We start from the raw sequence: 53,805 nt of genomic DNA, 5'->3' as shown, positions 1-53,805 counted from the left end.
GCCTCCTCCAGCGCATGGGCGTCGCGCAGCGGCGCAAGCGTATGGGCGAAGGCGCGCAGGAAGCCGTTCTCCCGCTCCACCGCCGCGCGCGCCAGCGGCCGGAGCGCCCGCAGCAGGCTGCGGGCCCTCTTGATGTGGCGGCGGGCGAGATGCACCGCCGCCACATGGTCCTTCTCGGAGACGAGCAGGCGACCGGCGGCGCGGGCATGGGCCCCCGCCGCCAGCGCCAGGTCATGCGCCTCCGCGACCGGCCTCACGCGGCGACCCCGGTGCCGATGGGGCAGGAGACGCCGGTGCCGCCGAGCCCGCAATAGCCGTGCGGGTTCTTCGCCAGGTACTGCTGGTGGTAGTCCTCGGCGAAGTAGAAGGCCGGCGCCGCCACGATCTCGGTGGTGATCGGGCCGTATCCCTTCGCCGCCAGCGCCTTGCCGTAGGCCGCCTTCGAGGCTTCCGCCGCGGCGCGCTGCGCCTCGGTCGAGGTGTAGATGCCGGACCGGTACTGGGTGCCGACATCGTTGCCCTGGCGCATGCCCTGGGTGGGGTCGTGGCTCTCCCAGAAGGTGGCGAGCACCTGCTCGGTCGAGACCTGACCGGGGTCATAGACCACCAGCACCACCTCATTGTGGCCGGTGAGGCCGGAGCAGGTCTCCTCGTAGGTGGGGTTGGGCGTCACGCCGCCGGCATAGCCGACCGCCGTCACGAAGACGCCGGGCAGCTGCCAGAACTTGCGCTCCGCGCCCCAGAAGCAGCCGAGGCCGACGACCAGCGTCTCCATCCCTTCGGGATAGGGACCCTTAAGCGGACGGCCGTTGACGAAGTGCCGCTCCGCCGTCGGCAGCGGGGTGGCGCGGCCGGGGAGCGCCTCGGCGGCGGTGGGCAGTGAGAGCTTCTTTCTGAATCCGAACATGGAAACCTCCTCGATGCCCCCTCATTCGCGATCCGGCCCACGGATGTTACCGGGCGGACCATGTGCGGCCAACATGGGACCTCTGCGGCCGATCCACAACACGCCTGCGTGAGGGACCTTGCCTCACCTCTTCGTGCTTTGTCCGCCGGCGCCTCCTGCGGTCAGGGTCTCGCGACCGTCCCGCAGGAGACCCTTGCCATGCCCATCCGCCATCGGCCTCCCGACCTCCTGCGCCGGAGCCTTATCGCCGCGCCGGCCCTCATCGTCCTCGCGCCCAAGGCCTTCGCGGCGGCCATCGTCACCCCCGCCCAGACGCGGGGTCCCTACTATCCCGTCGCGAAGCCCGCCGATTCTGATCTGGACCTGACGCGCGTCGCGGGCCGCAGCCAGCGCGCCGACGGCGAGGTGATCGAGGTCACAGGGCGGGTCCTGTCGGCCCGGTCCGGTCCCGTGGCCGGCGTCGGGGTGGAGATATGGCAGGCCGACAACCAGGGGCGCTACCACCATCCGCGGGAGAGCGCCGGCACCGCCGATCCGAACTTTCAGGGTTTCGGTGCGGTGCGCACGGGGGCGGCGGGCGACTTTCTCTTTCGCACCATCCGCCCGCGCTTCTACGGCAGCGGCGCCTTCGTGCGCACGCCTCACGTCCATTTCCGCGTCTTCGCCCCGGGCCGGCCGGAACTCGTCACGCAGATGTATTTTCCAGGCGAAGCGATGAACGCCCGCGATGCCCTGTTCCGGTCGCTGCCGGGCGAGGCGGCGCGCGACGCGCTCACTGCGATTCAGGAACCCGCTGACCTGCCGCGCTACCGGTTCGACATCGTCCTCGCCTGAGCGTCACCGCCGGCCGACGACGCCGATCTGCGGGGTGCGGCTGCGGCCGAGCCACATCATGAGCGCGCCGAGCACGAGGCCGACCGCCGCCGCGGGCAAGGCGATCAGCGTGAGAACCACGGGGTCCCAGACCCAGGCGGGCGCCGCGGCGCGGAGCCAGGCCTCGAGCTGGGACAGGCTGGCGGCATGCACCGCCCGCCAGACGTTGGAGACGTCGGTTGCGATCAGCCGCTGGCCGGCGATCGAGCGCGTCCCGTCGATGACCAGCGCCACGAAACCGGCGGCGATCACGAGGAAACCGGCGATGCGCAGCGGAAGGCGGATCATGGGCGTCCAGGTCTCCGAGAATGGCCGGGCCCTGCCGGCGACCGTCGCGACGTCGGCCCTACCAGCCGGCGAGCGGCGCCGAGCGGATGAAGAACAGCAGGGTGACGAGGACGAAGATGGGAATGAGGATCGCCACGGACCAGACCATGTAGCCGAAGAACGAGGGCATCTTCACGCCCATGTCCTTGGCGATGGCGTAGACCATGAAGTTCGGCGCGTTGCCGATGTAGCTGTTGGCGCCCATGTAGACCGCGCCGGTGGAGATGGCGGCGAGCGTCGTGGCGAGCGGACCCATCAGCACCTTCGGGTCGCCCCCCGCCAGCTCGAAGAAGACGAGATAGGTCGGCGCGTTGTCGAGGAACGACGACAGGAGGCCCGTCAGCCAGAAATACATGACGTTGTTCGGCGTGCCGTCCGGATTGGAGACAAGAGCCACCAGCGGCGCCAGCGCGCCGTTGCGCCCGGCCGCCAGGATGGCGATGACGGGGATGATGCAGATGAAGATGCCGGCGAAGAGCTTCGCCACCTCCTTGACCGGCCCCCAGGAAAAGCCGTTCTGCTCGCGGAAGATCGGATTGGCGAGCTTCAGCGAGGCGAGTCCGCCGGCCAGCATGACCACGTTGGACACGAGGTCCTGCAGCGGGAAGTCGACGCCGGCGAGCTTGAACGAGACCCCCGGCTTCCAGTAGCCGCGCAGGAGGATGGCGGCGACGACGACGCCGATCAGCCCGAGCATGGCGAGGCCCTTCACCCCCACCCGCGAGTCCGGCGTCGGGTCCGGCTTCACCCGGCCCTCCTTGGCGTAGAGCCAGGCGTCGAGGACGTAGAAGATGGCCAGCAGCGCGGCGAGCACCAGCAGCGTCTCGACGAAGAGCGCACGCGTCGTCCAGAAGAAGTCGACGCCCTTCAGGAAGCCGACGAAGAGCGGCGGGTCACCGAGCGGCGTGAGCGCGCCGCCGCAGTTCGACACGATGAAGATGAAGAAGACCACGACGTGCACGTTGTGCACCCGGTCGTCGTTGGCGCGGATGATCGGTCGGATCATGATCATCGAGGCGCCCGTCGTGCCGACGAAGCTCGCGAGCACCGCTCCGATGGCGAGGATCGCGGTGTTGGTCACCGGCGCGCCGTGGATGTTGCCGGTGACGAGGATGCCCCCCGCGATGGTGTAGAGCGAGAAGATCAGGATGATGAAGGGCAGGTACTCCGCCAGCATGGTGAAGGTGAGCGCGCCCAGCGCCTGATCGGCCGGCACGGCGGCGAGGAGCGGCACCACCACCAGCGCCGACCAGACGGCGGCGATCTTGCCGTAATGGTGTTCCCAGACATGGGGATAGAAGACCGGGCCGGTGGCGATGCACAGGAGGAGGCCCGCAAAGGGCAGGCACCAGGCGAGGCTCATCCCGCGTCCGTCCAGCGCCGCGGCTGCGAGCGCCGGCTCCGCGCTGGCGCCGATGGCAAGACCGATCACCGCGGCCGCGACGGCCGCCTTCGCCACCAGCTTCATTCCATGCCCCCCGGCCTGCCCGTCTCGGGTCCCCATTGCCCGACACCCCAAGCTTCTATCGGGGCGCCCGCCACCCGACAATGGGCGCCAGCCTCCAAGGACCTGTGCCCGAACTCCGCCGCGCGTTCTGTTCCCCTTCGCTGCGATCCAGCGATTGCGGCCTCGCGGACGATCCGCTAAACACGTCCTGCGCGCCGCGCGGCATGCACCCGTAGCTCAGCTGGATAGAGCGTTGCCCTCCGAAGGCAAAGGTCACACGTTCGAATCGTGTCGGGTGCGCCAGTCTTTTCAATGGCTTAGGAAGTTCGTTGGGCTTCGGCGCCAGTCTCGGGTAACACCGGGGTAACACGCCCCCGCTCTTCGGACCATCGAGCAGCTCCGTTGCGACCAGCCTCGTTACCCCGAAGAGGGGCGCCGGTCTGGCGGAGTCGTCGTCACGTTCACCAACGGGGTGCGGCGGCCACAAGCGCGCGGAAGCGCCCAAACCCCTTCGCACGCTAAAGCGCAGCAACGCGGATGGCACCGAGCCCGGATGTCGCCCCGCCGCCTGCATGAAACACTTCCGCTGAATGTAAGAGCAGAGCGCCGGTCTGGCTGACGCCATCCAGTGTGAGACGCCTGACTTGCCCCACCGACACGATGCCATCTGGATTGGTTGATGAACGCCGAAGGCCCGGGGATGCATTCATGTCCTGGTCGATGATCTCCCAGTGAAGGGCCTGAAGCTGAGCCTGCAGGTCCCAGTCGGGAACGATGTCGCACCATCGACCGATATTCGTGATCCGGCGGACGAGTGACGTTGCCCCCAATTCTGGGCACCACGATCCCCACACTTCAGCATGTGGAGCGTAGCGAAGGCCCCTACAAGTGAGACACGTACCGTCCGAGCCTATCGGTCCGCGCCATGCGCCGTCGCGCTCGCTTCCACTACCCGAACAAGCAAAGCTATTGGTCCATCGACCTGGTCATTGCAACCGAGCCTTAACGGTTTCAAGGGTTGTTCGCAGGTCCGACGAGTCGAGTCCCCCTCGCTCGTCGTCTTGGGAAGTGAAGAGCGAGTGACCTAAAGCATAGCCGTTGGCCTCATACCACGCCTTCTTCCATTCCCATCCCTTCCGATAGTCCTCCCGCCCCATCATGCCGAGGTGTTCCCAAAGGATCAGGTCCCCCTCAGCGGTGACGAACGAGAAGTCTGGACGAAGGCGGCCTGGCTGGATCTCCCCGTCGAGCACGCGCTCGTACTCGTAATCGACGCCCGACTGATGCAGCATATTGGCGATGACCAGTTCCGACTTGCTGCGAACCAGATGCCCCTTCTCGGTGCGGTGGATCAGGTTCTCGGTGTACGGTACATCTGCCCCGGACCGACGGAGCACGCACTCGAAGAGGTTGGTATTCCGCCGAGCGGTCTCGGACCGCTCGGGGCGGGTGTAGTCGAAGAGGATAGAGGGGTCGTCACCCTCGATCAGCAGCACGAGCTGCCGACGGGACCGGGTCAGGGCGGTGTACAGGAGCTCGCGTGAGAGCGGTCGGCAATTCTTGGGCAGCACCACGAACACCTTCTGGAACTCGCTGCCCTGCGACTTGTGCACGGTAATGGCGTAGGCGAGCTCAAGCGGTCCCGACCCGCCCGGGAAATCGCGGCTCTGGTACCCGACGCGAAGCTTAGGTCGACCGGCGAACACGACGTTCAACCAAGGGGATTTTCCGTTGGCTACCAGCCCGACCTCTCCGTTCGCCACATAGTGCTTGTCAGTTCGGTTCCCGTCGAAAGCATCGCGCCACTGGTTAGAAACCTGGATGACCTTGTCGCGCAGTACGATGCTCTCATCACCGAGACTGACGACCCAGGGGTCCGCTGCTGCCTTGAGTTCGCTCGCTCGGAAGCGGCGTTGCGTCCAACGGTTCAGGTCGCGGACGCCGTGCGGGTGCATGCGGACCGGCGACAGGATCTGCCACCGCTCCGACCCGTCCGGGTCGTCAAACGGGACCCAGCCTCGCTCGTCGAAACCGAGCGAGGCGTTGAAACCATCGATGTCGTGCGTCGTCGCCAGCCCGAGGTGCTTCTGAAACGCTTCGGCGAGGCGTTTCCGCAGCTCGTCCGGCGTCCTCCAGAAGAACAGGTCCAGATCGTTGAATGGCCGCCCCGTCTCCAAGTCGCTAAGGACGCGATCGGCGTCCACGGGTTGCGTCTCCCGCGTGAACCAGGATGCGAGCCGGAGCGTGTCCGAGGATTGATCCGAAGCCGCGACTGCACGGACCTCTACCGTCAGCCGCGCTAGCGCCTGGGCGAGGGCCAGGCCGGTGTCGCTTTTCGTGTCGGTGACCTGAAGATAGGATGCCAGGTCGGCGAAGGGGCGTCCGACCCCAATTGGGGGCAACTGGTTGGGGTCTCCGACCAGAATGAGCCGCTGTACGTGCGCCAGATCGAGCGCGTCGAGCACGGCTGCGAGGTCGTCCATGGTGAGCATCGAGCACTCGTCGATGACCACCGTCTTCTCCTTACGGTACTTCTCCTGACCGTGGAACCGCGGCCGTTGGCGGACCTGATCGTAGCGGCCGAGCTCGTAAAGGAACTGGGCAACCGTCTTTGCTTCGGCCTTCGCGGCTTTCCCGAGCCGAACGCGTGCCTTGCCTGTGGGTGCAAGTAGCAAGATACCGTCTTGAGCGATGGCTTCGTTGAGCAGCAGAGCGCCCATGACCGACGTCTTGCCGGTGCCGGCCCGCCCGACCAGCGCAGTGAGACGCCGGGAGGTAACGTGGCCGAGCGCCGTCGCCTGCTCCTCGATGGCGAGCACGTGTCGCGCGTTCTGGGGGTCGAAGGCGCCGCCCGCCGCCGTAATCGCCCCGACCAGGAGCTTCTTCCAGTCCGCCTTGACGAGGGGCGCAGCCTTCCCCGCCCGCTTCGCGAGCACTGACCGAAGCCGCTCCTCGCGCGCCTTTAGGTCGGAGAGCTGGATGGCCGAGATCCCGGTGTCTTGCCCCTCCGACGCCGGCAGATCGACGAGCTCGACGACGCCGGCCAACGCGGAGGCGTTGGCGGCGGGCCAGTCGACGCCGATCAGACAGGGGTGCGCCAGCTCGAGCGCCGCGGCCTTCTCGACAGCTTCCGTGATGCTTAGGAGCGTGTCGCCGTTATCGGACGCGCGCCGCAGCACCGCGACCAGCACAGCCCGCAACCGGCGCGGGTCACTCCCAGACTGGACTCGCGAGGGTTCGGGGACGGGGTGCCTGGCAGCGATGGTCGCGTCCGGGAGCAGGCCCCGGTCGATTGTCCCGATCGAGACCGGCGACTCCTTCGTGTCGCCGAGGTCGACCTCACTAATGCGGTAGGGGTTCGCGATCAGCGCGGCGTCGGTGGTGGCTGCCGTGCTGGCGGAAGCGCGTTTGCCAGGGTCGAACCAACGCAACGCCTGAGCCGGCGTGAGGGCGAATCGCGAAAGCAGCTTCAGCAGCACCCTCCGCTCGTTCGCCAGGTTGGCCCAGGTATCGCGGACGGCCTTGAGATCGGCGTCGTAGACGGGCTGCGGAGGCTTGACCTTGCCGCGAAGCAAAGCATCGATGTGAGGCCACGGGTCTTCGTCGGACGCGACCGCTCCGGACGCGAGCAGCTCAAGCGTCAGAGCGGTGCCGAGGCGCATGCCTAGCGCCTCGAGCGCGGACCCTAGACCTGGGAACGCGCCGCGGTCGTTCCATGCCAGCCCGATCTGAGTGTTGAGCCACTCTTCGCGCCGCTCCCATGGCCCCTTCGCGATCCCGTGCGCTCGGACTTTTCGGACCGCTTCGAGGCAGCGGATCAGCGTCGAGAGCGCGATGTCTGCGGGCGCCAGTTCGGCAGCGTAGGAAAACACCCGCATATGGGCCGGGTCGGCGGCGACGGCGATCTCGGTAAGGAGCGTCGCACGGCGCGCGTCCTCGGCAACGTCACCCGTCGGCTCAAGGTAATCGTGGTACGGCAGCAAGAAGCCGTCGACGCCGTTTGGACGGATGGAGTGCCGCAGTAGACGGTCCCACATCGGGTAGCCATCCTTTCCTACAGGCGCATCGTATTGCTCAACGGGTGCGATCGACTGGATGCGGCCGACGCCGACGACCAGGCGCGAGATAGTATCCCCGAGCGGCTGACCTTCCTTGCAGTAGAAGAATACAAGCGAACGCTCTGGCGTGAGCCGGTCGAACACATGCTCAACGAGCGCCGTCTGGCGGGCGCGACCGAAGACCCACGGACTCGCGAACGGCGAGTTCTCGTCCGGCGGCAAGGGTTTCGGCAGTTTCGCGTCGATGGCGTCCTGCTCGCTACGCAGCATCCAGCCGAAGGGCACAGCGAAGGCCGCGTACGGTGGAACCTTGACGACGGTGGGCTTCAGGTGGCCGTGCGTGGCCGCCGCCTTGCTGATCGATGCATAAGGGTGCTCGAACCGACGGATCCACTCCGTGTCGTTCATGAAGCCCCCGGACTCCGCTTTGCAGGGGGGGAGTTCCTCCTGCCTCAGCTCATGCCAAGCTCTTCCGGCCAGTGCGTCCTCGACGCCGTCGTTCTTCTCCTCGCGGATACGGTCCAGTGCCACGCAGAACGCGTTGGAGGAGGGAGCCTTGCAGACCCGTCCGTTCCATCGTGAATCGTGCCAAGCGACCCGCATTGTAAGATGAAACACGCTTGCCCTCTTGAATATTTGTCACATAAGAATTTCAGTTTGAGGCTGTTTTCAGCTCGCCGTGAAGTCGAATACGACCACTCAGGCTTTTAAGCTAACGATCTGGTTTCCTGCACTGTCCACCCTCATCTCCAAAGCCGTCGACTTGGAGAGAACATAGGGGATCGAGCCGCCTAGAAGAAAGGGGTAAAGGGTCGGGCTCGCCTCCAAGTTCGAAATAGCGAGGGCACGTCCGCTATACCTTACGCATGCCTCGGCGAGCCAGGCAGCCACCTCAGAGCCTCCAAGATCCATCACTTCCTTGCGCTTGATCCGACTGCCTTTGGCTGTGCGGTTGATGGCACCCCAACTAGCCTGCGACTGCAGAACCATATTAGTCATCCGACGAGTGCCTTCGCGTTCGCCGTAGATCTCGGACATGCGCCGGTGAACCTCTGCGGATGTGCAATCGCCCTGAAGTTTTGTGAGCCTGCCCACAATCTCCGCGACTTTTCCGAAGAATGGGTATGTGGCGAGCGCCATACCCCATGTCAGCGCTGGTACCGTGGTCTCGGGCGCATCGAAGAAGATTTCAACTCCGCGGTCGGCAAAGTCGACGAGGTCAGCACGGGGCTCCAGCCAAAGGCGGTTGAGTACCGTCCTAGTTTTTTTCTTCGCTGCTGGTCCGGAGTGTGATGACGCTAGAACCTCGTCGAGATCATCGAGAGTGCTCCTGCCAGCCCGGATGCGGAGTGCAAGCAAAGCCCAGTCCAGCTGGATAAAGCGGTCGAAACCTATTTGCGGCGACGAGGAGTTCATGATGCTGGTCTTTTTATGTTTATCTTGATGAAGGGAACGATGAGCTCCTCAACGGATATCCCCCCGTGCGCGACGATTTGATCTCCTTTTGGAACGAATGCTCCCCGCGTGTCGGCGTATACCGGCAAGAAGTCTGGCGGTAGTCCAGGACTATCAAACCTGAACGCATCGATTTCCGACGGCACAGATGCTGCCAGAGTTTCACTGCGATAGGTCCGAACCCTTTCGCCTCTTAGCTCTGACACTACACCTTGGCTGAGACGGCCAATGCCTTCTGCGTCGACATTGCCATGGTCCGCGGTGAGGTAGATTTGATACCCTTGCTCTGCGAGGAGCAAGAACAGCTTCTCGACGAAGCCGGTTTCACACCAGGCATTGATTTGCCCGGCGATACCTCGCTTTCCAAGCATCGCGCCGTGAACGATTTCATCGACCATATCGACGACTATGCCGGCAACCCTTGTTGCTGGCCTAGAGACGGCATCCTTCATCTCGGCTAATTGCTCCGTCCGCTTCAGGCCTTTCTGATAAACGATCTCTGACTTGCGAAGGCCGTTCTCCTGCCAGAAGCGTGCCCAGAGAGACGGCTCCTGCGATGTAGTTTCGATCGAGTTCGAGAACTCACGGGGCTTTAGACCTGAAAAAAGAGCTTGTCGTGAGACGGAAGTGAGGGTGGGCAGCCATGCGAAGCACCCGCCTTCTTCCGCTGAAAAGCCAGGTAGGCGAGCCGCCAGGTGCTCTCGGATTTGGAACCACTGATCCAGTGCCAAGCCGTCGAACACAAGGAGCGCCACCCGTTCCTCGCCTGCATTTCGGCGCAGCGCCAGGTACCGCGGCACGTGATGAACCATCACCGGTCCTTTCGCCGCCGGGAGGGAGGGCAGATCCGCATAATGCTGAACTAGCCAGCCCCTCAACCGCTCGTCAGCGTCGCGCTGCAGCTTGCGGAGATGTTGCTGGATCGGCTCGGCGATCTTTGTGCTGAGACTATTGAAGCGCGAGATGACTTCGCCGAGCCGGCGGGCCAGTTCGACCCAGTCGCGATGGGTCGCGTTGGCATCAGGAAGGTCAGCGGCGATCCTCCTAACACCTTCCGATACAAGATTGCCGAGCGCATGGGGGTCCTCAACCAGCCCCACCTTGACCCACTCCGGCAAGTCAGTCGGGGAGTCACGCGTCCCGACAGGCTGAAGAGCCCCTTCGAGGAACATCGTGTCGACGATGACCCTGACGTCGGGATGCGCAAAAGGGACTGAAACCTCCGGCGATACCTCGATCGAGTCGCTCGAAGTGCGTTCGCTGTGGACCCCATACTGCGACAAGTAGCGGCCCCAGGCATCCTGCACGGTGCGCACCATGTAGCTCTTTGACGCCAGCAGCTCCGCTATGGGCAGATCGTCGAGAGGAGTGTCCTTCAAGATTGCCGCAACATGCCTCGCCAGCAGATCCGGCAGCGCTGCGCCGCGGTAATGGAGCCGCAAGACCTCTCGCCAGAAATCCTCGGGCCTGCTCAGCAAGTAAGGGCTGATGCGGAAGATGTGGGTCAGGATGAAGTCTTTGGTCGCGCCTTCCCCGAGCGGCTGAGTGGCGTGCTTGTCGTGCGCCAAGAAGAGGGCTTCGTGGTGCTCCGAGTCCATTTGCCGTATTACGCCATAGCTCAACCTCGGAAACAGGTCGGCCAGGCTCAGGCTGACCTTGCGTTCGATGCGGACATAGTCCCATGGCAGCGTGTTCAGATCAGTCCCACGCAGTTGAAGGACGAGCGCCTTCGACGTTCCTTCCTCGCCGCGATCCCAAGCCGCCCGGTAGCGTTCTTCGTACTCTGTTCTAAAGGCGACAGGGTCCTCGAATGGCAGCACTTCGAAACCTCGTTCCCGAAGGCCGTGCAAGATGCGCTCATCCAACAGGAGATCATCCGGGTCGCAGGCGATCCAGAAGCGGGAAAGATCGGCAGGAAACTCCCGCAGGATGCGATCGGTCCAGGCGCTCATGATGCAGCCGTTCCCGGTTCGCCAACATGCAATAGGAGAACGGCGTTCAGATCGGGCGTGTATGCCTCGGCGGCATCCAGCTGCGCCATGCGGGCGTCATGGTCGGCACGCAGACGCTTGCGACGGTAGTCCCGGACTGTCTGGAGCCCGACCCGGCCAATGGCCTGATGCCGCGCATCGAAGGCGTACTTGGCGCGTTCGCGCTCTTCCTGGATACGGGCCCTGTGCTCCTCCACCATGTCAGCAAAGATGCGTTCGCCTTGGGTGAGAGCGGCATTCTTTGAGCGGTCAAAGCATCCGTTTGCATCTGCGGCGGCGACGGCTCCAACACTCTCGACCCGTTCCGTTAGAAGAAGATCCCAGATCCGCTTCGCTGTTGGCAGGAAGGTTCGCCCTTCGTCGTTCACGAAGACGGACAGGAAGCGCCGTCGGCTGAAATCATCGGCGGACAGGCTGATCTCCCACAGCGACCAAACGCCCCGGACGCTCTCCGGAAGACCGGAAATCCGAACGGTAGGAAGCGGTTGGCCCGAAACGCAGCGCGGCAGATCGCTGATGACTGCCCGAGCGCGGGGATCTTCAAGCGTCACCCATTCGACATCGGGCCGCTCCTCGGCCGTCCTCGCGTCGAAGCAGACCTTGGCCGACTCGCTGCCGTCCACCCAACGCACCCGCCAAACATCGGCTTCCTTGACGGCATCCCCGCCGCGCGCGGGCAGTCCGGTCGTGATAGCCCGCTCCAGCCAGAACTGCGCTGGGTGGTCCCTCCATTTGCGGGCATCGTCCGCATCAAGCTGGTGCCCATCGGACAAGAGCTCGCTGCTCTTGCGGCTTTCGGCGATAGTCGACCGAAGCTGCGACACAACCGCGTCGCATTCGCTTTCGATGGCGTCTGGGTTCTGAAGCCCCTGGACGAAGAGCTCATCAAACAGCGGCTCTGCTTCGACCGAGTCCATCACGTCGGCGGCTTTGTCCACGCCGAACTCTTCGGCGATGACCGCGAGCTTCGTCTCCAGAACCTCGCGCACGCGATGCTCGACCGTGTCCTCAAGGACGAAGTTGATCGCGCGCGCCACGTGCGGCTGACCGATACGGTCGACGCGGCCGATGCGCTGTTCGACCCGCATAGGGTTCCAGGGCATGTCGAAGTTCACGATGACGTGGCAGAATTGGAGGTTCAGACCCTCGCCACCAGCGTCCGTCGAGATCAGAATGCGGATATCTCGGGCGAATGATTGCTGCGCCCGAGTGCGAGCTTCGAGATCCATTCTCCCGTTCAAAGTGGTGACCGAGAAGCCTCGGCTTTCAAGGAAATCCGCAAGCATCGCCTGCGTGGGCACGAACTCGGTGAAGACCAACACCTTCAGCTCAGGGTCATTCTCCTCCTGCTGAAGCTTGTAGATCAGCTCCAGGAGCGCCTCAGCCTTGGCGTCCGTCCCCTGTGCCTCCGTGGCGCGGGCCAGGTCGAGCAGCGTTTCGACCTCGGCCTTTTCCATCTCCCACCCCTTGGTCTGGATGGCGAGATCCACCTGGGTCTGCCCGTCCAGCTCAGCCCACTCGTCGACGTCGGCTGTCTCGAACAAGGATGGCTGAAGCTGCGGCTGGTCCAGCAAGGCTTGGCGTTTTTCGAGGGTCGCCCGGATGGCCGCCGTGCTGGATGTCACGAGCCGTTGCATCAGGATCATCAGGAATCCCATATGCCGCTGCTTCGCGGCCATGGCCTGGTTGTAGCCATGGCGGACATAGTCGGTGACGGCATCGTATAGCTTTTGCTGGCTGGCGTGCCGGACCTGCCATTCCACCGGATGCAGCCGGGTCATGCGCGGCTTGAACAGCGGTTTGCCGTCGGCATCGATGGAGACGCGTTTTTCCGTGCGCACGACGAAGGGGCGCACCCGCTCGCTGGAAACGCTGCTCTCGTCTGGGAACGAGTCCCGGTCGAGCAGCTGCATCAGCCGATGGAACTGGTCCGTTTTGCCCTGGTGCGGGGTTGCGGACAGCAGAAGCAGGTACGGCGCCGCCTCCGCGAGAGCGGCACCCAGTTTGTAACGGGCGACCTGATCCGTGCTGCCACCCATGCGATGGGCTTCGTCGATGATGACCAGATCCCAGGATGCCGAAATCAGATCTTCGAAACGCTCCCGGTTATAGGTGCTGAGCTGCTCAAGGCTCCAGCCGCGGCGACCTTCGAGCGGTTTCACCGAGTCAAGCGAGCAGATCACCTGATCATGCAGCCGCCAGAGGTTCTCCTCGTCGCTTCGCCATTGGCGGAAGGCTGAAAGTTCAGCGGGTTCGATAAACTGGAAGTTCTCGCCGAAATGCAGCCGCATCTCGGCCTGCCATTGCCGGACCAGCCCCTTCGGCGCCACGACGAGAATCCGCTTCGCCATGCCGCGCAGCTTCAGCTCGCGCAGAATGAGACCGGCTTCGATGGTCTTCCCCAGACCTACCTCATCCGCCAACAGATAGCGGATTCGGTCCCGGCTCATGGCGCGGTTGAGCGCGTAGAGCTGGTGGGGCAGCGGTACGACGCTCGACTGGATCGGCGCCAGCAGGAGGTTGTCCTCCAGCGCGTCCAGAAGCTTCGCCGCCGCGGCGGTGTGCAGGATCTGATCGACCGTCGGCTGGACCGCGTCGAGCGGACTCAGGTCGCGCGAGCGGGCGCGGACGACAGCGTCCTTACCGGGCAGCCAGACCCGATAGGCGGTCTCGCCCCAGATCTCCTCCCGGTCAACGACACGGCAGGGTGCGGCATGCCTCTCATGCCAGCACCACGCGCCGATGCCATGTCCGCCGTCCGCATGCGTCACGCATCAGCCTCCATGCGGGTGAGCGCCTGGTCGTACCAGAGCAACAGCTTCTCATCCTCCTGCAGCGCCTCCTCGGGGATCTTCTGGGCGATGCCGATGATGGTCTTGTAGTCCTTCGCGCCCCACGCGGTCTTGAAGCCCGCCCGCAGTACCTCGAGCCGGAACTCCTTGAGCTTTCGGCCGGGCGCGGACTTGTAGTTCTCGAATTCCTTCAGCAGCGACCGCTCGCGTTTCTGCTCCAGATCCTTCGCCTTGCTCGGGTCGGCCGCGTACCAGCGGTCCTTCGCCTTGGCCTTTAGCCGCGGGTCATCCTTTTCCAAACCGCGCAGATCCTTGAAGTTGGTGGACAGATAGCTGTGGATCTGGCTCGGCACGTCGCCGTTGCCATCGTAGCGCAGGAAATTGTCGGCGAGCAGCGCCGACAGCTCCGGCCTCTCTTCGTGCTTCCGCCAGCCTGCGCCGACTTGGGTGGTGAATTCCGGATGCACTTCTTGATAGTTCGAGGGGCGTTTACGGAGGAAGTCCATCAACCAGTCGATGGCCGAGCGTTCGTCAGAGACGAACAGCTCCATCTGTGGCGCCTGCGCGGCTTGCGCCCGCTTTCGGTCGTACTCGGCGACCTGCTCCGGCAGGAACACCATGCCGTCACGTTCAGGGAAACGGCTCCGCAGCCCGTCGAGGAATTCCTCGGTCGAGAGCGGCACCGGGAAATCGTGGCGGACGAACCAGGCGACCATCCTGTCGTAGATACGTCGCGGGTCGCGTTCCACGACCATCTCCAGGATGCCACTCTTCACCTTGGACACCGGAAGTTGGCGCAAGTGGGTGTGCACGAAATCCCAAGCGGACTCAGGTGCGGCGCCGCGTTCCGCCAACCGTTTCTCCAAACCGCCATTCGGCTTGTAGGCAGAGATGACGAGATCCTGCTTTACCGCAGTCGTTGATGTGACCTGTCGATAGCTGCCCTGGACCTTGTCGAGCGCGTTGACCTCGGCCACCACGAAGCCAGCCTGCTGAAGCGCGACCTGGATCGCGTTCCAAACCGATGCCTTGCTATTGGAGAACACGACCGTCATCCAGCGCCCAGGCTTTAGGACGCGGTGATACTCGGCAAAACACCGCTGCATCAGATGCTGATAATCCGGCAATGCCTTGTTCTTGAAACCATCTATGATGGCTTCTGGTTTTGCATCGGTAATTACACCGTGCCACGATTCAACAAGGAAATTTAAGTCAGCATAATAGATATTTTCACCGAACGGTGGGTCGGTGAAGACATAATCAATGCACGAATCTTCTAAGGGCAGATGCGCAGCATTTCCTGTAGTTACAGCAGATCCGCCGAACTTGGGGTTGTAGTTCTGGAACGCTCTTGCCAGGCGATCAAGCTTACCACCCAAATTGTACCGCGGGCTGCATTCGGAATGCTGCGATGCTACGTAGTACACGCCGTTCAGTGCGCGGTTTACTTGTGAGAAGTGTGACGGGCTATATCGATTCAGGATCGAGAATCCCCAAATGGCTTGTTCCACCATAAAAACGAGGAAAGCGCGTGTGCGGGATTCTGGATATTCCTTAGCTTTTTCCCAAAGAAGTCCGATTGCATGGGCTGCGCGCGGCAAGAAGAAATGATGAACGTTAGTAAGTCCCTTGGGCGCTATCCGGGACCCGTGATACATCTCTTCGATTGGAAAACGGATTGTGGGGATGCTTGGCTGAAGCGGCAACGCCTCTATCTTCGAAAGTAGCTCTAGATCTCGCGCATCTGGCTGCTTCTCGAAGCGTGTCTTTCCAACAGAATATGCGAGTAGTGCTGGTCGAAATTTGACCCGCTCCCACGGCTCACCTGTTGCTGGATCATTTTTAGTTTCCAGTACTCTTTCCAGCCGGTCCTTGTTCATCTCAGCGCCGCAATGGGGACAAGGGAACATATCCCTCACACGCTTAGTGTCCTCAGCCAGCGCTTCCTCGGTAAAATTCACTTCCCCTGCGCACTCCGGGCAAGTGAAAACCTCGCTCCATACCGTGAAGTCTATCTTTCCCTTCGTTTTTCCGTCCGTGTGCAGAGTTTCATACATCCAGCCAATCTCGCGCTCGACTTCGGCGAGAAGCTGCTTTCCGGCATCAGCGAAAGCCTCGACATCGAACGGCAAGTTGTAGTTGGCTCCGATGAACGTAGCAGCGGGCGACAGGTCGTTCAGCACAGCCCTGCGCGCGCCCCACTTCGGCGCGGACATACCTGCCTTCTTCCACTCCATCTCCAGCTGGTGGCGATAAGATGCGGGTGCTGTCCCGCACCACTGCGCAGCCACCCCCGTCATGCCCGATCCGGCAAATCCGTCGAGCACGAGGTCTCCCGGCTCGGTGAAGTGGAGGATCGATGGCACAATGGCCAGGTGGGGCACCTTGGTGTGATAGGAATGTGCCTTGTAGATCGGATCGGTCTTGCCAACAGACACGTCGATCGCCATTGGCTCGCGCGCGTATTCTTGGCTAGGATCGTAAGCTTTGCCGTAGTACTTCGCGAAATCTGCCAGCCAAGGGTTCGGGCACGCCGTGTAGTAAGGCGGATCCGACATCGCCAGAATCGCTTCGTCCGTCCCTTGTGGGAACCCCTCCTGCTTCCGGAACGCCGGATCCTTCAGCTTTTCCGCCAACAGATCCCGGAAATGTTCCCGGCGTGCCTCCTCGTCGACGAAGGTGACGCCAAGGCAGTTAACCGCTTCGGACTTTCCCGCCTCGCTGTATAAGTCTTTGTGTTGGGACATGTCAGAAGTATCCATACTCTCGTCCATCAGCCCCACCCGTCGACCCAACATGTTTCGATTTGGACTTCCAGGCGATGTGTTCCGCCGATCCAATATCCGCGACAGAAGTAACATAGACATGGGACCGGCCGATCTTTCTTTTTTCAAAGCAGATAACGCGACCGGCGTATTCGACGCCCCCCTTTGCCTTAGTGATTAAGCTAAGTCGCCACTTGTTGACCCACTGGTCATAATCCTGTGCTCGATTAGAGAAAGCGCCATAGCCTTTTGTTTTTTCATTAAAGGCCAAAAATGCTTGTCCGGCGGATCGAGATTTCTCATCAAAAAACAAGACGATCTCGTCTGTAAACTCGATTTGATTTCTCGAGCCACCCTGCATATCGCCTGCTTCAATCCAAAAGTACGTCGCTTCTTCAATTGCCATCTCGTCCCTCTATACTTGTAGGAAGCCTGCTTGCAATCACTCAATCACGAAGCGCAGCTTAGTCGTATCCTTGCCCTTGCAGCGATCGTTCAGGAAGGACTCGAAGCGCTTCCGCAGATCCTCGGGCGTCGCTGGGGATCCGCCTTGCAGGAGCGCCTGTCTGATGTCCGCGCTGCTGAAGCTGATCTTTTCAAGCCCGGACAAGGCCTCCTGCACCGCGGCGATGAAGTCAGGCGTCACTATATCGGGCAGGGTTTTGGTCTCGGCAAAGCCGGTGACGATCTTGCGTGACGAGTCCTTCAGCAGCTCGAAGTTCGACTGGATGATCGGATCCTCGAGGTTGTCGACGAGCGTTTGCACCCAGCCTTCAAGCAGACGGTCCAGGTCACTGTCCAGCTGCTTCAGGACGTTTGCAGCAGGCAGCAGTTCGCCTTGTTCGTTCGCCGGCCGGAAACCGCAGTGCGGGCAGACGGGGCTGGCCGAAAGCTCAGACTCGACGAGCGCTGCGCAGCTCTTCAGCTTATCCAGTTTCTCCTCAAAGGTCGTCAGCTGACTGGTCGGCATCAGCGAAATGCCAGCCAACGCCCGCATGGCGATCAGCCGCGGATCCTTGCGCAGCGCGGATTTCGTCTTCTCGTCCGTGACCCCAAGGCGCGCCTTGCTGTGCAGCCCGACATAGGCCGTGATGTAATCCTTCTTCAGCTTGGCCAGCGTCTGCCGGTACTCGGCCGCATGCTGCGCGGTCCTATCTGCCGCGAGCTTGTCGAGGACCTGCTTGCGCGCATCTTGCGCCTGTCGCACCCAAGCATGGTCTGCCGACAGAACCATCTCGGCCTGCGACAGATAGCTGGCCGTGGTGCCGAGGTCGGCGACCAGCTCCAGCATCCCCTCGACAGCCTGCAGAACCTCGAGGTTCTTTTTCTGGGCCGCGATATCGTCAGAGCCGATGCGAAGGTTCTTGAGCTTCCCGACTGTGTTGTAGGGGGCCAGGCTCTCCGAGCAGGCTTTGAGCGCATCAAGCTTGGTGCGCCAGTCCCGGATCTCTTCTTCCCGCAGCAACGGCTGACCCCAGAAGCTCAGCCGACCAGACATGTCCGTGGCGGCGCTGAGCACGCGCCGAGTCAGCTTCCCGACCTCCTCCTGGAGCAGCTTCACCGGCTCGTCCGAGCCCTGTGTTGCCTGCTGAGCGAGCCCGGGCGGCAAGCCCAACATCTCGAACAGTGAGCGGAGGACGGCGACGTTGATCTCCTTCGGCGCCTCGACGTGCTTGAACTGCTTCAGCTCGTCGAGCGGCCTTTCAGCCAGGAGCGTGATCTTGCCGGAATCAATCTTGTCGCCGGTGATCGCCAGGACGATGTCGCCGGCATAGACCAACCCACCCAGAACGGTGACCAGCAGATCGGGCTCCAGGCGGAACTTGATCGGCGCGAAATAATCGGCGTCGGCGTCGCCGCTGACCAGCTCGCCACGGTTCAGTACCTGGCCATGGCCTTTCGCCTTCAGCCGAGCCAACACGTCCTGCGCATAGCGAGACCGTGTGGGGTCGATGCGATCGCCGTCCAGCATCTCCAGGCCGTCGAGGATGACCACGGCGTCCTTGTTCCGGTTTCCGCCTGCCAGCGCGCGCAGGGCGTTGCCAACAAGCTGCTTCCGGTTCGCCTCAGTGACGAGCGCGGAGAACGTCGGATATTCAGGCGCCACTTCGGCAAACTGGTTGTTCAGCGCGAGACCCGAGATGACGTTGACGACGTCGCGGAAGTTGATCCGCTCTTCCGGGCCAAGACGCGCCTTGTCGCGCAACGAGACGGCCTTGGTCCACTCCTGCAGGGTCTTGCTCTTGCCCTGATAGGTGACCTCGTAGGCTGTCATCTGCTTTTCCTGCAGCCACTTGCTCATGTCGCGCAGGGCGTCTTTGGCCTTATCGAGGTAGATGGACTTCGCGCCGCCACTGGCCGTGGACGCGAGATCCTGAGCTGCGGCATAGAAGGAGAGATGACGCTTGATCGCCTCATCGAGCCCTTTGAGCCGGAAGAAGACCTCGTCGGCCTTGTGGTCGTCACGAAACCGTGGCGGCTCGAACGGCTGAATGAAATAGATATAGAAATCCCGCTCGGGCTGCGCCGTCGGCCGGTCGTTCGGGGCACCGAAGAAGAGATACCCGTTGCGCTCGACGCGGTGATCCTGCCATTCGATCTGATACTGCCAGATCGAATGGCCGGTGACGTAGGTCGTCTCGTCAGTCCGCTCCATCAGCTGACGGATCGCGCTGTAGTACGCGCGGTCGAGCGCGTCATCGGACAGGGCTTCAGCCCGCTTCTCGATTTGGGCGTCGTAATCGACGTCCTTCTTCAGATCGAGGTAGTATTGTTCGGTGTCCGACGCTTTCGAGATGAACTGACCGTTGACGGTCTTCAGCGTCTCCCGAAGGACTGTTTGAACAAGTGAAAGAAGGTCGGCCTCCGGCTCCCCGCCCAGGTCTTCTATGCCTGGTTGAAACAAGCAGAGCGTATCGCGGAGTTCCTCAGCGGTCGGTCCCACGGGAACATAAATGTCGCCGCCCGTCGTCAGGCGATGAACCGAAAGTCCGTCGATGATGCGGAGCGCCATCGGCCTATATGCCGGGCGTGTGAAAGCCTTCCTTACGCGCTCTGACAGGACTTCGGACACCTTAAGCACAGGTCCGATGTTCGGATCCGCGCGCAGCACGGAGTTCGACGTGACCGTCTCCCAGAACTTGTCGTAGCCGATCAGTCCAGGCCGATCGTCGGGCACCTCTTCGCTGAGAATAGCCTGGATCTGATCCCGGAGGGTCACCAGTGCGCCGCGCTTCTCTGTGAACACCAGCCGCTCGAAGGTCCCGATGTAATCAGGGTGCACCGGGAACAACCGAACATACTCGTCCATGCGCTCGTTCATCGAGCCATAGAATTTGGCGAACGGCGTCAGGTAAGCACGGATCTTGTTCTGCTGATCCGCCGTCTTCTTCAGGAGGCGTTCGGCCACCACGAAACTGACGTCCTGGCGGGCGAGCAGGATCTGCGTGAAGCGGTCCTTCACGCGACGAAGGCTGTCGGCGACATGCTGGAAGCGGCTGCTGTCGAAGATCGCCTCCTGAACGCCGGCGACAAACCGGAAGCGGAGGTGCTTTGTGACCTCGCCGATCTCTCGCAAGAACGAAAGGTCAAGGACCAGATCGTGATCCTTGCGCGATCGCAGGTATTCGAGGAACTCGTCGACTACCAGCAAGACGCCGTGATTGGGGTGGACCTCGGCGAACGCCGCCATCATCTCTTCGAAAGCGGCCTTGTTGTTGATGACCTTGTCGGCTGGCGGGAAGGAATAGCTGACGTCGTGCTTGTCGAGGAATACCTCAAGCTGTTGCGTGATGATGTCCCGCAGGGACATCTGGCTAGAAATCTCGATCCGGTGAACCTTGAATTTTCCGGCAATGGCACTTGCGGCATCGGCCACCTTGGGATGGCGGATCATAGGGACATATGCGGCGTCTTCGGCGACCAGCGATAGCACCGACATCAAGTGCGACTTACCGGTCCCGTAGTTGCCGACAACCAGCACGCCCTTGTGGTCTACAGCCTCGTCGAACGAGAGCTGGGGGATCATTTGCTTGGCGATCCGCTCGGCCATGTCGTCCGAAATGACGTAGGTCGAAACAAGTTTTTTGGCCTCATTAGGACGATTGGCGTCCCGCAACTGAATGACCGACTCGATCGGTTCAAACTGAATGAGATCGCCATAATGCATCGGCATTCCGAGTTACCCCTTCATTGAACTTTGAACGGCACCAGGCCGTCGATGCCGTAATCCTGATACTCTGGGTGTCCTGTGGTAGCATGGGAAAGCCGGCTTTCCTGCAGCTCTCCTGGCCATACAGCAACGACCCCACCTCCGTGAGCATGTCTCTTTAGTAGGTCTAGGGGGCTGAGTTGAAGTGTTTGATCGAACAGGAGTTCGATATTATCCAGAAGCAGGAGTCCCCGGCTGACAAATCCATCCGCGAGCTCCTTAAGCATGTCAGCAGCCAACAAATGTCTGCGGGGGGCAGGCACTGAAAGTAACTCACGGCCAAGAGTGGCCCCAACGCTTAGGACGCGCGCTCGCCGACGCTCGGCCAAGTGCCGAAGGAGCTCGCTTTTCCCCGATCGCGGTGGGCCAATTAGGAGGATCAGCTTGCTGTTCAGGCTCGAGATGTCCTCGACCAGGCGATCTAGCTTTTCGATCATTTCCGCCCTCTGTTCGGGTGCTGATGGCCACGAAGAACACTAGCGAGCGAATCGCCCATCCGAATTAAAACGAATTGTTGCGAGCTTTGCGACTGCGTGCTGCGCATAATAGTGATGATGAGCATCAAAAGACGAGACAGTCTCACGATGCTGTCGAGAATATTTCACATTCTTATGCTAATTCCCGCAGCCGCGTTTAGTAACATCCGATCGCTGAGCGAGCGGGCTAATGCGCAGCGAATATTTGAAGTCGCGTCAACAGCATGTTCGAAATCATTTCTGGCGAACCTTGCTTGGCCATGTCTCCAGATTTTCGACAAGCCACAGGACAAGGCAGAATGACATCCCTGTCCAGGGTAAACTGTTGATGCCCAACCCCGGCCCAGTCCGCTGGCGCCTGAGGAGGGCGAGCAGCGATCGTTATCATATCTCTATGGGAGCGCAACGGGATGGCGCTCACACGCGGAGCGGGTAGCCAGACGGTGTCTTCGACGCTTCGATGGGGACGTTTTTGATGGACGGTACCGCGTGATGTTCGATGATGCAGCAAGTGGGAAAGACTGACAGCTAGGATCCGAAGGACCGCTATAGCGCAAGGATGCTGCCTCCGAGCTGTTCCAGCAGCGCAGTTGCAGTCCCAAGCCACACCACTTGCTAAGGCTCGGCGAGCGATTTCCGGCCGACTAGGAGCGCAGTTTGCCGGCCGGGAATAAAGCATTGCGGATGGGGTAGAGCTCCCCATCTCGCTTAACGTCCGTTGCCGATGCGCCAGTTCGACAGATTTGACGCGCGCCGAACCAAGCAGATCGCCCCAAGGACGGGATGAGAATAACTTCGACTATAATTGACTGACTAATGCTGAATGGCAGGAGTGCCGGCAATCAACACCGGAGGCATAGCAACCCCGAAAGGCCCGGTACCTACCTTGGAAACGGCAACACTCCCACCATGTCCGCGCCCTCTGGTAGCTCACCGACATAACTCTCGGTGATGGCGGACAAGACGCCGCAGACCTTGAGATCATACTAGTCGCAAACGGTGCTCTCAATCGAGATCGCCGCCGTATCAGTTCGGCCCCGACAACGACGGCGCCTGAACTCATTAGACACGGGAGCGGGGCCGGGGCCTTTGCCTGATGGAGGTGACCGCTACCCCCCCTTACCGGGTCTCGTTCAGCAGCTTCTCCAGTTTATCACGGAGATCGTCTTGGACAGCGGCTTTCATGTTCCTGATGATCTCCCGCTGCCGTTCGGGATCCACGGATCCATAATGATGCAGGGTCGTGAGCAGACCCGTATGGCCCATGTTCTGGCTCCAGGCCTTCATCTGTTCAGGTGTCCGCGCTCGCTCGAGCCCTAGGCGCGCGACGGCATGACGGAATGAATGCGGATTGAAGTACGGCAATCCAGCCGCCTGGCAGGCCTCCTCAAGGATCCTGCGAATAGGGATGCCGCTTCGCCAAGGCTCCCGGTCGACACCCGTCTGAACAAAGACGAGCTCAGGGCCCATAGCTGTCGAGGTTTTGGGGAAGAGCGGGTCGTCGGGTCCCCATCCCATGTCGACCGTGAGCACGCCGACCCATTCTTCCAGCGCCGGGAATGCGTCACCATCAACGTGGATCAGATAGGTCTCGATGGGCTTTGCGAACTTGGTCTTGACCTCTCTCGGATCCTGCTTGAGCACCCGCCGGTTCAGATCAAGGTGTTTGATGCGCAGGGAGGCGACGGCGCCGACCCTTGCACCGGTTTGGATCAGGATCGCGACGATCGCGCGGTTGCGCTTGTCGACCAGGGTAGTCGAGGGCATCGCGGCAAGCAGCCGCGCAACGTCCTCAGTGCTCGGCAGGATCCGTTTGTTGACCGCCTTTGCGATGCTCTGATCCCGCCGGCTGAGCCGGAAGTAGTCAGCGTCCGAGGCGCGCATGCGGCGGCGGTAGCCATCTTGATCTGCCAGCCAACGGAAGAACCTCTGAAGGCCCTGTAGTGTCCGAAGTTGGCTAACTTTACTCAGCGGCTCACCCGTTTTTCGGCTGATCCTCTGCGCCAGATGCTCCTTATAGGCGATGGCGTTCGCGCTCCTGAAGTCGCCAAAGCAGGCTCGGTGACAGAACGCCTCGAAATCGTCGATGGTGGCCATGGCGTGCCTTACCGCTTCCTCTCCGAAGCCCTCTGCCTCTTTGAGGAAGGTCGCATGCTGGCGCTTCAGCCGCTCGTTTTTGGCGTTGTACCGGGCGACCGAATCCGCGGCCCTTTTCCTTGATAGGGTACGATACGTGGATTGGTTCGACATGATCCCAACTCACCCTTCGATGCGTGTTGCGACAAAAGTCGCGATAAGTGCCTCGACTTGTGCCGGGCCCGTTGTCCGGTGGATCAGACGCTCGCAGGTCGGACAGATGCCTCTAAGCATGCCCCTGCGAGGCGTGAGCGGCCGGTATTCCACCATGCCGCCGGCAGGGACCTTCGGCTCTTGACAAGGGATGCAGTAGATCGTCCCCGGCGGGCATGGACGCTTTGTCCGCTGGCGTTGAGCGATAAGGAACGCGCGGACGTCCTCTCCGCGGAAGTACATCTTCCAGCCACCATCGATGGGCGTCAGTCCCATGCGCACCCATTTGCGGACGGTGTGGTAGTGAACGTCGAGGGCCTCACAGAGCTCCGCTATCGAGTAGATCGTGTAGTTGCGGGCGAGATTGGGATTGGGAATGCGCATGCTGCCCATCGCTCAACCCTCCCGACCGGGGTCAGAGGTCGATTGGCGAGGGCGCCCGATCCGTGCCCGTGCCCAGGCATCGAGATCGGCCGGCGCATAGAGCGGCGTGCGGCCCGCCTTGTGGAACAGGGGGCCCCCGCCCACGACAGCGAGCTTGGCTAGCCACTGTGGCGAACAGGGAAAGCCGTAGCTCGTCTGCACGTAAGATGCTGCGTCCGCGCGGCGCAGATAGCGCAGAATGTGACCGTGCTCAGTTTGGATTACTGGGTTCATTTTGATCTCCCGAAAGCCCCGGGCATTGCCGGGTCGGGAGATCAATTGATCGGAGGATGGTCCGCAAAATAGCTCCGCAAAATTCGTCGCTGAACTATTTTTCCCGAGAGCGGATGTGCTCCCTGATGTATCGCTCGATTGTCCGGGGCTTGAAGGGATCGTCCTCCGGAAACCGCGCGTCCAAAATCTCTGCGATCCGCTGGGAGATTTTGGTGATACTGCCTGATGCGACGGCCGGTCCGAGGGATCGATAGATTTCCAACGCCTCGGATTTTCGGCGCGTTGCGCGCCCAACAGCACGGGTCCGGAGTTCCGCTCTATCGAGTTTCCAGAGCCTCCTCACGTCACGACGGCGAACCTGCAGTTGGACCCACTCCTTATCCCGAAGCCCCGGATCTTTGCGGTGGGGCATTTGAAGCAATAACGCATCATTGTGATCGTCGAGCCATTCCTCCTCGTTAGCATAAATGATAGCGCGAACGAAGTATTTTGATTTCTGGGCTCCTTTATTTGGCGATGGCGCGAACGGTGCATTTGGAGGCTTATCAAAATCTACCAGATATACGGACGTGCTCTGAAAAAGCCCCCGCGGGACGACTTGGTTTGCGCCGTCGCATATCCCGTGGACCTTCAACCTGCCTTTGCCGGCGGCGGCCACAATGGCCCCGTATGCAAGCTCCCAAGCATGCCAATCATCTGGCAGAAAGGGTACCTTGCCGCCCCTGGAGCCAATCCACTCAGCCGCTACGCTCAAAGGGATCAGCCCAATGTCCTCCGGGTCAGAAGGGCTGGCTTGCAGGCCCTCAAGAAAGCTATCCAATAGCTGTCGCCGCATTGGCTTTGGTGTCGTCATTTGAGTTCTGTAGTTTGGAGACGCTCGCCGCGTGCGACCAGCGTTTGACGCTCCTCGCGGGCATCTAGAGCAACGGCTATCGAGGCAGCCACCGCATCTGCTGCCCGCCGCAGTGGACCGGTATCGAAGTGGCTGTACCGGTTCGTCGTCTTGACATCCGCGTGTCCCAAAAGACGGCCAACCACCGTCAGGCCCATGCCAGCCGCTGCACCGTGGCTGGCAAACGTGTGGCGCAGATCGTGAAGGCGAACACCTTCTAGTCCCGCCGCGCGCGTGACGATCGACCAAGGGCGCTTGAGGTCTGACCTCGGCCGATCCAGCTTCTCTCCGGCAAAGACAAAGCGACACCCAGAGATCCGCGGAACGGACTGCAGAATTTCCATAGCGGAATCGCCAAGCACCACGGTTCGCCGACCGGATTTCGTGTCGGGTAGGAACAGAAGCCCGCGTTCGACATCCACGTCTGACCATCGCAAGGAAAGCGCTTCCCTTAACCTAAGCCCGGTAAGGATGAGGAAGCGGATCGCGGCGGTGGCGTGAGGGCTTAGCCTCGTCCGCCGATCCTCCGGATTGCGTGGCAGATGTTTGGCGCCGGGCGCGTCCAAGTTGGCATTCCAAGGGAGGCCGAGGGTTTCGGCCTCTCGAAGCGCCGCGCCGAGCCGTGACAATTCTTCTGATGACAGGAAGCGCTCGTTTTGGCCGTCGGCGAACTTGCGGACGCCATGGACTGGGTTGTCCTTCCGCATCCCCAGCTCGATCGCGTAGGTGAAGATGCCCCCGAGAAGGCGAACAGTTCGGGTGGCAGTACCCTGTCCCCCGCGCACAATCGCCCGTCCATGCTTTTTTGTGCGGACATCGGTTGCGGTCCGACCTGAAGCAACGTCCCTCAGAAACCTTTCAACGTCAGCCTTGGTGACTTCTTGCACAGTCTTCCGACCGAGCAGGGGCTTGATATGTCGCGTGATGCGGCCGCGATCCGAGGCAAGCGTTGATGCCTTCTTCGGCTTGCCGCGCTTCCCGATTAGGACCCCACGCTCGGCCTCTTTGAAGTAAAGGTCACACAGGTCGGAGATGGTCTCGGCCTTGCGGGCATTCGAGAGCTGTTCGGCGACGTCCTCGCCGAGCTCCGCCTTGGCGAGGATCGTCCTTGCGGCGGCTCGCGCTTCCTCGACGGTCAGCTTACCAACCGAGCCAAGGGTCACTTTGCGGAGTGGACTGTTGCGGCCGCCGGTGCGGTACATCGCTAGATACGACATTGCACCCGATGGCCTCACGCGAACGCCAAACCCGGAGACCTCGGCGTCCCAGACGCAGAACTCGGTGGCCCTTGGCGTGATTGCGTCGACGCTCCGCTTGGTAAGTTTTGCTGATGCCATGGATGCGGCTCTTCGGGGTAACACCGGGGTAACACGACGTAGGAATTTGGAGACAAACTCAGAAAGCAGGATAGTGTCGATGTCAATGAAATCAACGATATAATCATCTGCAGGAAGCTGCAGAATAGGTCAGAAATCCCTTTCTACCGCCCTCCGAAGGCAAAGGTCGCACGTTCGAATCGTGCCGGGTGCGCCAGCCCACGTCCCTTGTCGATCCGGCGCGAGAGCGGGGCTCCCCGGGGCCCTGTTCGATGCCTTGCCCCCGGGTCCCCAGCCGAACGCCCGCTGGAACCCAAGGCAGACGAGGCCCTTCCGCACCGGCTGACCGCCTGTTGAGCCGCGCCTGTTGCGATGCCGGCCGCATGCCGTGAACAGCCGCACGATCAACGGCCGCCCTCAACTGCCGCATGCAGGACGTGCCCTCGCCGGAACGCCTCTCCCGCCGCGGCGTTGATCGGATCATGCGACGAGCCGGGCCCTCGAGCGAGCGATGACGAAGCGCAGGGACGCGGGCGATGCGGCGACCTTCAAGCTCGCCACTTTCAACATCAATGGCGTCGTCCGCCGCCTGCCAAACCTCCTCGCCTGGCTGAAAGCCGCGCGGCCCGACGCCGTCTGCCTGCAGGAGCTGAAGGCCGCGCAGGACCGCTTTCCCGCCGAGGCGCTGGAGAAGGCCGGCTACGGCGCCGTCTGGCGCGGGCAGAAGACCTGGAACGGCGTCGCCATCCTGGCGCGCGACGCGGTGCCGGTGCAGACCGCCGACCGCCTGCCCGGCGACGGCGACGACAACCAGAGCCGCTACATCGAGGCCGCGGTCGGCGGCATCCTCCTCGGCTGCATCTACCTGCCCAACGGCAATCCGCAGCCGGGTCCGAAATTCGCCTACAAGCTCGCCTGGTTCGAACGCTTGCGGAAACATGCGGCGGGCCTGCGCAAGGCCGGTCACCCGGTGGCGCTCGTCGGCGACTACAACGTCGTGCCCACCGATGCCGACATCTACCCCACGCGCTCCTGGGACGACGACGCCCTGCTCCGGCCGGAGAGCCGCGCCGCCTTCGCGAAGATGGTGAGGGCCGGCTGGACAGACGCGCTCCGAAAGGTCCACCCCGCGGCCCCGCTGTTCACGTTCTGGGACTACAAGCGGAACCGCTGGCCGCGCGATGCGGGTCTCCGGCTGGACCACATCCTCCTGTCTCCCGCCCTCGCCCCGCGGCTGGTCGATGCGGGCATCGACCGGGACGTGCGCGGTCAGGAGGGAGCGAGCGATCACGCCCCCGCCTGGGTCACCCTCAGCCGCGAGGGTTAGCCGAGCCCCGAGCGCTAGCCGAGCCCGGAGGGCCTCTGGCCGAAGCGCAATTGCTGGCGCTCCAGCTCCTCGGCGAAATCGGCGTGGAGCGACCGTTCATCCCGCCCGTCCGGCATGGTGAACAGCCCGGTCTCGCAGAGGCGCCCGTCGTCCCAGCCGGGATAGTCGAGCACGGGATAGAGGCAGATGCCCTCGACGGGCACCCCGCCGCGCAGCGCCGCCCGGACCTCGCCGCAGACATAGTGGAACCACGACGCCCGGGCGCTGCGCTCGGCCCCCGTCTCGGCGATGACGATGGGCCGGCCGTAACGGCCGAAGGTCTCCTGGAGGATCTCGGCGAAAGGGCGGTAGCCGTGGTGGCCGAGGGGGAGCGTCGAACCGCGGTGCAGCCACTGGTTCCGCGGGTAGTAGTTGACGCCGACGATGTCGACATTGTCCTCGCGGCCGCCGAGGTCCGGCGACACCCGGCCGGCGATCATGTCGAGGGCCTCGAACTGCGACAGGCGATGGATTTCCGCCGCCCGTCGCACGGCCGCGCTGCGCGAATAGCTCGTGATGTGGATGGCCGGCTCGGCATGGAGGAAGCGGGCTTTCGGCTCGACCTCCCTGATGGCCGCGATCGCCGCGATCGAGGCGCGCACCAGCTGCGCCTTGAGCTCCGCACCGCGCCCGCGCGTCCCCGGATTGATGGCGCCGACCTCGCCCCCGGCCCAGGCGACGAAGGACATCTCGTTGACGGGACAGAAGATCGGAACCGCGTCGCTCTCCGAACGGACGAGCCGCGCGGCCGCCGCGGCGAAGCGGGCGAAACGGTCGGCGAAGGCGGGCGACCAGACGTCGAGATCGTCGGGCCAGCCGAAATGGCAGAGGTCCCAGATTACCTGCACCTCGGCCCGGCGCGCGGCGCGGATCATGGGCACGACGCTGGACCAGTCGTAGGCCCCGGGCGCCCGCTCGATGAGGTGCCAGCGGAAGCCATCCCGGACGGTGCGCAGGCCGAGCCCCGCCATCGCCAGATAGTCGCCTTCCACGAGCCGGTCGTGCCCGGTCGCCGCCAGGAGATCGAGACGCCGTCCGTCCCGGCGGCGGTGGGTGGCGCATTCGAAGCCCGCCATGAAGAAGCTTTTGAACAGCGGGGCGTCGGCCAAGCGGTTGCGCCTTCGGGTGAAGTGGAGGGATGCCGGCAGAACCGGCCTTTCCGATCACGGTTCCCTTTCGGACAGCGCGAGGGCGCGCCGCGTTGCCGCACCCAATAGGAACAGGGCGACGCAGCGGTCCGTTCTTCGGGGCGGCCTGAACAGCCCGCCCGGATCTCCTCCTGCAACTGTAGTCACCGTGAAGGTTGCGCATGAACGCCCTCGATCGACGCCCGCAGCTCGTGTGCTTCTCCCATCTGCGGTGGGATTTCGTTTTCCAGCGTCCCCAGCATCTGCTGACGCGCGCCGCACGCGACTACGACGTCTACTACGTCGAGGAGCCGGTGGTCGAAGCCGGTGCCGCGCCGCACCTGCGGACCAGCCGCCGGCCGGAGGGTGTGACGGTCATCGTCCCGGTCCTGCCGCCTGCGGAGGATGAGGGGGCGGCAGCCATGATCGCCGACCTGCTCGGGCCGATCTTGCCACCATCGAGCCGGCAAAGGATCCTGTGGTACTACACGCCCATGGCCATGGCCTTCAGCCGCCACATCGAGGCGGACACCGTCGTCTATGACAACATGGACGAGCTCTCGGCCTTCCGCGGCGCCCCGTCCCGCCTTCTCGACCTCGAGGCGGAGCTCTTCGCGCGTGCCGACCTCGTCTTCACCGGAGGCATGAGCCTCTATGCCGCGAAGCGGCGCCGTCACCGCAGCGTCCACCCCTTCCCTTCCAGCATCGACGTCGCCCATTTCCACGAGGCCCGGCGGAAGCCCGCCGAGCCCGCGGACCAGACCACCATCGGCGGACCGCGCGCCGGCTTCTTCGGCGTCATCGACGAGCGCATGGACATCGACCTCGTCGCCGGGACGGCGGCGCTCCGGCCCGACTGGCAGTTCGTCATGATCGGGCCGGTGGTGAAGATCGACCCGGCGAGCCTGCCAGCGGCGCCCAACATCCACTGGCTCGGCGGCAAGTCCTACCGGGACCTGCCCGCCTATCTCGGCGGTTGGGACGTCGGCCTGATGCCCTTCGCGCTGAACGAGGCGACACGGTTCATCAGCCCCACCAAGACGCCGGAATTCCTCGCCGCCGGCCTGCCCGTTCTCTCCACGGCCATCACCGACGTCGTCTCCCCCTATGGCGAGAAGGGTCTCGTTGAGATCGTCTCCGACCCTGCCGGGATGGCGGACGGCCTCGACCGGCTGCGAACGCCCCCTTCCGGCTGGCTCGCTGCCGTCGACGGCCACCTCGCCGGCATGTCCTGGAACCAGACCTGGGCCGGCATGCAGCGCCTCATCGACGAATCGGTACAGGCACGGCGCCAGCGCGTCGGCGATCTTCGCCGCAGGGCCCTCCCGACCCCCGTCGGAGAAACGCTCCATGTTTGACTGGCTGGTGGTGGGTGCCGGCTTCGCCGGTTCAGTCCTCGCCGAGCGCCTCGCCACCCAGCGTGGGGAACGCGTTCTCCTGATAGACCGGCGGCCGCATATCGGCGGCAACGCCTATGACCGCTACAACGAGCAGGGTCTGCTCATCCACGAGTACGGCCCCCACATCTTCCACACCAATTCCGACATGGTGCTCGACCATCTGTCGCAGTTCACCACCTGGCGTCCCTACACCCACCGGGTGCTGGGCTCCGTGGACGGCCGGCTCGTCCCGATCCCCATCAACCGCACCACCGTCAACCGGCTCTACGGCCTGTCGCTGGAGACGGAGGAGGAGATGGAAACCTGGCTTGCCGCCCGCGCAGAGCCGGTGGAACGCATCGAGACGTCCGAGGACGTCGTGGTCAGCAAGGTCGGCCGCGAGCTCTACGAGAAGTTCTTCCGCGGCTACACCCGCAAGCAATGGGGCCTCGACCCCTCCGAGCTCGACAAGTCGGTCACCGCCCGCGTACCGACCCGCACCGACACCGACGACCGCTACTTTGCCGACAAGCACCAGGTCATGCCGGAGCACGGCTACACTCGCATGTTCCAGGCAATGGTCGCCCATCCCAACATCACTGTCATGCTGCAGGCGGACTACCGCCAGATCCGCGACCTCATCCCGCACAGGCGGGTGATCTATACCGGCCAGATCGACGAGTTCTTCGACTTCCGCTTCGGCCGCCTGCCCTATCGCTCACTGCGCTTCGAGCACAGGACCATCGACGCGCCCCGCCACCAGGACGTCGCCGTGGTGAACTATCCCCAGACGGAGGAGTTCACCCGCGTCACCGAGTACAAGTACCTGACCGGACAGGAGCACCCGAAGACGGCCATCACCTACGAATATCCCACCGCCGACGGCGATCCCTACTATCCCGTTCCGCGGCCGGAGAACCAGGAGCGCTACGGGCTCTACGAGGCGCTGGCGCGCGCGACGCCGGACGTCTGGTTCGTCGGCCGGCTCGCCACCTACCGCTACTACAACATGGACCAGGTGGTCGGGCAGGCGCTGGCCACGTTCCGCCGCATCGACGAAAAGCTGCCGCGCGGGGGGGACACCGGCTCCGGTTCGAAGGCCTGGAACGGGGTGCGCGCCGTCGTCGCCGCGCAACCCTGAGGCACCGGCGGCCTCGTTGGTCCGGACCTTCGGCGCGAGTCGGCCGGCGGGGTTAGGAACGGCCCCTGGCGCCACGGGTTCTCTCGGCGACACAAGGGAGCCTCATCATGATCGACAACGAAACACCCGGGATGAACACCGCCACCGGCACCGCCGGAAACGGGGACGGCGGCGGGTCCGCCACCGGCCAGCTCAAGGCGGCGGGGATCGACACCGAGCGCATGGCCTCGCGTGCCGGCGAGATCACCCAGCTGATCAGGGACGAGGTCGCGGCCCGGCCGTTCCAGGCGGTCATGGCCGCAGCCTTCGTCGGCTTTCTCTACGCACTGCGCCGGTAACTGCCGATGAACGAGCCGGCGGAAGACGGGCGGGTCTGGCCGCGGCTGAGCCCGCTCTCGACGGGCGTCCGCGGCCGGTGTCCCCGCTGCGGGCAGGGCCACCTCTTCTCCGGGTTCCTCACCATCGCGCCACGCTGCGAGGTCTGCGGCCTCGACTTCTCCTATGTCGACACGGCCGACGGCCCGGCCTTCTTCGTCATGATGTTCGGCTGCGTGCCCGTGGTGATCCTCGCGATCATGCTGGAGGTGCGGTACCAGGCCTCGCTCACCACACACCTCCTTCTGACGCTGCCGTTCGGCCTCGCCACCTGCATCCTGCCGCTGAGGCCGCTCAAGGGCTGGCTCGCCGCCAGCCAGTTCACGTTCAAGGCGCGGGAGGGACGGCTGTGGCGCCCCGGCGATCCCGATTGAGGGACCACCGGCGCGCCGCTCGTGTCAGTAGCCGCCGATGATCGGCAGGATCTCGCCGGTGATGTAGCTGGAGCACTGGGGCGAGGCGAGGAAGACATAGGCGGGCGCGATCTCCTCCGGCTGCGCCGGGCGCTTCATCGGCGTCTTGGCTCCGAATGTCGCCACCTGGTCCGCCGGCCGGTCGGAGGGGTTCAGCGGGGTCCAGACCGGCCCCGGCGCCACGCAGTTGACGCGAATGCCCTTGCCGATGAGGTTGCCCGACAGGGCCCGCGTGAAGGCGTGGATGCCGCCCTTCGTCATGGAATAATCGATCAGCTCCTTGGATCCGTCGATCCCGGTGATCGAACCCGTGTTGATGATCGCCGAGCCCGGCTTCATGTGCGCTACCGCCTCCTGGGCCATGTGGAAATAGCCGTAGAGATTGGTCTTCAGCGTCGTGTCGAAATGCTCCTCGGTCAGGTCCTCGAATTCGGTCGTGTGGATCTGGAAGGCCGCATTGTTGACGAGCACGTCGAGGCCGCCGAGCCGGTTCACCGTCTCCGCCACGGCCCTGGCGCAGGCGTCGCGCCGGCTGACGTCGCCGGGCAGGAGGATGCAGCGCCGGCCCTCTGCCTCCACCGCGGCCTTCGTCACCTCCGCATCCCCGTGCTCGTCGAGATAGCTCAGGGCGACGTCCGCGCCTTCGCGCGCGAATAGGACGGCCACCGCCCGCCCGATTCCGGAATCGCCGCCGGTGACCAACGCCACCTTGCCCTCGAGCTTCCCCGACCCCTTCCAGAACGGCGCGTCATAGAGCGGCGCGGGATCGATGCGGGATTCGAGCCCGGGCTTGTCGTGGTGCTGCTCGGGGAATGGTGGCTCGGGATAGCGCCGGGCACCGGCCTGCATGGCCGACGGCGCCGTCTCCTCACCGCGCTCCCGATCCCGCGCATCGACTTGCGCCTGGATGGCGCGCTGCTGGTCGGAAGCCTGGCGGGTGTCGGACATCGTCTCGTCTCCGATGGATGGGGGAGAGCAGGGCGGTGCCGCCCTGTGTCGCCGACCCAACGCCACGGCGCGGCGAGGCGTTCCTTATCGCCCGGCGCAGCAGCCCGCCCGCACTCCAGGAAACGACCACGGGGGCGGCCATGGCCGCCCCCGTCACATCAATGGTGTTCCGCCTCGGGCGCGATGCCCCTCACGCGATGGCGCGCGAAACCTCGCGCACCTTGCGGGCGGAGACGTCGATATCCGTCGTCGACCGCGCAATGGCGCCCATGGACTGCGAGATGGCCGTCACACCCTCGGCGGCCGTGCGCATGTTCGACGACATCTCCGCCGTCACCGCGTTCTGCTCCTCCACCGCCGTGGCGATCGCGGTGGCGATCTCGTTGATGGTGGAGATCGTCGACGAGATGTCGCCGATCGCCTGCACCGCCTCGGCGGTCGAGGACTGCACGGAGGCGATCTGCGCGCTGATTTCGTCGGTGGCGCGGGAGGTCTGGTTGGCGAGGCTCTTCACTTCGGAAGCGACCACCGCGAAGCCCTTGCCGGCCTCGCCCGCCCGTGCCGCCTCGATCGTGGCGTTGAGGGCGAGGAGGTTGGTCTGGCCGGCGACGCTGTTGATGAGCTGGACCACGTCGCCGATGCGCTGGGCGACCGCGGACAGGTTGCCGACGATGGTGTTGGTGCGCTCCGCCTGCTCCACGGCGCGGCGTGAAATCTCGCGCGACTGGGTCACCTGGCGGGTGATCTCGCCGACGGACGCGACGAGTTCCTCCGTGCCGGCGGCGACCGCCTGCACGTTGCTGCTGGCCTGCGTCGATTCGGTTGCCGCCTCGTTCGCCTCCTGCGTAGCGCGGGTGACGGCGGAGCTGATGGCCTGCAGGATGGCGTCGATCTCGGCCTGAGTCTCTTTCCGCCGCTGCTGCTCGAGGATCGCGGCGGTGATGTCGGTGGCGAACTTCACCACCTTGAACGGCCTGCCGTCCATGTCGAGGATCGGGTTGTAGGTGGCCTGGATCCAGACCTCCTTGCCGCCCTTGCCGATCCGCTTGTACTGGGCGGAGCGATATTCCCCGCGGGCCAGGCCGTCCCAGAAGGCCCTGTAGGCCGGGCTGTCCCGGTCTTCCGGCGTCACGAACATGCGGTGGTGCCGGCCGACGACCTCGTCGAGGCTGTAACCCAGGGCATTGAGGAAATTGTCGTTGGCCGACTGGATCTGGCCGGACAGATCGAAGGCGATCACGGCCTGCGACCTGTTGATGGCTTCGAGCTGGCCGAGGATGTCGGCGTTCTTCAGCTTGTCGGCCGTCACGTCGGTGGCGAACTTGACCACCTTGTACACCTTGCCCGAGCCGTCCAGCAGGGGGTTGTAGGTGGCCTGGATCCAGACCTCCTTGCCGCCCTTGCCGATCCGCTTGTACTCGGCGCTCTGATACTGCCCGGCGCGAAGGCTTTCCCACAGCCGACGGTATTCCGCCGTATTCCGATCGCGCGGATCGACGAACATCGAGTGGTGCTTGCCCTGTACTTCGTTCCCGGAATAGCCGAGGGCCTGGAGGAAGTTGGTGTTGGCGGCAAGGATCGTCCCGTCGGGCTTGAATTCGATGACGGCCTGGGAGCGATCGAGAGCTGCAAGTTTGGCGGCGGCGTCTTTGCCGGCCGGCCAATGAAGTCCGAACATGGGAGTCCTCGGTTCGTTCGATATCAGGCAGGATGATCGAAAACTGCTTGATAAATGCTTACGGTGAGCCGGGGGAATCGAGCATAACTGCGGCGCATACTGCGCCTTCTCTGGAAATCCGCTACGGAATAACTCCAGTTCCGACGACGCGATCGTCCGGAAAACGCTGGCTGATCCGTCAATATCGAAGATTTGTGCGCTATAGACGAAAGACACGGAAGGTCAATACCGCTTCCCCAGGGACAATAAACGGTCTCGCCTCCAATAACCTGCGATTCCTGGTTGTATTTTTTACGATCCGTTCACTGCGACGGCCCCGTCCGCTGGTGCATTTCGCTACCAGTCACTGTCACGGATAAGGTTCAGCGGGGTCGTCGGGTGACGAGGAGAGGGGCCTCACGCCACCATGCGCGGGGTCTCGAACCGCTCGAAGGCCGGCCGCGCTAGCACGTAGCCCTGAATCAGTTCCACACCGAGATCACGCAGGACGGCGAGTTCGCCGGACGTCTCGACGCCTTCGCAGATGGTGGTGATGCCGAGGTCGGAGAGCATCGCGAGGGTGTGGCGGACGACGATCCGCCTGGCGCGGTCGGTGTCGATGTCGCGGATGAGGTTCATGTCGAGCTTGACGATGTCGGGCTGGAACCGCGTGAGCAGTCCGAGGCCGGCATGCCCGGCACCGAAGTCGTCGATCGCCGTGGCGAAGCCGATCTCGCGGTAGGTGCGGATGATGTTGAGGACGTGCGCCGGGTCCATCCTCTCGTCCTCGGTGAACTCGAAGATGATGCGGTCGAGCGGGAAACCCACCCGTTCCGCCGTCGCCAGGGTCAGGCGGATGCAGGCGCGCGGCTCGTAGACGGCGTTGGGCATGAAGTTGATCGACAGTCGCGCCGGTGCGGGTGCGCGACCCGCGGCGAGCTCGATCGCCTTGACGCGGCATTGCTGGTCGAAGGCGTAACGGTTGGTGTCGTCGACGGCGCCCAGCACCGTTGCCGCGCCTTCGCCGGCCGGTCCTCGGACCAGCGCCTCATAGGCGAAGACCTCGCCGCTGGCGGCGTTGACGATCGGCTGGAAGGCCATGGAGAAGGCGAAGGGAAAGGCGCGCCCGTCGCGGCAGCCGTCACAGCTCATGGGGGTACTCGAGCGTTGATACCCTTTCCGTTCTACGGCGCGGTTGTTAACGATCCCTGCTCCGGACCCGCGTCGCGAAGGCCGGCATGGATGCGCCGCATCGTCTCCGCGGACTGGCGCACCACCGCAGCGATCTCGCCGAGTTGGCGCGCGAGCGGGCTCGTCGCCCGCCAGATCATGCCGATGGTCCGCGACGGGCGCGGCTCGCCGAACCGCGCCACCGCCACCGGAGCGGACCGCGTCTCCACCGCCACCGCCATGTCGGGGATCAGCGTCACACCGACCCCTGCCCCGACCATCTGGACGAGCGTCGAGAGCGTGCTGCCGTCGAGCAGTTCGCGCGGCCGGGCGGCGTTGACGCCGCAGAAGGACAGCGCCTGGTCGCGGAAGCAGTGGCCCTCCTCGAGGAGCAGCAACCGCATCTCCCGCAGCACCTCCGGGCTCGGCACCGGCTCGCCCGCATCCGCCGCAGGCCGCACCAGCACGAAGTCCTCCCGGAACAGCGCCACCTCCGCCATCGACGGCTCCGACACCGGCAGCGCGACGATGGCGGTGTCCAGCTTGCCGTCGGTCAGCTCCTGGATGAGCCGCGGCGTCTGCGTTTCCCTGACGCTGATCTCCAGGCCGCCGTGGCTGCGGGCGAGATCGCCGATCACCGCCGGCAGCAGATAGGGCGCGACCGTCGGGATGATGCCGATCCGCAGGCGCCCCACCAGCCCGGCCCGCGCCGCCCGTGCGAGATCGCCGAGTTCGTCGACGGCGCGCAGGATGTCGCGGGATCGCGTCACGAAGGCCTCGCCGAAGGACGTCAGCCGAACCTGCCGCGCGCCCCGCTCGAACAGGAGGGTGCCGAGCCCCTCCTCCAGCTCGCGGATCTGCATGGAGAGCGCCGGCTGCGAGATGGCGCAGGCCTCGGCGGCGCGGCCGAAATGGCCGTGGCGTGCCAGCGCGTCGACATAGCGCAGCTGCTTGAAAGTGATGTTGATCATAATTCTAGCTTATCGTCACAATCAGATAATTCAACTTAGTCTAATGAGATGTCTTCGCTAGAAGGGGAGCGTCACCGGCGCCACGGGTATTCCGCTGAGGCCGGCGGCGGCCGTCCCCCGGCGGTCCTTCTCGGGCGCGCGTGAGCGCGACGGGCCCAAGGGGCCGACTGCGGCATCAGGCAGGATTCACAAGCGACGGCGCGCCGCACGGGGCGCAGGTCGGACGGACGATCGGAGAACACCATGGACGGAATGAACATCGAGGCGGGCGGCAAGTGCCCGGTCATGCACGGGGCGACGACCAACAAGATCCGCTCCAACCGCGACTGGTGGCCGAACCAGCTCAACATCAAGATGCTTCACCAGAACTCCGCCCTCTGCGATCCCATGGGCGGCGAGTTCGACTACAAGGCCGCCTTCGGCCGCGTCGACTACCAGGCGCTGAAGCAGGACCTCTACGCCCTGATGACGGACAGCCAGGAGTGGTGGCCGGCCGACTACGGCCACTACGGCCCCTTCTTCATCCGCATGGCCTGGCACAGCGCCGGCACCTACCGCACCGGTGACGGCCGCGGCGGCTCGTCCTCGGGCACCCAGCGCTTCGCCCCGCTGAACAGCTGGCCGGACAACGCCAATCTCGACAAGGCCCGCCGCCTGCTCTGGCCGATCAAGCAGAAGTACGGCAATGCCATCTCCTGGGCCGACCTGATGATCCTCGCCGGCAACGCCGCGCTCGAGTCCATGGGCTTCAAGACCTTCGGCTTCGGCGGCGGCCGCGTCGACATCTGGGAGCCCGAGGAGGACATCTACTGGGGCGCCGAGACCGAATGGCTCGCCGGCTCCGACAAGGCCAACAGCCGCTACACCGGCGACCGCGTGCTGGAGAACCCGCTCGCCGCCGTGCAGATGGGCCTGATCTACGTCAACCCGGAGGGCCCGGACGGGCGTCCCGACCCGCTCGCCTCGGCCCGCGACATCCGCGAGACCTTCGCGCGCATGGCGATGAACGACGAGGAGACCGTCGCCCTCGTCGCCGGCGGCCACACCTTCGGCAAGACCCATGGCGCGGGCGACGCCGCCCTCGTCGGTCCCGAGCCGGAGGCGGCACCGATCGCCGAGCAGGGCCTCGGCTGGATCTCGGGCCATGGCTCGGGCAAGGGCGCCGACACCATCACCAGCGGCCTCGAGGGCGCCTGGACCTCCAACCCGATCCGCTGGGACAACGGCTATTTCGACGTCCTCTTCGGCTACGAGTGGGAGCTGGTGAAGAGCCCGGCCGGCGCCCACCAGTGGCATGCCCGCAACCTCGCCGAGAAGGACATGGCGCCCGACGCCCATGATCCGGCGAGGCGCGTGCCGATCATGATGTCGACGGCCGACATGGCCATGCGCATGGACCCGGCCTACGAGGCGATCTCGCGTCGCTTCCACCAGAACCCGGACCAGTTCGCCGACGCCTTCGCCCGCGCCTGGTTCAAGCTGACCCATCGCGACATGGGGCCTAAGGTCCGCTATCTCGGTCCCGAGGTTCCGGCCGAGGACCTGATCTGGCAGGACCCGGTTCCGGCGGCCGACCATCCGCTGGTCGACGCCGCCGACATCGCCGCCCTCAAGGCGAAGATCCTCGCCTCCGGCCTCAGCCAGGCCGAACTCGTCCAGACCGCCTGGGCTTCCGCCTCGACCTTCCGCGGCTCGGACAAGCGCGGCGGTGCCAACGGCGCGCGCATCCGTCTCGCCCCGCAGAAGGACTGGGAGGCGAACCAGCCGGCACAGCTCGCCAAGGTGCTCTCCGTCCTCGAGGGCATCCGGCAGGCCTTCGACGCCTCCGCCACCGGCGGCAAGAAGGTCTCCGTCGCCGACCTCATCGTACTCGGCGGCGGTGTCGCCATCGAGCAGGCGGCGAAGGCCGCCGGCCACGCGGTCGAGGTGCCCTTCACGCCGGGCCGCACCGACGCGACGCAGGAGGCCACGGACGTGGAGTCCTTCGAGGTCCTCGAGCCTCTCGCCGACGGCTTCCGCAACTACCAGAAGACGGCCTTCACCGTCTCGGCGGAGGAACTGCTGATCGACAAGGCGCAGCTCCTCACCCTGACGGCGCCGGAGATGACCGTGCTCGTCGGCGGCCTGCGCGTCATCGGCGGCAACCACGGCGGTTCCTCGCACGGCGTCTTCACCACCCGTCCGGGCGCGCTGACGAACGACTTCTTCGTCAACCTGCTCGACATGGGCACGGTGTGGCGGCCGGTCTCGTCCGAGGAGGACGCCTTCGAGGGCCTTGACCGCAAGACCGGTGCGGTGAAGTGGACGGCGACCCGCGTCGACCTCGTCTTCGGCTCGAATTCGCAGCTGCGCGCCCTCGCCGAGGTCTACGGCCAGTCGGACAACGCGGCGCGATTCGTGAAGGACTTCGTCGCCGCCTGGACCAAGGTGATGAACGCGGATCGCTTCGATCTCGCCTGAGCCCTCCAGCGCCCGCGCGCCGTCCTCAGGCGGCCGCGGGCATAACCCTCACGCCGGCCGCGGGATTGCGTCCGCGGCTGGCGCCCCCGCAACCCGATAGGCGCGGAACTGCGCCCGGATCGCCATGGTCCCGCGCCCGACCAGGTCGAAGCGCCGGCCATATCTCAGCCAGTCCACGATGATGCCGTGGAACAGCCACTGGAAGGTGGCGGCTGCCGCCTCCGACGTCCAGCAGGGCGCGAGGTTTCCCCGCCGCGCCGCCTCGGCGAAGGCGCCGACGAACTGGGCATGGACCCGGTCCATGGTCTCCACCTTGCGCTGCAGGACCTGGCCGAGATCGTCGCGATATTCGCACAGGGTCAGGATCGTGTAGATGCGCTGGCGCCGCTCGTCGGCCGCCAGCAGCGCCAGCGCCTCGAGCGCGAGATGCTCCACCAGCGCCAGAGGATCGGGATGCCCGTCCAGCGCCGGCGCCGCCAGCAGGTCCTCGGTGATCAGCGGCGCGTCCTCGAACAGCGCCATGAACAGGTCGGCCTTGTTGGCGAAGTGCCAGTAGACCGCGCCGCGCGTCACACCCGCCTCGCTGGCGATCTCCTCGAGCGAGGTGGCCGCCACGCCCTTGGCGTGGAAGATGCGCTCGGCCACATCGAGGAGACGGCGGCGCGTCTCCTCCGCCTCCGCCTTGGTGCGCCGCGCCATCGCCCCTAGTGCCGCGGTTCGGAGGCGGCCGGAGCCTCCGTCGGCGCCGGCTTGTCGCGCCCGCCCATCAGGCGCGTCACGACGACGAAGAAGACCGGCACGAAGAACACCGCGAGGACGGTCGCCGAGATCATGCCGCCGAGCACGCCGGTGCCGAGCGCCTGCTGGCTCGCGGCGCTGGCGCCGGACGCGATGGCGAGCGGCAGAACGCCGAGCGCGAAGGCCAGCGAGGTCATGATGATCGGCCGGAAGCGCAGATGCGCCGCCTCGATCGTCGCCTCGATGATGCCCTTGCCCTGGGCCCTGAGGTCCTTGGCGAACTCGATGATGAGGATCGCGTTCTTGGCGGAGAGGCCGATGATCGCGACGAGGCCCACCATGAAATAGACGTCGTTCGGCATGCCGCGCAGCGTCACCGCCGCCACCGACCCGATGACGCCGAGCGGCACCACCAGCAGCACCGACACCGGGATGGACCAGCTCTCGTAGAGCGCCGCGAGGCACAGGAAGACGAGGATGCAGGACAGCGCGATGAGCAGCGGCGCCTGCGACCCGGCCTGGATCTCCTGCAGCGACTGGCCCGTCCACTCGTAGCCGAAGCCCGGCGGCAGGTCGGCGGCGAGGCGCTGCATCTCGGCGATGGCGTCGCCGGAGGAGAAGCCCGGCGCCGCCGCACCCGACATGCGGACGGAGGGATAGCCGTTGTAGCCGACGATCTGCGACGATCCGCGCTGCCACTCGGCGCGCGCGAAGGCCGAGAGCGGAACCATGCCACCGTTGGAATTGCGCACGTTGAGGTTCAACAGATCCGCGATCTGCATGCGCGAGGCGGTGTCGCCCTGCACCAGCACGCGCTGGAGACGCCCCGCATTGGGGAAATCGTTGACGTAGGACGAGCCCAGCGTCGTCGAGATCGTGGCGTTGATGTCGGCGAAGGTGACGCCGAAGGTGTTGGCCTTCTCGCGGTCGATGACGAGCGCGATCTGCGCTGCGTCCGGCAGGCCTTCGACGAAGACCTGCGCGAGCTTCGGGCTGCGCATGGCGGCGCCGACGAGCTGATCGCGGGCGGCGGCGAGCTGCTGCTGGCTCTGGCCGCCGCGCGCTTGCAGACGGAAGGCGAAGCCGTTGGAGTTGCCGAGGCCCTGGATGGGCGGCGGCGACAGCGAGAAGACGATGGCATCGCGCAGCTGCGACAGGGCGATGGTGCCGCGCAGGGCAATGGCGGAGGCGGCGTCACGCGGCCCGCGCTCGCCCCAGTCCTTCAGCGTCACGAAGGCGAGTGCCGCGTTCTGGCCCTGGCCGAAGAAGGAGAAGCCGCGCACGGTGACGATGCGGGCGACGCCCGGCTCGGCCATGAAGTGCTTCTCGGCCGCCTCGATGGCCGCCATCGTGCGGTTCACGGTCGCGTCCGAGGGGGCCTGGAAGTTGACGATGATGTAGCCCTGGTCCTCGTTCGGCAGGAACGAGGTCGGCAGGCGCACATAGAGCCAGCCCAGCCCGATCAGCAGCGCCAGATAGATGATCATGTAGCGCCCGCCGCGGCGGACGAGGTGCCCGACGACGGCCGAGTAGCCGTGCGAGGTCTTGTCGAAGCCGCGGTTGAACCAGCCGAAGAAGCCGCGCTTGGCGTGGTGGTGGCCGGCCTGGACAGGCTTGAGGAAGGTCGCGGCGAGCGCCGGCGTCAGGGACAGCGCGAGGAAGGCCGAGAACAGGATCGACACGACCATGGTCAGGCTGAACTGCTTGTAGATCACGCCGACCGCGCCGGGGAAGAAGGCGAGCGGGATGAACACCGAGACCAGCACGGCGGTGATGCCGATGACGGCGCCCGTGATCTGCCCCATGGCCTTGCGGGTCGCCTCCTTCGGCGACAGGCCCTCCTCCGACATGATGCGCTCGACGTTCTCAACGACGACGATGGCGTCGTCGACGAGAATGCCGATGGCGAGCACCATGGCGAACATGGTCAGCACGTTGATGGAGAAGCCGGTGGCATACATCACCGCGCAGGTGCCGAGCAGCGCCACCGGCACGACGATGGCCGGGATGAGCGTGTAGCGCAGGTTCTGCAGGAACAGGAACATCACGAGGAAGACGAGCACCATCGCCTCGGCGAGCGTGTGCAGCACCTTCTCGATCGACACCTTCACGAAGGGCGAGGTGTCGTAGGGCACGGCAAACTCGACGCCCGGCGGGAAGCTGGTCGACAGCTCGGTCATGCGCTTCTTCACGGCCTCGGCGGTGGCGAGCGCGTTCCCGGTGGGCGAGAGCTGCACCGCGACGGCGGCCGCCGGCTTGCCGTTGAGGCGCGCCGACGTGGCATAGGCCTGGGCGCCCACCTCGATGCGTGCGACGTCGCGCAGCCGCACCAGCGAGCCGTCACGATTGGCGCGCAGCACGATCGAGCCGAATTCGTCCGGCGAGACGAGCTGGCCCTTGACCAGGACGGTGGCTGTGACCTGCTGGTTGATCGGGTTCGGCAGCGCGCCGATGGAGCCCGCGGCCACCTGCGCGTTCTGGGCCGTCACCGCAGCGGTGACGTCTGCGGCGGTCAGGTTGAGGCCGACCATCTTGTCCGGGTCGAGCCAGATGCGCATGGCGCGCTCGGAGGCGAAGAGCTGGGCGCGGCCGACGCCGGGCACCCGGCGGATCTCGCCGAGGATGTTGCGGCTCATGTAGTCGCCGAGGCCGATGTCGTCGAGCGTGCCGTCGGTGGAGGTCAGCGTCACCACGAGGAGGAAGTTCGAACGCGCCTGGTCGACCTGCACGCCCTGCTGGCTCACCGAGCGCGGCAGGCGCGGCTCGACGCGGCGCACGCGGTTCTGCACCTCGACCGCTGCCGCGGCGCCGTTGGTGCCCGGGCGGAACGTCACGGTGATCTGGATGGAGCCCGTCGTATCGGCGACCGACTCGAAATAGAGCAGGCCCTCGATGCCGTTCAGCTCCTCCTCGATCGGCCGCGTGACCGCCTGGTAGGCGTCCTCCGGTGCGGCGCCGGGATAGGCCGTATTGATGGTGATCTGCGGCGGGGCGACGTCCGGATATTGCGCGACGGGCAGCTGCGGAATGGCGAGCACGCCGCCGAGCATGATGAGGATGGCGACGACCCAGGCGAAGATGGGCCGGTTGATGAAGAATTGCGGCATCGCGCGGTCCTCAGCGGGCGGCCGGCGCGGCGCCGGAGGCCGCCTGGCCAGGCGGGGCCCAGGGTCGCGCCGTGACCTTGGCGCCGGGGCGCAGGCGCTGGAAGCCGTCCACCACCACACGGTCGCCGTCCGCGAGCCCGTCGTCGATCACCGCGTCGGTGCCCACCACGCGCGAGGTGCGCACGACGCGCACCTCCACCGTGTCGTCCGCCTTGACGACCCAGAGCTGGGCGCGCCCCGCGGTGTCGCGCTGGATCGCCTGCTGCGGCACGCTGATGGCGTTCTGCTGGATTCCCTGCTCGATGAGCACGCGCACATACATGCCGGGCAAGAGGTCGCCGTTCGGATTGGGGAACTCGCCGCGCAGCGTCACCTGGCCCGTGCCGGCATCGACGGTGGCCTCGGAGAACAGGAGCCGGCCGGTGTGGGGATAGGGGCTGCCGTCGTCGAGGATCAGCTTGACGGTGGCCTCGTCCGTCTTCTCCGGCGTCACGGCGCCGGCCTGCATGGCGCGGCGCAGGCGGATGAGGTCGGTCGCCGACTGGGTGAAGTCGGCATAGATCGGGTCGAGCTGCTGGATGGTGGCCAGCGCCTCGGCGCCGTTGGCGGCCACCAGCGCGCCCTCGGTGATGAGGGCACGGCCGATGCGCCCGCTGATCGGCGCGGTAATGTCGGCATATTTCAGGTTGAGCTCGGCGGAGGCGAGGCCGGCGCGGGCACTGGCGACATCGGCGTCGGCCTGGGCGAGGGTCGCGACGGCGCTGTCGACCTGCTGGGGGCTGGCGACGTTCCGCTCGCGCAGCTGCTCGGTGCGATCGCTCTGCTGCTGGGCGAGGAGCCGGGTCGCCTGGGCACGCTGCAGCGTCGCCCGCGAGCGCTCGACCTCGACGCGGAAGGGCTCGGGGTCGATGCGGTAGAGCACGTCGCCTTCCTTCACCAGGCTGCCCTGCTGGAAGACGCGGGCGATGACGATGCCGGAAACGCGCGGACGCACCTGGGCGATGCGCGTCGGTGCGATGCGGCCGGGCAGCTCGCTGATGATCGGGACCGCGCCTGCCTTCACCGTGACGATGCCGACCGGCGGCGGCGGAGCCTGGCCGGGCGCCTGGGCCTGGGCGGGATCGGAGGCTGCCAGGGCGGCGACGATCGCGGACGCGACGAGAAAACGGGAAACCGACATGAAAAGCCCCAGTCTCCGCCCCTCCGGTGGGACGGATCGCCAGACAAGCGAAAATACATACAGCGGCGCATGTAAACGACGCGCCGCACTGCGGCAAGACCGCCGCAGGCACATCACCGGGATGTGACGGCCCACAAGACAGATCGCGGTGACAGCTTCCTGAACGGTCGCCACAAGCCGTTACACCCGGCCGGACTCTCCGGTGGCAGCAGATGTCTGAGCCGGATATCCCGGCCCGGCTCGACGCCGGACCGACGGCGGAGCATCATCTGCAGATGAACCAGAACCTCGACGACCCCGCGGTCAAGCGCCGGCTCGTCGTCCTGCTGCTGAAGCTGACGCCCTTCGCCTTCGTTCTCTGCTGGGTGCTGGCGGCGCTGCAGGGCGCACCGGCCTTCACCTGCACGGTGATCGCCGGAGCGGCGGCGGGCGCCACCCTGGGCGCGGCGGTCAGCATCGGGCTGTTCGGTTCGGGATCGCGCTACGTCTTCATGGCCGTCGCCATTCTCATCGGCCTCGCCAACGCCCTGATGCGCTGAAACCGCTCCCATCCCCCGCTCGGCCGATTGACCGGGCGATCATCGCTGACAAAGGTGCGGGCCGCATTGGGACATCAGGGCGCGACGCCCGGCCTGGCCGGCAAGCGCGGGAGAACAGCACCATGGACGCACGGGGTTCGGCAGCGATCATCACGGGGGGAGCCTCGGGCCTCGGCGGCGCCACGGCGACGCGGCTGGCCAAGGCCGGCGCCAAGGTCACCATCTTCGACCTCAACGAGGATCTCGGAAAGAAGCTCGCGGCCGAGATCGGCGGCCATTTCGTCAAGGTCAACGTCACCGACGAGGCCGCCGTCGACGCCGCCCTCGCCGAGGCCGAGGGCCTGCACGGCAAGGCGCGCATCTGCGTCAACTGCGCCGGCATCGGCCCGCCCGCCAAGGTCATTGCCCGCGACGGCTCGCCCCTGCCGCTCGGCGACTTCAACAAGATCATCCAGGTGAACCTTCTCGGCACCTTCAACGTGCTGTCGAAGTTCGCCGCCCGCCTGCACACCGCCGACCCCGTCGGCGAGGAGCGCGGCGTCATCGTCAACACCGCTTCCGTCGCCGCCTTCGACGGCCAGATCGGCCAGCCGGCCTATGCGGCCTCGAAGGGCGGCATCGTCGGCATGACCCTGCCCATCGCGCGCGAGCTCGCCCGCTTCGGCATCCGCGTCGTCACCATCGCGCCGGGCCTGTTCCTCACGCCCCTGATGGGCTCGCTGCCGAAGGAGGCGCAGGACTCCCTCGGCGCCCAGGTGCCCTTCCCCTCGCGCCTCGGCCATCCGGACGAGTATGCCATGATGGTCGAGGCCATCGTCGCCAACCCCATGCTGAACGGCGAGACCATCCGCCTCGACGGCGCCATCCGCATGAGCCCGAAATGAGCGCCCACGCCGCCGTCGAGCCCGCCGGCGCCACGCCGCGGGCCAAGGCCATCGCGGCGAAGGTCGAGGCCTTCGTCCGCGACGTCGTCGTGCCCTACGAGAAGGACCCGCGGCAGGGGCCGCACGGGCCGACCGAGGAGCTCGTCCACGAGATGCGCGCCAAGGCGCGGGCGGCGGGCGTTCTCACGCCCCACATCCTCGGCGACGGCGACCACCTGACCCAGGCCGAGACGGCCTATGTGCTGATCCGCTCCGGCCTGTCCATCCTGGGTCCGACGGCGGTCAACACCGCCGCCCCCGACGAGGGCAACATGTACCTCCTCGGCAAGGTCGGCTCGGAGGCGCAGAAGGAGCGCTTCCTCAAGCCCCTGGTCGAGGGCCGCGCCCGCTCCGCCTTCTTCATGACCGAGCCCGCCCTCGAGGGCGGCGCCGGCTCCGACCCCTCAATGATGCTGACCACCTGCCGCCTCGACGGCAACCACTGGGTGATCAACGGCCGCAAGGCCTTCATCACGGGAGCGGAGGGCGCGAAGGTCGGCATCGTCATGGCGAAGTCGGACGACGGCGCCTGCATGTTCCTCGTCGATCTCCCGGACCCCGCCATCCGCACCGAGCGCGTGCTCGACACCATCGATTCCTCGATGCCCGGCGGCCATGCGGTCGTCACCATCGACAATCTGCGCGTTCCCGCCGACCAGATGCTGGGGGCGAGCGGCGAGGGCTTCAAATATGCCCAGGTGCGGCTGTCGCCGGCCCGCCTGTCGCACTGCATGCGCTGGCTCGGCGCCTGCACCCGCGCCAACGAGATCGCCACCGACTATGCCTGCCGCCGCCAGGCCTTCGGCAAGACGCTGATCGACCACGAGGGCGTCGGCTTCATGCTGGCCGAGAACCTCATCGACCTGAAACAGGCCGAGCTGATGATCGACTGGTGCGCCGGCGTCCTCGACGGGGGCTCGCTCGGCACGGCCGAGAGCTCCATGGCCAAGGTCGCCGTCTCCGAGGCGCTGATGCGCATCGCCGACCGCTGCGTGCAGGTCATGGGCGGCATGGGCGTCTCCGGCGACACCATGGTCGAGCAGGTGTTCCGGGAGGTGCGCGCCTTCCGCATCTATGACGGCCCGACCGAGGTCCACAAATGGTCGCTGGCCAAGAAGATCAAGCGCGACTGGAAACAAGCCCGCGCCGGCTGACGCAGCCAAAACCGGGCACCGCAGGGCGGGCCCGCCAAGGAGGATGAGAGATGCCCGAGGCCTATATCGTCGAAGCCGTCAGGACCGCCGGCGGCCGCCGTGGCGGCAAGCTCGCCGGCTGGCACCCCGCCGATCTCGGCGGCGAGGTGCTGAACGCCCTCGTCGACCGCACCGGGCTCGACCCCTCGGCCATCGAGGACGTCGTGGTCGGCTGCGTCAGCCAGGGTGGCGAGCAGGCCTTCCACGTCGGGCGCAACATGGTCCTCGCCTCGAAGCTCCCCGAGAGCGTTCCGGCGGTGACCATCGACCGCCAGTGCGGCTCCTCCCAGCAGGCCATGCAGTTCGCCGCCCAGGCGGTGATGTCGGGCACCCAGGATCTCGTCATCGCCGCCGGCGTCGAGAGCATGACGCGCGTGCCCATGGGCTCGGTGACCGGGCTCTACGCCAAGGCCGGCATCGGCGAGGGCCCCTTCTCGAAGCGCATCCAGCAGCGCTTCGGCGTCGAGGGCTTCAGCCAGTTCACCGGCGCCGAGATGATCGCGAAGAAGTACGGCTTCACCCGCGACGAGCTCGACCGCTACGCCCTGGAGAGCCATCGCCGCGCCATGGCCGCCACGGAAGCCGGCGCCTTCGACCGCGAGATCGTCGCGGTGGACGTCGACGGCGAGTTGCACCGCCGCGACGAGGGTATCCGCTTCGACGCGACGCTGGAGGGCATCGGCTCGGTGAAGACCCTGGTCGAGGGCGGCGTCATCACCGCCGCCAATGCCAGCCAGATCTGCGACGGCGCGTCCGGCGTCCTCATTGCCAACGAGCGCGCGATCAAGGCCCACGGACTGAAGCCGATCGCCCGCATCCACAACCTCACCGTCACCGCCGGCGATCCCGTCATCATGCTGGAGGAGCCGCTCCCCGCCACCGACCGCGCCCTGAAGCGCGCCGGCATGCGCATGGAGGATATCGACCTCTACGAGGTGAACGAGGCCTTCGCGCCGGTGCCGCTCGCCTGGCTCCGCCACACCGGTGCCGACCCGTCGAAGCTCAACGTCAACGGCGGCGCCATCGCGCTCGGCCATCCGCTCGGCGCCTCCGGCACCAAGCTGATGGCGACGCTGATCCACGCCCTGAAGGCCCGCGGCAAGCGCTACGGCCTGCAGACGATGTGCGAGGGTGGCGGCATCGCCAACGTCACCATCGTCGAGGCGCTCTGACGCCGTCGCCGCGGCGGATCCGCCCGCCGCGGCGCAAACGCCAAGAGCAGCGGAAAGCTGCCGCCGAGGAAACCACCGCCCGAGAGGATTCTTGCGTCCATGCACGCCACCCATCCGTGCGCCCATGCGGCAGCCCATCCCGACAAGGTCGCCTACCGGATGGCCGGCTCGGGCGACGCCATCAGCTATGGCGACCTCGACCGCCGCTCCAACCAGGGCGCCCACCTGCTGCGCTCCCTCGGGCTGAAGGCGGGCGACCACATCGCCCTCATCATGGAGAACGGCATTTCCTTCATGGAGGTGTGCTGGGCGGCCCAGCGCGCGGGCATCTACTATACCGCCATCAGCCGCTACCTCACCCCTGACGAGATCGGCTACATCGTCCGCGACTGCGGCGCCCGCGCCCTCGTCGTCACGCCGCAGACCGCCGGGCAGGCCGCCCCGCTGGCCGGCGAGACGGGCATCGCCCTGTTCATGGCGGGCGGCGCCGCCCCGGGATTCCGCGCCTTCGACGCCGAGCGCGCGGCCATGCCGCAGACGCCGATCGCCGACGAGACCGCCGGCTGGGACATGCTCTATTCCTCGGGAACGACGGGCCGTCCGAAAGGCGTCAAGAAACCCTTCGCCACCGAGCCCATCGACAAGCTGAACCCTCTGCTCAAGGTTCTCTGCCAGGACATGTGCGGCATGGGGCCGGACAGCGTCTATCTCTCGCCGGCGCCGCTCTATCACGCGGCTCCCCTGCGCTTCAACATGATGGTCGCCGCCCTCGGCGGCACCTCGATCATCATGGAGAAGTTCGACGCGGAGGAGTTCCTGCGCCTCGTCGAGGTCCACCGCGTCACCCATTCCCAGCTCGTGCCGACCATGTTCGTGCGCATGCTGAAACTGCCCGAGGAGGTCCGCGCCCGCCACGACGTCTCCTCCCTGAAGGCCGCGGTCCATGCCGCGGCCCCCTGCCCGCCCGACGTCAAGCAGGCGATGATCGCGTGGTGGGGTCCGATCCTGCTCGAGTACTACGCCGGCACCGAGGCAAACGGCGTGACGGTCATCAACTCCGCCGAATGGCTCGGCCACCGCGGCAGCGTCGGCCGCCCCTTCGTCGGCAAGGTGAAGATCCTCGGCGACGACGGCGCCGAAGTGCCGACGGGCGAGATCGGCGCGGTCTATTTCGCCGACGGCCCGGCCTTCGCCTATCACAACGACCCGGTGAAGACGGCCGGCGCCCACAACGAGCGCGGCTGGTCCACCCTCGGCGACATCGGCTTCGTCGATGCCGAGGGCTATCTCTACCTCACCGACCGCAAGGCCTACATGATCATCTCCGGCGGCGTGAACATCTACCCGCAGGAGACCGAGGACGTGCTGATCCTCCATCCCGCGGTCGCCGACGTCGCCGTCTTCGGCATTCCCAACGCCGAGATGGGCGAGGAGGTGAAGGCGGTCGTGCAGCCGCGCGACATGGCCCTCGCCGGCCCGGAGCTCGCCGCCGAACTCCAGGCCTTCTGCCGGTCGCGGCTCTCGGCCATCAAGTGCCCGAAGAGCATCGACTTCCTCGCCGAACTGCCGCGCACCCCCACCGGCAAGCTGGTGAAGCGCCACCTCGCCGACCGATACAAGGCGGCCGCCGCCGCCCGGCCCTGATTGCCCGCCGCCAAGACCACCCCCAAGGAGATCCATTGATGTTGAAGACGATGATCCGGCATTGCGCCGGTGCCGCCCTGCTGGCGGCGGCAAGCCTTCCGGCCTCGGCCCAGATTTCGAACGACACCGTCCGCCTCGTGGTCCTCAACGACCAGTCATCCGCCTACAGCGATACCTCGGGCCGCGGCTCTGTGGTCGCCGCCGAGCTGGCGGTGGAGGATTTCGGGCCGGCCGTCGCCGGCAAGCCGATCCAGGTCATGAGCGCCGATCACCAGAACAAGGTCGACATTGCCGCCACGCTGGTGAAGCGCATGATCGACGGCGACAATGCCGACGCCTTCTTCGACATCGCCAATTCCGGCGTGTCGCTGGCGATCCAGGACATGATCCGCCAGTCGAACAAGGTCGTGGTCCATGTCGGCTCCGGCAATGTCGACCTCGTCGGCAAGTCCTGCACGCCGAACAGCGCTCTCTGGCTCTACGACACCTACGCGCTGGCCAAGGGCCTCGCCACGGCGCTGCTCAGCGACCGCCACAAGCGCTGGTTCCTGCTCACCGCCGACTACGCCTTCGGCCACGCCATGCAGCGCGACATGACCGAGACGCTGCGGGCCCGCGGCGGCGAGGTGATCGGCGCGGTGCGCCATCCGCTCAACTCGATGGATTTCTCCTCCTTCCTGATGCAGGGCGGCGGCAACATGCAGGTCCTCGCCCTGCTCAACGCCGGCGCCGACACCACCAACGCCATCAAGCAGGCCTCCGAGTTCGGGCTGATGCGCCAGGGCGTGAAGCTCGCCGTGCCGATCTTCACCCTCGTCAACGTCAAGGGCATCGGCAACGAGATCGCCCAGGGCACCACCTTCCTCGCCGGCTACTACTGGGACCGCGACGACGCGAGCCGCGCCTTCTCCCGCCGCTTCGAGGCGAAGATGGGCCGCCCGCCGACCCACGCCCAGGCCGCCGTCTACAGCGCCGTGCTGCACTACCTGAAGGCCGTGCAGGCCGCCGGTACCGATGCCGGCGACCGCGTCATGGCGAAGATGAAGGAGCTGCCGGTGCAGGACTTCATGACCGCGAATGCGCGGCTGCGGGCCGACGGCCGCCTGATGCGCGACATGCTGCTGGTCGAGGTCAAGGCGCCGGCGGAATCCAGGGGTCCCTGGGATCTCCTGCACGTCCGCGCGACCATCGCCGCAGCCGACATGATCCAGCCGCTGGCCGAGAGCCAGTGCCCGCTCGCCCGCGCCCAGTGAGCGCCTGACACGCCCGGCGGCCCTGCGGCCGCCGGCGCTTGTTCTGAATCATTCCAGACTGCGGCCGCTCCCTGCTAAATCTCGCCTGTGACGGCCCCGACACCGGGGCCGCGCCGGGAGGCATCATGGCGGCGGACGGGATCAAGGCTTTCCTCCCCGTAGTGCCCGCCGCCGGGCTCGCCTTTGGACTGCTGGCGGGCTGGCTGGACCGGCCCGAGGTCTCCGGTCCGCTCTGGACCGTCGCCACCCTCGTCGTGCTCCTCGCCCTCGCCACCGAGATCGTCACCAGCCTCCGGCGCGGCGAGGTCGGGCTCGATCTCGTCGCCTTCCTCTCCATGACCGCCGCGCTCGCCGTCGGCGAGACGCTGGCCGCCGCCGTCGTCGCGCTGATGTATGCCGGCGGGCAGAACCTCGAGGCCTTCGCCGAGCGCCGCGCCCGGCGCGACATGGCGGCTCTCCTCCGGCGCGCGCCGCGCACCGCCATGCGCTATGCGGCCGGCGGGCTCGCCGAGGTCGATCTGGCGGAGATCGCAATCGGCGACCGCCTGCTGGTCCGCCAGGGCGACGTCGTGGCCGTCGATGGCGCGGTGGCCGGCGGCCTCGCCGTGCTCGACGAGGCGGCGATCACCGGCGAATCGGTGCCGGTGCAGCGGCGGGCGGGCGAGCCCGTCATCTCCGGCACGCTGAATGTCGGCGGTCCCTTCGACGTGACCGCCGGCCGCGTCGCGAAGGACAGCACCTTCGCCGGCATCGTTCGCATGGTGGAGAGCGCCCAGCAGTCGAAAGCGCCGATGGCCCGGCTCGCCGACCGCTTCGCCCTCGCCTTCCTCGGCCTCGCGGTCGCCATGGCGGGCGGCGCCTGGCTCTTCTCCGGCGATCCCGTCAGGGCCGTCGCCGTCCTCGTCGTGGCGACGCCCTGCCCGCTGATCCTCGCCGTCCCCGTCGCCATCGTCTCCGGCCTGTCGCGGGCCGCCGCCCGCGGCATCCTCGTCAAGGGCGGGAAGGCGCTGGAGGCCCTCGCACGCGTCCGCGTCCTCGTCTTTGACAAGACCGGCACACTGACCCGCGGCGAGGCCGAGATCACCTCCGAGATCGTCTTCGGCGGTACGACGCCCCGCGAATTGCTGCGCCTCGCCGCCTCCGCCGACCAGGTCTCCAAGCACGTGGTCGCCCGCACCCTGGTCGCCGCCGCCGAGGCCCGCGGCCTCGCCCTTGCGGTGCCGGAGAAGGCGCGCGAGGTCCCTGGCGAAGGCGTCGTCGCGACCATCGACGGGCGTGAGGTCGCCGTCGGCGGCGTCGGCTTCGTCACCGGCCTCACGGGGGGCGACGATGCGGATCGGCTCGGGGCGCTCGGCAAGGACCGCGGCATCGTCGTGGCCGTGGCGGTCGACGGGCGGCTCGCCGGCGGCCTTCTCATGGTGGACGAGCTCAGAGCCGGCGCTGTCGGGCTGCTCCACCGCCTGCGCAGCCTCGGCATCGTCCGCATCGTGCTCGCCACGGGCGATCGCCGCGCGGTGGCCGAGGCGGTGACCGCCGACCTGCCGGTCGACGCCATCCACGCCGATCTCGCCCCCGGCGACAAGGTCGCCATCGTCGTGGCCGAGCGCGCCCACGGGGCCGTGATGATGGTCGGGGACGGGGTCAACGACGCCCCCGCCCTGGCCGCGGCCGAGATCGGCGTCGCCATGGGCGCAACCGGCTCCGCAGCCGCCGCCGAGACGGCAGACGTCGTGCTGCTGGTCGACCAGCTCGACCGTCTCGCCGAGGCGCTGGCGATCGCCGGCCGCTCGCGATCCATTGCCCTGCAGAGCGTCGTGGCGGGCCTCGGCCTCTCCGTCATCGGCATGACGGCGGCAGCCTTCGGCCTGATCACACCGGTTCAGGGCGCCGTCATGCAGGAAGTGATCGACGTCGCCGTGATCCTCAACGCCCTGAGGGCCCTGACCCCCGGCCGGAGCGGCGCCGCCGCACCCGCCTGAGCTGGCCCGCGCGCCTCAGCCCACCGGCACCGTCGCCTTCATGGACGGCCGCGCGGCAAAGCCCTCGTACCAGGCGGCGAGCCGCGCGTTGCCGTCGCGCCAGCCGATGTCGGGGAAGCGGAAGTCGAGGTAGCCGAGCGAGACGCCGGCCGCGACCGTGCCGATGTCGAAACGGCTTTCCAGATGGCCGATCCACTCCTGCGAATAGGCGGCCACCGTGGTGTGGATCTTGGTGATCTGGCCCTTGTGCCAGTCGGCCCAGCGCAGCGCCTCGGGCCGCGCCACGGTCTCGTAGCGGGCGAGCAGGGCGGCATCGAGCATCTCGTCGGCGGCCGAATGCAGCACCAGCGCATTCCAGCGCTCGGCCCCGGCGGCGGGGAACAGGGTCGGCGCGCTGCCGACGGAATCCAGGAACTCGCAGATGACGCGGCTGTCGTAGATCGCCATGCCGTCGTCGGCGACGAGGGTCGGCACCTTGCCGGTGGGGTTGTGCGCCTTGATCGAAGCGTCCTGGTTGATCGGGTGGGCGGCCGAGCCGAGCTTTTCGATCTGGCCGTCGATGCCGCGCTCGATGGCGCAGACCATGACCTTCCGGACGAAGGGGGACGCGGGGGA

General features: G+C 65.7%; 39 protein-coding genes and 2 tRNA genes. 16 read left to right on the top strand and 25 right to left on the bottom strand.

Annotation, left to right across the window (positions count from 1 at the left end):
* Together ACT6XY_RS07135 and msrA are read right to left on the bottom strand one after the other, a co-directional pair.
* On the bottom strand, window positions 1-257 hold a 257-nt coding region (locus ACT6XY_RS07135), incomplete at its 3' end, for a CHAD domain-containing protein (RefSeq protein ID WP_444747643.1).
* Window positions 254-907 carry a peptide-methionine (S)-S-oxide reductase MsrA gene (gene msrA, locus ACT6XY_RS07130; RefSeq protein ID WP_444747642.1) on the bottom strand — a complete coding sequence of 218 codons (654 nt, stop codon included), beginning with the start codon at window positions 905-907 and terminating at the stop codon, window positions 254-256. The genes msrA and ACT6XY_RS07135, both read right to left, overlap by 4 nt.
* Window positions 908-1,105: 198 nt before the next feature.
* On the opposite strand from msrA, the gene ACT6XY_RS07125 reads away from it, so the two are divergent.
* Window positions 1,106-1,741 carry a dioxygenase family protein gene (locus ACT6XY_RS07125; protein WP_444747641.1) on the top strand — a complete coding sequence of 212 codons (636 nt, stop codon included), beginning with the start codon at window positions 1,106-1,108 and terminating at the stop codon, window positions 1,739-1,741.
* Window positions 1,742-1,744: 3 nt separating this feature from the next.
* On the opposite strand, the gene ACT6XY_RS07120 is transcribed toward ACT6XY_RS07125, so the two are convergent.
* Window positions 1,745-2,068, bottom strand: coding sequence for a PetM family of cytochrome b6f complex subunit 7 (locus tag ACT6XY_RS07120; RefSeq protein WP_444747640.1), 324 nt, complete (start codon window positions 2,066-2,068; stop codon window positions 1,745-1,747).
* Window positions 2,069-2,126: 58 nt separating this feature from the next.
* Window positions 2,127-3,575 (bottom strand): sodium:proton antiporter, encoded by a 1,449-nt coding sequence (locus ACT6XY_RS07115; RefSeq protein ID WP_444747639.1) that lies wholly within the window; start codon window positions 3,573-3,575, stop codon window positions 2,127-2,129.
* Between the two features lie 205 nt (window positions 3,576-3,780).
* Here ACT6XY_RS07115 and ACT6XY_RS07110 point away from each other — a divergent pair.
* A tRNA-Arg gene (locus tag ACT6XY_RS07110) sits at window positions 3,781-3,857 on the top strand.
* Between the two features lie 683 nt (window positions 3,858-4,540).
* On the opposite strand, the gene ACT6XY_RS07105 is transcribed toward ACT6XY_RS07110, so the two are convergent.
* From ACT6XY_RS07105 to ACT6XY_RS07050, 12 genes are all read right to left on the bottom strand, one after another.
* Window positions 4,541-8,020: an AAA family ATPase gene (locus tag ACT6XY_RS07105; RefSeq protein WP_444747638.1), complete on the bottom strand. Its 3,480-nt coding sequence runs from the start codon at window positions 8,018-8,020 to the stop codon at window positions 4,541-4,543.
* 291 nt (window positions 8,021-8,311) lie between these two features.
* Window positions 8,312-9,028, bottom strand: coding sequence for a hypothetical protein (locus tag ACT6XY_RS07100; protein ID WP_444747637.1), 717 nt, complete (start codon window positions 9,026-9,028; stop codon window positions 8,312-8,314).
* A complete protein-coding gene (pglZ, locus tag ACT6XY_RS07095; RefSeq protein WP_444747636.1) occupies window positions 9,025-11,019 on the bottom strand; it encodes a BREX-3 system phosphatase PglZ in 1,995 nt (664 codons plus the stop codon). The genes ACT6XY_RS07100 and pglZ overlap by 4 nt, the downstream gene beginning before the upstream one ends.
* Window positions 11,016-13,829, bottom strand: a complete 2,814-nt coding sequence (locus ACT6XY_RS07090; protein ID WP_444747635.1) for a DEAD/DEAH box helicase — start codon at window positions 13,827-13,829, stop codon at window positions 11,016-11,018. Before ACT6XY_RS07090 ends, pglZ begins: the two co-directional genes overlap by 4 nt.
* Window positions 13,826-16,597, bottom strand: coding sequence for a DNA methyltransferase (locus ACT6XY_RS07085; protein WP_444747634.1), 2,772 nt, complete (start codon window positions 16,595-16,597; stop codon window positions 13,826-13,828). The genes ACT6XY_RS07090 and ACT6XY_RS07085 overlap by 4 nt, the downstream gene beginning before the upstream one ends.
* A 1-nt stretch (window position 16,598) precedes the next feature.
* The gene (locus ACT6XY_RS07080; RefSeq protein WP_444747633.1) at window positions 16,599-17,021 is read right to left on the bottom strand and encodes a hypothetical protein; all 423 of its coding nucleotides are present in this window, start codon (window positions 17,019-17,021) and stop codon (window positions 16,599-16,601) included.
* A 36-nt stretch (window positions 17,022-17,057) separates the two neighbouring features.
* A complete protein-coding gene (locus tag ACT6XY_RS07075; protein WP_444747632.1) occupies window positions 17,058-20,789 on the bottom strand; it encodes a DUF6079 family protein in 3,732 nt (1,243 codons plus the stop codon).
* A gap of 14 nt (window positions 20,790-20,803) precedes the next feature.
* Entirely contained in the window at window positions 20,804-21,262 is a 459-nt protein-coding gene (gene brxF / locus ACT6XY_RS07070) for a BREX-3 system P-loop-containing protein BrxF (protein WP_444747631.1), read from the bottom strand.
* 1,158 nt (window positions 21,263-22,420) lie between these two features.
* Window positions 22,421-23,551: a tyrosine-type recombinase/integrase gene (locus tag ACT6XY_RS07065; protein ID WP_444747630.1), complete on the bottom strand. Its 1,131-nt coding sequence runs from the start codon at window positions 23,549-23,551 to the stop codon at window positions 22,421-22,423.
* A 9-nt stretch (window positions 23,552-23,560) separates the two neighbouring features.
* Entirely contained in the window at window positions 23,561-23,974 is a 414-nt protein-coding gene (locus tag ACT6XY_RS07060; RefSeq protein WP_444747629.1) for a helix-turn-helix domain-containing protein, read from the bottom strand.
* Between the two features lie 367 nt (window positions 23,975-24,341).
* A complete protein-coding gene (locus ACT6XY_RS07055) occupies window positions 24,342-25,100 on the bottom strand; it encodes a hypothetical protein (RefSeq protein ID WP_444747628.1) in 759 nt (252 codons plus the stop codon).
* Window positions 25,097-26,476 carry a tyrosine-type recombinase/integrase gene (locus ACT6XY_RS07050; RefSeq protein ID WP_444747627.1) on the bottom strand — a complete coding sequence of 460 codons (1,380 nt, stop codon included), beginning with the start codon at window positions 26,474-26,476 and terminating at the stop codon, window positions 25,097-25,099. Before ACT6XY_RS07050 ends, ACT6XY_RS07055 begins: the two co-directional genes overlap by 4 nt.
* Before the next feature lie 109 nt (window positions 26,477-26,585).
* Between ACT6XY_RS07050 and ACT6XY_RS07045 the strand changes: the two genes are divergently transcribed.
* Window positions 26,586-26,672, top strand: a tRNA-Ser gene (locus ACT6XY_RS07045).
* A 294-nt stretch (window positions 26,673-26,966) separates the two neighbouring features.
* Window positions 26,967-27,782, top strand: coding sequence for an exodeoxyribonuclease III (locus ACT6XY_RS07040; protein WP_444747626.1), 816 nt, complete (start codon window positions 26,967-26,969; stop codon window positions 27,780-27,782).
* Window positions 27,783-27,796: 14 nt separating this feature from the next.
* Here ACT6XY_RS07040 and ACT6XY_RS07035 read toward each other — a convergent pair whose 3' ends face one another.
* Window positions 27,797-28,930 (bottom strand): beta-glucosidase, encoded by a 1,134-nt coding sequence (locus ACT6XY_RS07035; protein ID WP_444747625.1) that lies wholly within the window; start codon window positions 28,928-28,930, stop codon window positions 27,797-27,799.
* A gap of 200 nt (window positions 28,931-29,130) precedes the next feature.
* Between ACT6XY_RS07035 and ACT6XY_RS07030 the strand changes: the two genes are divergently transcribed.
* The 4 genes from ACT6XY_RS07030 (at window position 29,131) to ACT6XY_RS07015 (ending at window position 32,217) form a co-directional block, all read left to right on the top strand.
* On the top strand, window positions 29,131-30,306 hold the full coding sequence (locus tag ACT6XY_RS07030; protein WP_444747624.1) for a glycosyltransferase: 1,176 nt from the start codon (window positions 29,131-29,133) through the stop codon (window positions 30,304-30,306).
* Entirely contained in the window at window positions 30,299-31,468 is a 1,170-nt protein-coding gene (glf, locus tag ACT6XY_RS07025; RefSeq protein ID WP_444747623.1) for a UDP-galactopyranose mutase, read from the top strand. Before ACT6XY_RS07030 ends, glf begins: the two co-directional genes overlap by 8 nt.
* Before the next feature lie 107 nt (window positions 31,469-31,575).
* The gene (locus ACT6XY_RS07020) at window positions 31,576-31,806 is read left to right on the top strand and encodes a hypothetical protein (RefSeq protein WP_444747622.1); all 231 of its coding nucleotides are present in this window, start codon (window positions 31,576-31,578) and stop codon (window positions 31,804-31,806) included.
* Window positions 31,807-31,812: 6 nt separating this feature from the next.
* Entirely contained in the window at window positions 31,813-32,217 is a 405-nt protein-coding gene (locus ACT6XY_RS07015) for a DUF983 domain-containing protein (RefSeq protein WP_444747621.1), read from the top strand.
* Between the two features lie 24 nt (window positions 32,218-32,241).
* On the opposite strand, the gene ACT6XY_RS07010 is transcribed toward ACT6XY_RS07015, so the two are convergent.
* The 4 genes from ACT6XY_RS07010 to ACT6XY_RS06995 all read right to left on the bottom strand — a co-directional run bounded on the left by ACT6XY_RS07010 (window position 32,242) and on the right by ACT6XY_RS06995 (window position 37,002).
* Window positions 32,242-33,204, bottom strand: a complete 963-nt coding sequence (locus ACT6XY_RS07010; RefSeq protein ID WP_444747620.1) for an SDR family oxidoreductase — start codon at window positions 33,202-33,204, stop codon at window positions 32,242-32,244.
* A 190-nt stretch (window positions 33,205-33,394) separates the two neighbouring features.
* Window positions 33,395-34,882 (bottom strand): methyl-accepting chemotaxis protein, encoded by a 1,488-nt coding sequence (locus ACT6XY_RS07005; protein ID WP_444747619.1) that lies wholly within the window; start codon window positions 34,880-34,882, stop codon window positions 33,395-33,397.
* Window positions 34,883-35,278: 396 nt separating this feature from the next.
* Window positions 35,279-36,013 (bottom strand): EAL domain-containing protein, encoded by a 735-nt coding sequence (locus ACT6XY_RS07000; protein ID WP_444747618.1) that lies wholly within the window; start codon window positions 36,011-36,013, stop codon window positions 35,279-35,281.
* Between the two features lie 32 nt (window positions 36,014-36,045).
* The gene (locus ACT6XY_RS06995; RefSeq protein WP_444747617.1) at window positions 36,046-37,002 is read right to left on the bottom strand and encodes a LysR substrate-binding domain-containing protein; all 957 of its coding nucleotides are present in this window, start codon (window positions 37,000-37,002) and stop codon (window positions 36,046-36,048) included.
* Between the two features lie 243 nt (window positions 37,003-37,245).
* Here ACT6XY_RS06995 and katG point away from each other — a divergent pair, with 243 nt between their 5' ends.
* Window positions 37,246-39,462: a catalase/peroxidase HPI gene (gene katG, locus ACT6XY_RS06990; RefSeq protein ID WP_444747616.1), complete on the top strand. Its 2,217-nt coding sequence runs from the start codon at window positions 37,246-37,248 to the stop codon at window positions 39,460-39,462.
* Between the two features lie 48 nt (window positions 39,463-39,510).
* Here the strand turns inward: katG and ACT6XY_RS06985 are convergent, their stop codons facing one another.
* The 3 genes from ACT6XY_RS06985 to ACT6XY_RS06975 are packed head-to-tail and all read right to left on the bottom strand — an operon-like array spanning window position 39,511 to window position 44,487.
* Window positions 39,511-40,161, bottom strand: a complete 651-nt coding sequence (locus tag ACT6XY_RS06985) for a TetR family transcriptional regulator (RefSeq protein ID WP_444747615.1) — start codon at window positions 40,159-40,161, stop codon at window positions 39,511-39,513.
* Between the two features lie 5 nt (window positions 40,162-40,166).
* Window positions 40,167-43,307, bottom strand: a complete 3,141-nt coding sequence (locus tag ACT6XY_RS06980; protein ID WP_444747614.1) for a multidrug efflux RND transporter permease subunit — start codon at window positions 43,305-43,307, stop codon at window positions 40,167-40,169.
* A 10-nt stretch (window positions 43,308-43,317) separates the two neighbouring features.
* The gene (locus tag ACT6XY_RS06975) at window positions 43,318-44,487 is read right to left on the bottom strand and encodes an efflux RND transporter periplasmic adaptor subunit (RefSeq protein WP_444747613.1); all 1,170 of its coding nucleotides are present in this window, start codon (window positions 44,485-44,487) and stop codon (window positions 43,318-43,320) included.
* A 212-nt stretch (window positions 44,488-44,699) separates the two neighbouring features.
* Between ACT6XY_RS06975 and ACT6XY_RS06970 the strand changes: the two genes are divergently transcribed.
* The 7 genes from ACT6XY_RS06970 (at window position 44,700) to ACT6XY_RS06940 (ending at window position 53,190) form a co-directional block, all read left to right on the top strand.
* Window positions 44,700-45,026, top strand: coding sequence for a hypothetical protein (locus ACT6XY_RS06970; RefSeq protein WP_444747612.1), 327 nt, complete (start codon window positions 44,700-44,702; stop codon window positions 45,024-45,026).
* Window positions 45,027-45,148: 122 nt separating this feature from the next.
* Window positions 45,149-45,910, top strand: a complete 762-nt coding sequence (locus ACT6XY_RS06965) for an SDR family NAD(P)-dependent oxidoreductase (protein ID WP_444747611.1) — start codon at window positions 45,149-45,151, stop codon at window positions 45,908-45,910.
* A complete protein-coding gene (locus ACT6XY_RS06960) occupies window positions 45,907-47,103 on the top strand; it encodes an acyl-CoA dehydrogenase family protein (protein WP_444747610.1) in 1,197 nt (398 codons plus the stop codon). The genes ACT6XY_RS06965 and ACT6XY_RS06960 overlap by 4 nt, the downstream gene beginning before the upstream one ends.
* 50 nt (window positions 47,104-47,153) lie before the next feature.
* Window positions 47,154-48,314 (top strand): acetyl-CoA C-acetyltransferase, encoded by a 1,161-nt coding sequence (locus ACT6XY_RS06955; RefSeq protein ID WP_444747609.1) that lies wholly within the window; start codon window positions 47,154-47,156, stop codon window positions 48,312-48,314.
* A gap of 99 nt (window positions 48,315-48,413) precedes the next feature.
* Window positions 48,414-49,958: an acyl-CoA synthetase gene (locus ACT6XY_RS06950; protein WP_444747608.1), complete on the top strand. Its 1,545-nt coding sequence runs from the start codon at window positions 48,414-48,416 to the stop codon at window positions 49,956-49,958.
* Between the two features lie 38 nt (window positions 49,959-49,996).
* Complete coding sequence (locus ACT6XY_RS06945) at window positions 49,997-51,211, top strand: ABC transporter substrate-binding protein (protein ID WP_444747607.1); 1,215 nt, start codon at window positions 49,997-49,999, stop codon at window positions 51,209-51,211.
* A gap of 125 nt (window positions 51,212-51,336) precedes the next feature.
* On the top strand, window positions 51,337-53,190 hold the full coding sequence (locus ACT6XY_RS06940; protein WP_444747606.1) for a heavy metal translocating P-type ATPase: 1,854 nt from the start codon (window positions 51,337-51,339) through the stop codon (window positions 53,188-53,190).
* 15 nt (window positions 53,191-53,205) lie between these two features.
* Here ACT6XY_RS06940 and ACT6XY_RS06935 read toward each other — a convergent pair.
* Window positions 53,206-53,805, bottom strand: a 600-nt coding sequence (locus ACT6XY_RS06935; RefSeq protein ID WP_444747605.1) for a glutathione S-transferase family protein, incomplete at its 5' end; no start/stop codon positions are given.

The sequence above is a fragment of the Phreatobacter sp. genome (assembly GCF_052440005.1).
GTDB lineage: Bacteria > Pseudomonadota > Alphaproteobacteria > Rhizobiales > Phreatobacteraceae > Phreatobacter.
This window is presented reverse-complemented; position numbering and strand designations above follow the sequence as displayed.

Excerpts from the sequence above, each read along its gene's own strand:
- ACT6XY_RS06995 (WP_444747617.1), bottom strand. The coding sequence starts at position 37,002 with ATGATCAACATCACTTTCAAGCAGCTGCGCTATGTCGACGCGCTGGCA.
- ACT6XY_RS07040 (WP_444747626.1), top strand. The coding sequence starts at position 26,967 with ATGACGAAGCGCAGGGACGCGGGCGATGCGGCGACCTTCAAGCTCGCC.
- ACT6XY_RS07105 (WP_444747638.1), bottom strand. The coding sequence starts at position 8,020 with ATGAACGACACGGAGTGGATCCGTCGGTTCGAGCACCCTTATGCATCG.
- ACT6XY_RS07075 (WP_444747632.1), bottom strand. The coding sequence starts at position 20,789 with ATGCCGATGCATTATGGCGATCTCATTCAGTTTGAACCGATCGAGTCG.
- ACT6XY_RS07060 (WP_444747629.1), bottom strand. The coding sequence starts at position 23,974 with ATGCGCATTCCCAATCCCAATCTCGCCCGCAACTACACGATCTACTCG.
- ACT6XY_RS07120 (WP_444747640.1), bottom strand. The coding sequence starts at position 2,068 with ATGATCCGCCTTCCGCTGCGCATCGCCGGTTTCCTCGTGATCGCCGCC.
- ACT6XY_RS07055 (WP_444747628.1), bottom strand. The coding sequence starts at position 25,100 with ATGACGACACCAAAGCCAATGCGGCGACAGCTATTGGATAGCTTTCTT.
- ACT6XY_RS07030 (WP_444747624.1), top strand. The coding sequence starts at position 29,131 with ATGAACGCCCTCGATCGACGCCCGCAGCTCGTGTGCTTCTCCCATCTG.
- ACT6XY_RS06970 (WP_444747612.1), top strand. The coding sequence starts at position 44,700 with ATGTCTGAGCCGGATATCCCGGCCCGGCTCGACGCCGGACCGACGGCG.
- ACT6XY_RS07010 (WP_444747620.1), bottom strand. The coding sequence starts at position 33,204 with ATGTCCGACACCCGCCAGGCTTCCGACCAGCAGCGCGCCATCCAGGCG.
- brxF (WP_444747631.1), bottom strand. The coding sequence starts at position 21,262 with ATGATCGAAAAGCTAGATCGCCTGGTCGAGGACATCTCGAGCCTGAAC.
- ACT6XY_RS06975 (WP_444747613.1), bottom strand. The coding sequence starts at position 44,487 with ATGTCGGTTTCCCGTTTTCTCGTCGCGTCCGCGATCGTCGCCGCCCTG.
- glf (WP_444747623.1), top strand. The coding sequence starts at position 30,299 with ATGTTTGACTGGCTGGTGGTGGGTGCCGGCTTCGCCGGTTCAGTCCTC.
- ACT6XY_RS07005 (WP_444747619.1), bottom strand. The coding sequence starts at position 34,882 with ATGTTCGGACTTCATTGGCCGGCCGGCAAAGACGCCGCCGCCAAACTT.
- ACT6XY_RS07080 (WP_444747633.1), bottom strand. The coding sequence starts at position 17,021 with ATGGCAATTGAAGAAGCGACGTACTTTTGGATTGAAGCAGGCGATATG.
- ACT6XY_RS06965 (WP_444747611.1), top strand. The coding sequence starts at position 45,149 with ATGGACGCACGGGGTTCGGCAGCGATCATCACGGGGGGAGCCTCGGGC.
- ACT6XY_RS07050 (WP_444747627.1), bottom strand. The coding sequence starts at position 26,476 with ATGGCATCAGCAAAACTTACCAAGCGGAGCGTCGACGCAATCACGCCA.
- ACT6XY_RS07020 (WP_444747622.1), top strand. The coding sequence starts at position 31,576 with ATGATCGACAACGAAACACCCGGGATGAACACCGCCACCGGCACCGCC.
- ACT6XY_RS07100 (WP_444747637.1), bottom strand. The coding sequence starts at position 9,028 with ATGAACTCCTCGTCGCCGCAAATAGGTTTCGACCGCTTTATCCAGCTG.
- ACT6XY_RS06985 (WP_444747615.1), bottom strand. The coding sequence starts at position 40,161 with ATGGCGCGGCGCACCAAGGCGGAGGCGGAGGAGACGCGCCGCCGTCTC.
- ACT6XY_RS06980 (WP_444747614.1), bottom strand. The coding sequence starts at position 43,307 with ATGCCGCAATTCTTCATCAACCGGCCCATCTTCGCCTGGGTCGTCGCC.
- ACT6XY_RS07065 (WP_444747630.1), bottom strand. The coding sequence starts at position 23,551 with ATGTCGAACCAATCCACGTATCGTACCCTATCAAGGAAAAGGGCCGCG.
- ACT6XY_RS07085 (WP_444747634.1), bottom strand. The coding sequence starts at position 16,597 with ATGTCCCAACACAAAGACTTATACAGCGAGGCGGGAAAGTCCGAAGCG.
- ACT6XY_RS06960 (WP_444747610.1), top strand. The coding sequence starts at position 45,907 with ATGAGCGCCCACGCCGCCGTCGAGCCCGCCGGCGCCACGCCGCGGGCC.
- ACT6XY_RS07000 (WP_444747618.1), bottom strand. The coding sequence starts at position 36,013 with ATGAGCTGTGACGGCTGCCGCGACGGGCGCGCCTTTCCCTTCGCCTTC.
- katG (WP_444747616.1), top strand. The coding sequence starts at position 37,246 with ATGGACGGAATGAACATCGAGGCGGGCGGCAAGTGCCCGGTCATGCAC.
- ACT6XY_RS06955 (WP_444747609.1), top strand. The coding sequence starts at position 47,154 with ATGCCCGAGGCCTATATCGTCGAAGCCGTCAGGACCGCCGGCGGCCGC.
- ACT6XY_RS07125 (WP_444747641.1), top strand. The coding sequence starts at position 1,106 with ATGCCCATCCGCCATCGGCCTCCCGACCTCCTGCGCCGGAGCCTTATC.
- pglZ (WP_444747636.1), bottom strand. The coding sequence starts at position 11,019 with ATGAGCGCCTGGACCGATCGCATCCTGCGGGAGTTTCCTGCCGATCTT.
- msrA (WP_444747642.1), bottom strand. The coding sequence starts at position 907 with ATGTTCGGATTCAGAAAGAAGCTCTCACTGCCCACCGCCGCCGAGGCG.
- ACT6XY_RS06950 (WP_444747608.1), top strand. The coding sequence starts at position 48,414 with ATGCACGCCACCCATCCGTGCGCCCATGCGGCAGCCCATCCCGACAAG.
- ACT6XY_RS07015 (WP_444747621.1), top strand. The coding sequence starts at position 31,813 with ATGAACGAGCCGGCGGAAGACGGGCGGGTCTGGCCGCGGCTGAGCCCG.
- ACT6XY_RS06940 (WP_444747606.1), top strand. The coding sequence starts at position 51,337 with ATGGCGGCGGACGGGATCAAGGCTTTCCTCCCCGTAGTGCCCGCCGCC.
- ACT6XY_RS07115 (WP_444747639.1), bottom strand. The coding sequence starts at position 3,575 with ATGAAGCTGGTGGCGAAGGCGGCCGTCGCGGCCGCGGTGATCGGTCTT.
- ACT6XY_RS06945 (WP_444747607.1), top strand. The coding sequence starts at position 49,997 with ATGTTGAAGACGATGATCCGGCATTGCGCCGGTGCCGCCCTGCTGGCG.